Source organism: Bartonella sp. DB5-6 (assembly GCF_000278115.1).
GTDB lineage: Bacteria > Pseudomonadota > Alphaproteobacteria > Rhizobiales > Rhizobiaceae > Bartonella > Bartonella refiksaydamii.
Genome location: NZ_JH725118.1, coordinates 27,353 through 85,023 on the forward strand (window position 1 = coordinate 27,353; position 57,671 = coordinate 85,023).

At 36.7% G+C, this 57,671-nt stretch carries 41 protein-coding genes, 1 tRNA gene and 1 pseudogene (1 of these 43 cut by a window edge); 20 read left to right on the forward strand and 23 right to left on the reverse strand.

Annotated features, from left to right (window positions below; all coding sequences use genetic code 11):
* Both MCO_RS05010 and MCO_RS05015 read right to left on the reverse strand, forming a co-directional pair.
* Positions 1-2,511, reverse strand: a 2,511-nt coding sequence (locus tag MCO_RS05010; RefSeq protein ID WP_007553021.1) for a filamentous hemagglutinin N-terminal domain-containing protein, incomplete at its 3' end; no start/stop codon positions are given.
* Positions 2,512-2,603: 92 nt separating this feature from the next.
* The gene (locus MCO_RS05015) at positions 2,604-4,367 is read right to left on the reverse strand and encodes a ShlB/FhaC/HecB family hemolysin secretion/activation protein (RefSeq protein ID WP_007553022.1); all 1,764 of its coding nucleotides are present in this window, start codon (positions 4,365-4,367) and stop codon (positions 2,604-2,606) included.
* 504 nt (positions 4,368-4,871) lie between these two features.
* Here MCO_RS05015 and MCO_RS05020 point away from each other — a divergent pair.
* The 8 genes and pseudogenes from MCO_RS05020 to MCO_RS05055 all read left to right on the forward strand — a co-directional run bounded on the left by MCO_RS05020 (position 4,872) and on the right by MCO_RS05055 (position 16,760).
* Complete coding sequence (locus tag MCO_RS05020) at positions 4,872-5,018, forward strand: hypothetical protein (RefSeq protein ID WP_040298899.1); 147 nt, start codon at positions 4,872-4,874, stop codon at positions 5,016-5,018.
* Between the two features lie 1,172 nt (positions 5,019-6,190).
* Positions 6,191-6,594, forward strand: a pseudogene (locus MCO_RS11180) (hypothetical protein).
* 96 nt (positions 6,595-6,690) lie between these two features.
* On the forward strand, positions 6,691-7,470 hold the full coding sequence (locus MCO_RS05030) for a hypothetical protein (RefSeq protein WP_007553024.1): 780 nt from the start codon (positions 6,691-6,693) through the stop codon (positions 7,468-7,470).
* A 1,440-nt stretch (positions 7,471-8,910) separates the two neighbouring features.
* On the forward strand, positions 8,911-9,516 hold the full coding sequence (locus MCO_RS05035) for a thiamine phosphate synthase (protein WP_007553025.1): 606 nt from the start codon (positions 8,911-8,913) through the stop codon (positions 9,514-9,516).
* Entirely contained in the window at positions 9,507-10,265 is a 759-nt protein-coding gene (locus MCO_RS05040) for a hydroxymethylpyrimidine/phosphomethylpyrimidine kinase (protein ID WP_007553026.1), read from the forward strand. The genes MCO_RS05035 and MCO_RS05040 overlap by 10 nt, the downstream gene beginning before the upstream one ends.
* A gap of 350 nt (positions 10,266-10,615) precedes the next feature.
* A complete protein-coding gene (locus MCO_RS05045; RefSeq protein ID WP_007553027.1) occupies positions 10,616-11,443 on the forward strand; it encodes a uracil-DNA glycosylase family protein in 828 nt (275 codons plus the stop codon).
* Positions 11,444-11,523: 80 nt separating this feature from the next.
* Positions 11,524-14,151, forward strand: a complete 2,628-nt coding sequence (gene pepN, locus MCO_RS05050; protein WP_007553029.1) for an aminopeptidase N — start codon at positions 11,524-11,526, stop codon at positions 14,149-14,151.
* A 287-nt stretch (positions 14,152-14,438) separates the two neighbouring features.
* Positions 14,439-16,760 carry an ATP-binding protein gene (locus tag MCO_RS05055; RefSeq protein ID WP_007553030.1) on the forward strand — a complete coding sequence of 774 codons (2,322 nt, stop codon included), beginning with the start codon at positions 14,439-14,441 and terminating at the stop codon, positions 16,758-16,760.
* A gap of 7 nt (positions 16,761-16,767) precedes the next feature.
* Here the strand turns inward: MCO_RS05055 and MCO_RS05060 are convergent, their stop codons facing one another.
* The 13 genes from MCO_RS05060 to MCO_RS05120 form a co-directional block, all read right to left on the reverse strand.
* Entirely contained in the window at positions 16,768-17,196 is a 429-nt protein-coding gene (locus MCO_RS05060) for a methylated-DNA--[protein]-cysteine S-methyltransferase (RefSeq protein WP_007553031.1), read from the reverse strand.
* Between the two features lie 1,688 nt (positions 17,197-18,884).
* On the reverse strand, positions 18,885-19,736 hold the full coding sequence (locus tag MCO_RS05065; protein ID WP_007553032.1) for an outer membrane protein: 852 nt from the start codon (positions 19,734-19,736) through the stop codon (positions 18,885-18,887).
* Between the two features lie 573 nt (positions 19,737-20,309).
* Positions 20,310-23,234 carry a bifunctional [glutamine synthetase] adenylyltransferase/[glutamine synthetase]-adenylyl-L-tyrosine phosphorylase gene (locus MCO_RS05070; RefSeq protein WP_007553033.1) on the reverse strand — a complete coding sequence of 975 codons (2,925 nt, stop codon included), beginning with the start codon at positions 23,232-23,234 and terminating at the stop codon, positions 20,310-20,312.
* A gap of 98 nt (positions 23,235-23,332) precedes the next feature.
* Positions 23,333-24,715, reverse strand: a complete 1,383-nt coding sequence (locus tag MCO_RS05075) for a HAMP domain-containing sensor histidine kinase (RefSeq protein WP_007553034.1) — start codon at positions 24,713-24,715, stop codon at positions 23,333-23,335.
* Positions 24,712-25,398 (reverse strand): response regulator transcription factor, encoded by a 687-nt coding sequence (locus tag MCO_RS05080; RefSeq protein WP_007553036.1) that lies wholly within the window; start codon positions 25,396-25,398, stop codon positions 24,712-24,714. The genes MCO_RS05075 and MCO_RS05080 overlap by 4 nt, the downstream gene beginning before the upstream one ends.
* Before the next feature lie 80 nt (positions 25,399-25,478).
* Positions 25,479-26,981 (reverse strand): Do family serine endopeptidase, encoded by a 1,503-nt coding sequence (locus MCO_RS05085; RefSeq protein WP_007553038.1) that lies wholly within the window; start codon positions 26,979-26,981, stop codon positions 25,479-25,481.
* Positions 26,982-27,167: 186 nt separating this feature from the next.
* A complete protein-coding gene (locus tag MCO_RS05090) occupies positions 27,168-27,626 on the reverse strand; it encodes a cytochrome c-type biogenesis protein (protein ID WP_007553039.1) in 459 nt (152 codons plus the stop codon).
* Positions 27,623-29,605 carry a heme lyase CcmF/NrfE family subunit gene (locus tag MCO_RS05095; protein ID WP_007553040.1) on the reverse strand — a complete coding sequence of 661 codons (1,983 nt, stop codon included), beginning with the start codon at positions 29,603-29,605 and terminating at the stop codon, positions 27,623-27,625. Before MCO_RS05095 ends, MCO_RS05090 begins: the two co-directional genes overlap by 4 nt.
* Before the next feature lie 7 nt (positions 29,606-29,612).
* A complete protein-coding gene (gene ccmE / locus MCO_RS05100) occupies positions 29,613-30,092 on the reverse strand; it encodes a cytochrome c maturation protein CcmE (protein WP_007553041.1) in 480 nt (159 codons plus the stop codon).
* Positions 30,093-30,276: 184 nt separating this feature from the next.
* Entirely contained in the window at positions 30,277-31,011 is a 735-nt protein-coding gene (locus MCO_RS05105) for a tetratricopeptide repeat protein (protein ID WP_040298901.1), read from the reverse strand.
* Between the two features lie 126 nt (positions 31,012-31,137).
* A complete protein-coding gene (locus MCO_RS05110) occupies positions 31,138-32,553 on the reverse strand; it encodes a sensor histidine kinase (protein WP_007553043.1) in 1,416 nt (471 codons plus the stop codon).
* Positions 32,553-33,218 carry a response regulator transcription factor gene (locus MCO_RS05115; RefSeq protein WP_007553044.1) on the reverse strand — a complete coding sequence of 222 codons (666 nt, stop codon included), beginning with the start codon at positions 33,216-33,218 and terminating at the stop codon, positions 32,553-32,555. The genes MCO_RS05110 and MCO_RS05115 overlap by 1 nt, the downstream gene beginning before the upstream one ends.
* 18 nt (positions 33,219-33,236) lie before the next feature.
* The gene (locus tag MCO_RS05120; protein WP_040298903.1) at positions 33,237-33,473 is read right to left on the reverse strand and encodes a hypothetical protein; all 237 of its coding nucleotides are present in this window, start codon (positions 33,471-33,473) and stop codon (positions 33,237-33,239) included.
* Between the two features lie 330 nt (positions 33,474-33,803).
* Here MCO_RS05120 and MCO_RS05125 point away from each other — a divergent pair, with 330 nt between their 5' ends.
* The 4 genes from MCO_RS05125 to MCO_RS05140 all read left to right on the forward strand — a co-directional run bounded on the left by MCO_RS05125 (position 33,804) and on the right by MCO_RS05140 (position 38,505).
* Positions 33,804-35,951 carry a transglycosylase domain-containing protein gene (locus tag MCO_RS05125; protein WP_007553047.1) on the forward strand — a complete coding sequence of 716 codons (2,148 nt, stop codon included), beginning with the start codon at positions 33,804-33,806 and terminating at the stop codon, positions 35,949-35,951.
* 17 nt (positions 35,952-35,968) lie between these two features.
* Positions 35,969-36,565: a DUF1214 domain-containing protein gene (locus MCO_RS05130; protein WP_007553049.1), complete on the forward strand. Its 597-nt coding sequence runs from the start codon at positions 35,969-35,971 to the stop codon at positions 36,563-36,565.
* Positions 36,558-37,097, forward strand: a complete 540-nt coding sequence (locus tag MCO_RS05135) for a hypothetical protein (protein ID WP_007553051.1) — start codon at positions 36,558-36,560, stop codon at positions 37,095-37,097. The genes MCO_RS05130 and MCO_RS05135 overlap by 8 nt, the downstream gene beginning before the upstream one ends.
* Before the next feature lie 622 nt (positions 37,098-37,719).
* Positions 37,720-38,505: a DUF1499 domain-containing protein gene (locus tag MCO_RS05140; protein ID WP_007553052.1), complete on the forward strand. Its 786-nt coding sequence runs from the start codon at positions 37,720-37,722 to the stop codon at positions 38,503-38,505.
* 1,305 nt (positions 38,506-39,810) lie between these two features.
* On the opposite strand, the gene MCO_RS05150 is transcribed toward MCO_RS05140, so the two are convergent.
* The gene (locus tag MCO_RS05150) at positions 39,811-40,101 is read right to left on the reverse strand and encodes a hypothetical protein (RefSeq protein ID WP_245256850.1); all 291 of its coding nucleotides are present in this window, start codon (positions 40,099-40,101) and stop codon (positions 39,811-39,813) included.
* Positions 40,102-40,376: 275 nt separating this feature from the next.
* Here MCO_RS05150 and MCO_RS05155 point away from each other — a divergent pair, with 275 nt between their 5' ends.
* Genes MCO_RS05155 through MCO_RS05165 form a run of 3 tightly spaced genes read left to right on the forward strand, consistent with a single transcriptional unit; the run spans position 40,377 to position 43,823 of the window.
* A complete protein-coding gene (locus tag MCO_RS05155) occupies positions 40,377-42,044 on the forward strand; it encodes a peptidase domain-containing ABC transporter (RefSeq protein ID WP_007553056.1) in 1,668 nt (555 codons plus the stop codon).
* Positions 42,034-43,359, forward strand: a complete 1,326-nt coding sequence (locus tag MCO_RS05160; protein WP_007553057.1) for an HlyD family type I secretion periplasmic adaptor subunit — start codon at positions 42,034-42,036, stop codon at positions 43,357-43,359. The genes MCO_RS05155 and MCO_RS05160 overlap by 11 nt, the downstream gene beginning before the upstream one ends.
* Positions 43,359-43,823: a toxin-activating lysine-acyltransferase gene (locus tag MCO_RS05165; RefSeq protein WP_007553059.1), complete on the forward strand. Its 465-nt coding sequence runs from the start codon at positions 43,359-43,361 to the stop codon at positions 43,821-43,823. Before MCO_RS05160 ends, MCO_RS05165 begins: the two co-directional genes overlap by 1 nt.
* Before the next feature lie 1,183 nt (positions 43,824-45,006).
* On the opposite strand, the gene MCO_RS05170 is transcribed toward MCO_RS05165, so the two are convergent.
* Positions 45,007-45,081, reverse strand: a tRNA-Gln gene (locus MCO_RS05170).
* A gap of 996 nt (positions 45,082-46,077) precedes the next feature.
* Here MCO_RS05170 and MCO_RS05175 point away from each other — a divergent pair.
* Positions 46,078-46,680: a superoxide dismutase gene (locus MCO_RS05175; protein ID WP_007553060.1), complete on the forward strand. Its 603-nt coding sequence runs from the start codon at positions 46,078-46,080 to the stop codon at positions 46,678-46,680.
* An 88-nt stretch (positions 46,681-46,768) separates the two neighbouring features.
* Here the strand turns inward: MCO_RS05175 and MCO_RS05180 are convergent, their stop codons facing one another.
* Positions 46,769-48,862, reverse strand: a complete 2,094-nt coding sequence (locus MCO_RS05180; protein WP_007553061.1) for a S9 family peptidase — start codon at positions 48,860-48,862, stop codon at positions 46,769-46,771.
* 859 nt (positions 48,863-49,721) lie between these two features.
* On the opposite strand from MCO_RS05180, the gene MCO_RS05185 reads away from it, so the two are divergent.
* A complete protein-coding gene (locus tag MCO_RS05185; protein WP_006925549.1) occupies positions 49,722-50,159 on the forward strand; it encodes a MucR family transcriptional regulator in 438 nt (145 codons plus the stop codon).
* 103 nt (positions 50,160-50,262) lie between these two features.
* Here the strand turns inward: MCO_RS05185 and MCO_RS05190 are convergent, their stop codons facing one another.
* Positions 50,263-50,673 carry a SufE family protein gene (locus MCO_RS05190; RefSeq protein ID WP_007553064.1) on the reverse strand — a complete coding sequence of 137 codons (411 nt, stop codon included), beginning with the start codon at positions 50,671-50,673 and terminating at the stop codon, positions 50,263-50,265.
* A gap of 108 nt (positions 50,674-50,781) precedes the next feature.
* Complete coding sequence (locus MCO_RS05195; RefSeq protein WP_007553065.1) at positions 50,782-51,159, reverse strand: DUF5330 domain-containing protein; 378 nt, start codon at positions 51,157-51,159, stop codon at positions 50,782-50,784.
* Here MCO_RS05195 and MCO_RS10850 point away from each other — a divergent pair.
* On the forward strand, positions 51,077-51,271 hold the full coding sequence (locus MCO_RS10850) for a hypothetical protein (RefSeq protein ID WP_196794029.1): 195 nt from the start codon (positions 51,077-51,079) through the stop codon (positions 51,269-51,271). The genes MCO_RS05195 and MCO_RS10850 overlap by 83 nt on opposite strands.
* An 846-nt stretch (positions 51,272-52,117) precedes the next feature.
* Positions 52,118-52,954: a peptidoglycan-binding protein gene (locus MCO_RS05200; protein ID WP_007553067.1), complete on the forward strand. Its 837-nt coding sequence runs from the start codon at positions 52,118-52,120 to the stop codon at positions 52,952-52,954.
* Positions 52,955-53,364: 410 nt separating this feature from the next.
* Here the strand turns inward: MCO_RS05200 and ppdK are convergent, their stop codons facing one another.
* The 3 genes from ppdK to MCO_RS05215 all read right to left on the reverse strand — a co-directional run bounded on the left by ppdK (position 53,365) and on the right by MCO_RS05215 (position 57,458).
* Positions 53,365-56,040 (reverse strand): pyruvate, phosphate dikinase, encoded by a 2,676-nt coding sequence (ppdK, locus tag MCO_RS05205; RefSeq protein WP_007553068.1) that lies wholly within the window; start codon positions 56,038-56,040, stop codon positions 53,365-53,367.
* A gap of 176 nt (positions 56,041-56,216) precedes the next feature.
* A complete protein-coding gene (locus MCO_RS05210; RefSeq protein ID WP_007553069.1) occupies positions 56,217-56,873 on the reverse strand; it encodes a DsbA family protein in 657 nt (218 codons plus the stop codon).
* A gap of 84 nt (positions 56,874-56,957) precedes the next feature.
* Positions 56,958-57,458 carry a DUF721 domain-containing protein gene (locus MCO_RS05215; protein ID WP_007553070.1) on the reverse strand — a complete coding sequence of 167 codons (501 nt, stop codon included), beginning with the start codon at positions 57,456-57,458 and terminating at the stop codon, positions 56,958-56,960.
* 162 nt (positions 57,459-57,620) lie between these two features.
* Between MCO_RS05215 and mutY the strand changes: the two genes are divergently transcribed.
* A protein-coding gene (gene mutY, locus MCO_RS05220) for an A/G-specific adenine glycosylase (protein WP_007553072.1) crosses the window boundary here: on the forward strand, positions 57,621-57,671 show its 5' portion. Its footprint extends 1,056 nt past the window's final position; 51 of the gene's 1,107 nt are visible here — the first part of the coding sequence; it begins with the start codon at positions 57,621-57,623; its stop codon lies off the right edge, out of view.

Here is a 57,671-nt window from a genome sequence, read left to right on the forward strand (position 1 = left end):
TTGCGTGATATCATCCGCAACAACACTGACTGCTCCTTGCGTGGAGATGAGACTGTCAATATTTTCAAAAGTACCAACATCAATCAGCAAACCGCCACGCGCTAAGATGTATGCTGCCTCTTCATTGGACTTGGTCTCCTGTTGCTCCTTCAACGCTGCATCCTGTTGGCCCCCATTTGCTGCCCCATCGCCCTTATTGCTTAAAGACGCAGCCACAAGCTTCATTTCGCCCGTAACAACACTGAGAACACCCGCTTCATTGACCACATGCCCAGCACGTTCTTTCTCAAGTCCGCCTATAGTCAAACTGTCTTCGGCAATGATCTTGCCATGCTTGTTGGTAAGAGCACCATCTAGGGACAATGCCGCAGATTTCTTGGCATAAATCAGCCCGCTATTGCTCATATCCCCTGCCACATTAAGCGCAACGCTCTCACCACTAGAACCAAGTGCACCCGCATTGTGTAATTGCCCTGCGATCACAACAAAAACACCACCACTCTGAAGCAGAGCGTCAGACGCATTCTCAAGAAAAGCTTGTTGGGAGGAAGCTTGTTGACTATTCGCTTCCTCTTGTGCGTTCAGCATCAGATGCAAATCATGGATTGCAATAAGCGTGCCTTGGTTTGTAAGGGCACCGGCATGCGCATTGATGCTCTCACCACGCATTATGCCGTTATTTATGACCCCATCACGCACTTGAAAGGTTAACGCTCCACCTTGTGCTTCTATAGTCCCCGCTTGGGTTAGCGCACCCGCGCTCAAGCCCACATCATGACCTAAAAGCGTACTGTTCGTGCTGGTTGTAACCATGCCACCCGCTGTCACGGCAACCTTCTGCACACCGATAATATCACCCTTGTGATTGAGGGCACCATAGGCATCCAGCGTTACCTCCCCATTGGACAAAACAATACCTTCTTGGAAAAGATCACCGCTACGTGCATAAAGGTCTATTTTTTGTTCTGCGACTAAATTGGCGCGTGATCTAAGCTGTGCTGCTTCCACCAAAAGAGAGCCGCCGGCACTATAGTGACCAGCCCCTATGGTGAGGGCACCATCGGCTTTCACAATAACATTCCCCTTGGCACCAATATGGTTGTTTAAAGCACTGATTTGATTGGTTTTAATCGTCAGATCGCCAAGGGAAGAGACTCCAGCCTGATCATTGTCTTGCGCACGGCTTAAATCAATTGTTGCTGCTTGGATCTCTAAAAGATCGCTCGCTGCTATCCGCCCCTCTCCCGCCTCAAGCTTCGTTGCCTGTAAATGCAAAGAACCCGTAGCACTCTGTGTGCCATCAATGCCTATACCACTCGCCAATAGCGCATCACGCTCAAGTTTGATCGTATTGGCGTTCACTGTAACAACATCACCTGCAGCAACGCGTGCATGCTCTGCAAGTTCAACATTGTTCAAAGCCTTCAGTTCAACTGCTTTTTCTGAAAAAAGGAGAGCTTTCACATGCACACTGTCGTGATGAGAGTGAACCTTTACCGCTCCTTTGGCACGTGCTTTGGCAAGCACCAGCTTGCCATCACTTGTCAATCTCATGGCGCCTGCATTGGCAACCATGTTCCCATGCATTTTAACACCAGCACCTTTATCGTTGGCAAGAACGCGGATCTGACCCGCATACATTCCGCCAAACTCACTGGAATCAATCGCAAATTCCGGTTCTTTGCCATCAGAGCCTAGCGATGTTGCTTCTCGTTTGTGATAATCAAAATGATTATGCCCCGCGATAACAGCTAGCTCCCCTTTGACCTGTATGGGACCTGATACACTGATCTTGCGCGAAACAAGATCAAAAATATCTAATGAACTCCCATCAGCACCATGAGACCCAATGGTGATGTTGCCACCTTCAACGCGAAAACCGCTTAAACTCCCATCGGCTCCAATAATTGGCAGTCCACTCGATAAGGTCACCCGCGGTGTATTAATAAAGCCGCAACCGTTACAAGTAATCCCATTGGGATTGGCAATAATAACATCAGCCGTTTGCCCGTGTACTTCGCTCACACCTTCAAGACGCGAGCGGTTGGCACTCACCACTTCATTAAGAATAACCTTTGCTGCACCGCTATAACGCAAATTGCCATTACCAGGCACCAATCCCCCAAGCTGTGAAGGCGAAACCTCCTTGGTAGAATTGTTTAAAATCACGCCATGGGTATCAACATTGAAATTGTCATATTTGTTATGAGAAAGACCTTGTCCATTGGGGCGGACAATATCAATTAACGGCACACCATTGCCTGCTACTCCCACCGTGGGGCGAAAAATAGAACTCACCCCTTCTGCCGCTTTAATTCCTTGGCTTTCTTGTACAACAGGGCTTTGTGCCCTAATCGCTTGCGCTTGCACTAACAGAGGTTGAAAAGCCAAGCAAAAGCTTAAAACCAGTGAAATTCCCTTGTGCGCCCCTTGTTGCAAAATACCAAGAGCGCGCTGCACTAGCTTGTATCCATATCCCAATTTATGCTTTTGATTTTTCAATCCCCGCATCTTTGCCTCCTTATAAATCTTCTCTCTCTTTGTAAAAAAATAACCCCAAATGGGTGTAAATAGCTGAGTGATCATCTAACCGCCTCTGTACTTTAAAATCTTAACAAAGCTCGCATTTGAAAAACGCCCGTTGTGTTGTCCTTCTCTCTTTGTGTCGATTGGGTTAAAATATTCGAATAAGACACATCAACATCCAAAATCTCTCCGCTTGCATGAAAGCCCACGGTTGCCCCAACAAGGCTACCACCAAAACTGTTTTTGCTTACATCATTGGCCACTGTCCCCAGATCAAGCGCCATATAAGGGGCAAATTGGCTCATAAATTTACGCCCCATGCTCGAAGAAAAACTTGGCAACAACAGCGACAATTCATTGCGCCAAAACACCCCATTATTGCCGTAATAAATCGCCTCACGCACCCCGCGCACAGATGAACTACCACCAAGCGACATTTGCTCTGAACTAAACAAAGTATCAGGCGACAATTGTCCGGAGAACAAAGTGTTATAGCGGAAATTAAACTGGCGAAGCGAAAAGGGACGCATATAGCTTAGGGAAAAAGACAATTTGGAAAATTGCCCTTTGGGTGCATTTTTTGTCGAAGTTTCTTGCTCTTTATCGTCATAAGCGCCAAGAATTGCCAATCCCTTATGAAACCCTATATGCGCGCTTAATTCTCCTCCAAGCCACTTACGCGAATGATCAAGCTCAAAGGTTGCAATAGCCAATTTACGGCTGGAAACATCAACTCTACTGCCCATAATAAAATTATCAGAATATTTCCATGTCAACCGTCCTGTAAGCCACGTCTTGCCCTCTTGATCACGGTCAATAACCCGTGAAATCCACGGTGTAAGCGATAAAGACTTCCCCGATGTCATAATGTCAGAAAATATTCCCTTAACACTCGAATGATATTGGCTCCAAATACCATCAAAACCCGCTGTCCAATAACCATAGGGAATAGAAAATGAACCCGTTACCGTATCACTATTGGGACGCTTTTTGGAGAAGTGATACGGTCCACCATCCATGGAGCGCTGATAGCTGAACGACCATTGATCATTGGATCCTAACAGATCATCAAAAGAAAAGCTCAAGCGCGTTTGGTAAAGCCCTGTTGCTTTAGCGCCAAGATTATCGCTGGAAAGCGTGATAAGCCAAGGCTTCTGTTTGTCAATGTGAAGATCAAGAATAGAGCCACCAGGAATTCCTCCAGCACCAAGGCTAATGGTAGCTTGGCGAGAAAAAAGTCTATTGATTTGATCAAGCCCTTGCTCTATCTGGCGCAAGTTGGTTGGTTTTCCAATCAGATCTGGAAATGCCGTGATGATTTCTCCTTGAAGTCTCCTCTCAACTTTATGCCCATCAAGGGTAATAGCTTCCATCACACCTTCAACAACAACAATCTTGAGATGACCGCCGCTTAAATCTTGCTCGGGCAAATAAGCCCGCACCGCAATATAACCGCGCTTCATATAAAGCTTGGTCACCGCTTTAAGCACTTGGTTGATTTCGGCAATACCCAAACATCGCCCTTCCCAAAGGGAAAGAGCCTCATGAAGGTCGGCGCGAGAAATCAACTGAACACCAAAAAGTTCAATGCTTTTGATCGGCAAACAGCTTTTCTCTGTTGAAACACCATCAAAAGCTGTAGAGCCATCATCCGGCAAAGATATCCTACGCGTTTCTCTCCTACGGTGTAATTGTTGAAAATGCTGTTCTTGTGTTTGTTGACGTTGTATCCTCTCCGATTGATCAATCGCTTGCTCATGAATGCTTTGTGCAAGATTCGGCAACGAGAAAAGGCACAAAAAAGCCGTGGCATACACAAAGGAAAATAAAAAACGGCGCATTCATTGTGCCCCCTCAAAGTGAGCAACGAAATGAACCATATCATCAGCGTCACAGAAACAATCGCTAATCGCGTAACAATTTTTTAACTTTTTGATGAGAATAATGCTGCTAAAATTTAAGAGAAAAGCATAAACTATAGCATATATATTTGCTTTATTGTCGGTGCGAACCATATCATTCCCCCTGCTTTTGAAAATTTTACAATAATACTGTTAAACGACAATCATACACTCTATACGCTTCTTAATTTAAGGTGCTATATGTGATATAATTTTGAGCTTCAAGTAAAGCCTTTTATTCACAGAATATATCTAATTTATTGGAACTGTTACATATTAGAGACAACAAGAGCCTATCCATTATTATCTCCTGATAAGAAAAATAGCATGAAAATAGCTTATTTACTACAAAAGCAAAAAAGAAAGTTTGTGATAACATAACTGATGTGGTGCTAGCACATTTTAAAACTGCTTAGTGTTAAGACCTATAAAAAGAGCGGCATCGTGAATAATGCCAATCGCTATGCTGTTGAAACCGTTGGAAACCCTGCTTATCCATTGGAGTTGTTTCAAAGGGTTATTACCGTAAGTTTAGAGACAATGAAGATTGTTAAGAACCTACCACAATTGGAATTAAGAAAAACTGAATAGGCTTATGAGATATGCTCACATTCTGGGCATGCTAATTATGGAGGCTTTTGAATATTAGTTTACAGCTACACTTCTATAAGCATCTTATTATTAAATTGGTTATAGGATGATTTAAGGCAATCTAAAAAGAACTCTTTATCATGCGTTATTCTAAAAAGAAATCATTTGCACTTTTAAACACTCTACTTTGGATTGCTGTAAGACTTATAAAAAATCCTATCTTAAAGTGAATACGCTTCTTTTACATTGCTTTTAAAAGACTATATCGTATTCTAAAATGATAGCTTTATAGTTTAAAAATCTCTGTTTAAAGAGATTTTGATAATCTCTATAATTATCAGTTTCTCTTTAGATGTTTTATAACAAATAAACCACATTATCATCTTTATCATTTCCCTTATGAAAATAAAAAATGATGCCATGACTATAAAGAACATAACAGCTATAGAGAAAGCAAAAATGCAAATGAAGGCATTGGTTATAAGAGCGCGGTGCTATTAAGGTTGTTTACATTAGAGACCCTTATAAACAAAATTCACAAAAAATTTAAAATTCACTTAGTAAAAAAATTGATAGGTTATAAAGATAAAAAAACGCATTATGAGAGCGTTTCTAAATATTATAAATGTATAGATTCAAAAAATAACGCAATCATTTTATAAAGCCATAATATAGCTTTAAAAGCACATAAATATAAAATAATAAATTAATAATCATATAAACAATATGGATACGTAACGTATTTAAAAAAGTGCTAAAAATATCAAAAAGATAAAATATTATTTGACAATAAATACGTATTTTGTTATATAACTAATCAAGTGATCAAAACACTTACAGTTAGCGAAAAGGTTACGAAACAACCTTTCCAAAGTCTTTAAATACTGACTATCTTTTATGCTGTGATTGGCATATATGATAATTTTGTCGGGTGTAGTTACGCCATAAAATACCTTTATGGGAAAAGCGTAACAACGGACTAACTGCCGTGTTTTGAGCGCCCGGCGCCCTTAGAGTGTCAATTCAAAACCTTAACAGTTAGGATTTAATTATGACAAATATCTCAAAAAAAACCCCGTTATCTCTCATATTGCAAATGAAACCGCGCTTGTTAATAAACAAGAGCCTGCAAAAAATACGAATTTACTAATGAAAGTTTCACTTTTGATGGGATCACTTTACACCGTATACGTGCTTTAAGAGATTTTGATGATGTCAAGGCGGGGGACCTCGGCGGTTTTATTGAAAAGGAAAGTAACTTATCACATGAGGGCAATTGCTGGGTATATGATAATGCTGCGTTTTTTTTGCACGCTAGTGTCTATGATAATGCTAAAATTTATAATGAAACTAAAATTTTTAGACATGCCAAGGTTTATGGCAATGCTAGGGTTTATGAAAACGCCCGTATAGCAAATAATGTACATGTTTGTGAAAATGCTCATATCCATGGCATTGCTGTTATTCGTGAAAATGTTGGGGGTCTACTGAGATTAAAACCTATATTGAACGGCTCTCCCCTTATGGTGAATTAGAGATTGTCTATGTCTCACCAAAAATAAAGCAGCATAATTGAACGCACGGGTGGTGCGGGGGCGCCTGCTTTTCAACCAAATATTCCCATTCCAAATTTTAGCAAACGTTTATCACATTAGATTGTGAGGGTATTCTTATGTGCAAAAAATACCAATTAACAAATGAAAGCAAACAAATTAAAGATCGGATGACTAAACAGATTACAAACCTTTATCGCATTAAAGCTCTAAAAGATTTTGATGATGTCAAAGCTGGCGATCTAGGCGGCTTTATTGAAAAGGAAGCCAACCTCTCTCATGAGGGCAATTGCTGGGTTTATGATGATGCGTGGGTTTATGGGCATGCCCGTGTTTGTGACAATGCAAAAATACGTCATAACTCTCAAATCTGTGGTCATGTCTATGGCAATGCTGAGATCTATGGCAAGGCTTTTATCTCTCAATATGCAAAAATTTATGACAATGCTTGTGTCTATGGCATTGCCCATGTGGCTGGTTATGTTTATGGCAATGCCCATGTGGGAGGGAGCGCCCGTGTTTATACAGAAGCACATATTTATGACAATGCTCACCTTTCTCATAATGCGTGGGTTTATAATTATGCAAGGGTTTATGGGCATGCAAAGGTTTCGGGTTCTGCCTGTGTTTACAGCCATGCTAAAATTTATAATTATGCTGTTGTTAATAGCCGTGCAAAAATTTATGGCAAAGTTTATGGCAATGCTAGTGTGGGGGGCAATGCTGAGGTTTATGGTTCTGTTTATGGCAATGCCAAGATCTCATATTATACAAAGGTCTGGGGTAAAGCTTATGGCAAGGCAAAATTAAACAAACAAAGTAAGCTAAGGGTGGTACCCAAAAATTGTGAGGTTTATGAAAGCGATAATGTTGTCAAGATTGTTGATACAGAAGAGTAAAAAAACAAACGTGGGGGCGCTTTTCTTATGGCTATAAGCGCATCATAAAAGAGAAAATTCAAAAAAGAAAGCCGTGCCATTTACGTGACGCGGCTTTCAAATAGCGTTTCTTATTGATTAAAATGAATCATCCACAATGGAGTAATCAGCGCCTATATACAAAACGTATCATATTGCAAGCGCTCTATTGTCTTTATTAAAACTTATCAAAAGGAATGTAAATGATAGGTATAATCTTGATAGCATTCATTTGAATAAGAGAAATTGTAAACGCTTTTATGGCTATCAAACAAACGTATCAAATAAATCACAATGCTTTATAGATTTATCAATCCAATCAAAAGAAATATGTATTAAGTGAATAGTTTGTAACAAAATCCGTTTTTACATTTACGAGCGTTGGTTTTTTAAAACAGCGTTTCATAAGATAAATAAACAAACGCTTTTATCAAACGCAAAGCTTTAAAAACTGTTATAAACATCAGTTTCAAACGTTTAAACGTTCATTTAGAAAGGTTCTCATAAATGTCTTTTCTCTTTGCACTCAAACGTAACTTCTTTATAAATTAGCCGGTCCATTTTTGGGCTCGTTAAAATCAACCAGCTCAAATTCGAACTCGTTACCTTTAAAATAAAGCATTCTTTAAACAATGTCGCTTTTGACTCAAAATTAAGTAAAATCCCATGCCTTTATGATGTTACAATGGTTTTGAATTTTGCTTGCTTATCTTGGTCTCAATAGGTGCTTCCAAATTTGGGGTGACCCCATTTGGCTTCGTATTTTTAAACGATAACTTTTAAAACGTTTATTGATAGCTTGCTTTATATTCATTAAAAAGCTTTTGGTCATAAGATATAACGTTTTGAATTTCATATCTGTTTATTTCCTTACTCCGGTAAAAAAATACCGTGGTTTTAAAAACGATCTTGTCTTTAAATCCTTTTATGCAATTTTTATAAATTAAACCTATAAGCTTATGACAGTTTCAAACGATTACTTTCTTATAGGATAATCTAATGTTGCGATTACATTTTTAGATTTTACGCTTCTCAATTTTGAGAACTGTAATTTTATGTTTTTATCATGCGATTAACAATCCAATCATTAAAACAAGATGTGATCTTTAAACGTATATTATCGATAATTACAAACAACTAAATTTTAAACAATGTGATTTGTGCTGTGATAAAAACGTATCATAAAATTTATAAACTGTTATGAATGATAGCTGCTTTTCATTTCATTTGAATAACACATGCGTTATAATATTTACATCATGATTTTGCTTTTTATGGTCTATTCATACATGGCAATTGTTTATAAAAAATGGTCAAATGAATCACGTATAAAAGGATGGATTCTTAAGTGGACTCATATAAAATAATTTCATACAAACTATTGATTTTACCGTGTTTTTATGTACAATACGGTTTATTTTCATGAAACTGGACCCATTCTATCTCATTGTTGATAATGCTGATTGGGTTGAACGCTTGATTCCTCTTGGAGTCAAACTCATACAATTGCGCATGAAAAATGAAAATTTAAAAGTAATCCGTCAACATATTAAGCATGCAAAAAATATATGTGATAAATTGGGAATACAATTAATCATTAATGATCATTGGGAAATAGCAATTGATGAAAAATGCAATTTTATTCATCTTGGTCAAGAAGACTTAAGCAGTGCTGATCTTCTTGCAATTCGTAAAAATGGTATAAGGTTTGGTCTTAGCACACATGATGAACAGGAATTAGATATCGCACTTTCTGTTAATTCTGACTATGTTGCACTTGGTCCTATTTATCCAACAATCTTAAAAGAAATGAAATGGAAACCTCAAGGGCTAGAAAAAATCAAACGATGGAGAAAACGGATTGGTGCTATACCTTTAGTGGGCATTGGTGGTTTAACACCAGAACGTGCTCTTGGTGTTTTAAAAGCAGGAGCCAATAGTGCTGCTGTTGTAACCGATATTATCCTCCATAAAAAACCTGAACAGCGTGTCCAACAGTGGTTAAAGGTAACAAAAGCATGGCGTTGAAGCCTTCTATTCTCATTGTTGCGGGAACTGATCCAACAGGAGGCGCCGGTATTATCCGTGATATAGAAACAGCTGCACATTTTCAAATAAAAGCAAATTTAGCTATCACCTGCGTTAACGTACAAGATGATAATCACGTTGCTGAAATTGTTCCAATGCATGGAAAACTTATCACTGCGCAAATGCGCAGTGCCTTAGAAGCGAATCCAATAAGCGCAATAAAAATCGGTATGACGGGGACCAAAGCTATTGTAACAGCAATCTGTCATGTCCTCAAAGATTATCCTCATATTCCAGTTATTCTTGATCCTGTACTTGCCGCCTCATCAGGAGGAAAACTAACAACAGAAAAAATCACAGAAATTATGATCAATAAACTTCTCCCTCATGTTGATCTTTTAACACCCAATAGAGAAGAACTCGCTATTCTTAGCCAAAGTCCGCTGGCATCCCATCATAAGCAAGCAATACAGCAAGCAAAAAAACTGCTGTCATTTGGTCCACGCTCTATCTTAATAAAAGGTGGGCATGCAAACGGTCCCCTTTCAACAGATAGCTTCATTGATAAAACTGACATCATAAATATTTCCGCTCCCCGCTTGACGGGGACAATGCGTGGCACAGGTTGCATCCTTTCAAGCGCTATTGCAGCCAATTTGGCATTAAATGAATCTATGACTCAAGCTATTAAAAATGCAAAAGCATATATTCAAACATTGCTGTTAAATCACAACCAAAAAGGTTATTAAAATCTTAATACGATGTCACAATTTTTAAAATATTCTGGCTATATTTTTTAGTTTATATGTTTTTTTCTTAAAATGAATGTAGCTTTATAACTACAGGATTATTTATCTTAATAACAAAAGAATATTTACGCTAAAAAATTTTATTGTAGACCGTTTCGGTATATCATCTTAATGGATAAGACAACGTATTTGAAAAATGCATATAATTGCCAATACTTTCCAGTGTTTTTTGTTAAAATAAAGAGGCTTATCATTGTTTGGTACATAAATTACTAAAAAACACATCATAAATCTTGAAGGATAATGTTATATGCTCTATTCCTAGGAGGTAGATTATCAGAAAAAGTAAAATGTTAAATCAAACACAGTGCTCAATCTCATATGAAGAACTCTTAAACTTTTATAAAGAAAGTGGTGCAGATGCTGTCTTAACAGATTCACCTGTTGATCGCTTTAGTCAATCTGCCTCCTTAGAAAAAAAGCTAACACAAACAATAAACACTTTTCATAATCAACAGGCATCACCAGCCATAAAGTTATCCAATCATCCACTGTCTATTCCTAGTATTATACAAGGTGAACCTTCAGCTATAGAGAGTGCAAAAAATGCGAATACACTTGATGAATTAAAATCTGCTCTCCTCGCATTTAATGGATGCTCATTAAAATTGACAGCAAAAAATACCTGTTTTTCAGATGGAACAGCGGGAAGTTCGCTCATGCTCATAGGAGAAGCACCAGGACGAGAGGAAGATATACAAGGAATTCCATTTGTAGGAAAAGCGGGCATATTACTGAACAAAATCCTCGCATCAATTGGCTTAACAAGAAACAATGTTTACATAGCCAACACTATTCCTTGGCGCCCACCAGGAAATCGTACGCCTACAGCAAGAGAAGTAGCATTATGCCGCCCTTTCATTGAACGACAAATTCATTTAGCTAAACCTCGTATTCTTATAGCACTAGGAGGAGTTGCTACACAGTTTCTTACGGGAGCTCAAAATGGAATTATCCGAACACGGGGGAAATGGCTTACCTATGAAGGCGAAGACAACGTAAAAATACCTGTTATGCCAACTTTTCACCCTGCTTACCTGCTCCGAACGCCCAGTCAAAAAAAGCTCACATGGATAGACTTCTTAGAAGTAAAAAAACGCTTAGATAGCTTTTTGTAACTCCTTAATTCTACCCCTTGCATCAAAACACAAACGCCTTTTCAAGTCTTTAACTTTTAAAATACAGTCAGGAAAAAATTATGCAACAATCAGCAGTCCCCATTTATCGTCTGGAAGACTACCAACCAACCCCTTATGTTATCCCCAAAACACAACTTCACTTCTCTTTACAACCGACAAAAACCCTTGTTACGGCAATATTATTGATTGAAGCGCGTCAAAATACGAAAGAAAGAACACCTCTTGTTCTTTCTGGTGATGATCTTATTCTCATTTCTGTTGCTATTAATGGCGAAACATTGTCTGAAAATGCTTATAAAAGCACGCCTTCACGTTTAGAAATTACTACCCCACCAACGGCTCCTTTTACATTGCAGTTAGTCACGGAACTAAACCCTGAAAACAACCACCAACTCATGGGACTTTATCTTTCGAATGGTGTTTATTGCACACAATGCGAAGCAGAAGGTTTTCGTCGTATTACTTATTTTTACGACCGCCCAGATATTCTTTCTACTTATACGGTAAAAATCGAAGCAGATTCTCGAACAATCCCTATCTTACTTTCCAATGGTAATCTCGTGAAAACAGGAACTCTTGAGAATAATCGTCATTTTGCTCTTTGGGAGGATCCTTATCCAAAACCATCTTATCTCTTTGCTTTAGTTGGTGGTGATCTTGATAAGTTAGAAGACTATTTTACTACTATATCTGGTCGACATATCAAACTTGGTATCTATGTGGAAAGAGAAAAAACCAAACGTGCAACATATGCAATGGACGCCCTCAAACGTTCCATGCGTTGGGATGAAGAATGTTTCGGACGCGAATATGACCTTGATGTTTTCAATATTGTTGCTGTTTCGGACTTTAACATGGGTGCAATGGAAAACAAAGGGCTTAACATCTTTAATGATAAATATGTTCTTGCAGATCCTGAAACAGCAACCGATCATGATTATAGAAATATCGAACGTATCATTGCTCATGAATATTTTCATAATTGGACCGGTAATCGTATTACTTGCCGTGATTGGTTTCAACTTTGTTTAAAAGAAGGACTAACAGTTTACCGCGATCAAGAATTTTCTTCAGATCAAAATATACGTAGTATACAAAGAATTAAAAATATAAAAGCATTAAAATCTACGCAATTTACTGAAGATTCTGGTCCACTTGCGCATCCTGTACGTCCTCGTCAATATAGCGAAATCAACAATTTCTACACCGCAACCGTTTATGAGAAAGGTGCTGAAGTCGTTCGCATGGTGTATACCATTTTAGGTCCTGCTCTCTTTCGTAAAGGAATGGATCTCTATTTTCAACGTCATGATGGGCAAGCTTGCACAATTGAAGATTTTATAACCTGTTTTGCTGAAGTCTCTGGTAGAGACTTTTCACAATTCATGCTGTGGTATGAACAAGCAGGAACGCCTAATGTGGAAATAGACCACCATTATAGCGATGGTACTTTGACGATTCATGCAAAACAACATATTCCAGCAACACCGCAACAAAAAACAAAAAAGCCTATGCTTATCCCTATCACTTTTGATCTCTTAGGAAAAAATGGAGAATCTCTCATCTATGAGGCTGATGCAGATATTCAATCAGATGTTATGTTTCTCTATAAAGAAAACCAAACGTTCACATTAAGGGGACTGAATGAAAAACCCGTTTTATCACTGCTTAGAGATTTCTCTGCACCTATCAATCTACAAACTCCGTTCAATGAAAACGAGCTGATCTTTCTTGCCAAAAATGATAGCAATCAACCTAATCGTTGGCAGTCACTTGATCATTTGATGATGCAAGCTCTGATTCAAGCTATTCAAAATAAAACACAAGCAAAAGAAGGTATGCCTTCCTCTTTGCTCAAATTGATTGAAAACATCCTTAAAGATGAAAGTCTTGAACCAGAGTTTCGCGCATTTTGTTTAAATTTACCCAGCGAAATTGAGCTTGCTCATACAATTGGTAAAAATGTTGATCCGGATCGTATCCATTCTGTGCGCAATCAGTTTTTAACTTCACTCGCGCATACACATCAAGAGCTCTTCACAAAAGTTTATATGCAAATGGAAACTCATGAGCCCTATTCACCAAACACTACGCAAACTGGGAAACGAGCGTTACGGAATATTGTGCTAGATTATCTTTCCATTGCCGAAGCCCAACCAAACCGTTCTGCCATGCAATATGCAAAAGCTGATAATATGACTGATCGCATGGCAAGTATAACAATTTTAGTGCAGCATTTTAACAAAAGTAAGCAGGCACAAAATGCCTTAAATGATTTTGAAAACCGATATAGGCATGATCCTTTAGTCATGGATAAATGGTTTTCCATTCAAGCAATGATTGCAGGAGCATCAACACTTGACCATGTTCAAAAACTTGTAAAGCATCCGCTCTTTTCACAAGATAATCCCAATCGTGTACGAGCCTTAATTGGTGTCTTTGCTTCTAATAACCTAACAGGTTTTAATAGGGTTGATGGTGCATCCTATGATTTTCTTTGCCAAATCATTTTGGAAATTGACAAAAAAAATCCTCAACTTGCTTCGCGATTACTCACAATAATGCGTTCTTGGCGACAATTAGAGCCTGTTCGGCAACAAAAGCTTGAAACCGCATTAAAAACAATTGCAGCAGCTCCTCAATTGTCAAACGATGTAGCAGATATCATTACTCGCATCCTTGCTTAAAAGAAAAAGTATTTATAATCAATGTATTATACTCTTATTGATGAAATAACATAAAGTAGTTCTTCAGTAACAATAACACCATAAACAGATAATTTAAGCCTGTTTATGGATAATGTTAGCTTTTCTTTTCATTTTCATACTCCGTGCTTAGAAGCAGTAAAATTACTTTTTCTAAAAAAAAGACTGGACAGAAGACTCCTGTTTTGATTCATTGCGGTCATGGAGTTTTATTATGAATACTGAAACAGTTTTTCAGTCATATTATTCCATAATTAGAGGAACTTAAAATGGCTAAATTGGACGCATATAATGCGCCATCAGAGATGCACGCCGCTGCAAAACCGAGCACCAAAAACCACAAGGGGCGCACAGTGTATGTCAATCTGCTTTCGGATTCAGCCTATCAAAAACTTCTCTTTATTGAACCTTGGCTGCGGCGTTCACTTCCATTTATTATTAGTATATTTCTTGTTGTGCTTGCAGCAATTCGCTTCACATCAATCTATGATTGGCGCCATACGATTGATAAAAGTACACGTTCTACCATTACTCTCTTAGCTTCTCATGTTAGCAATATCATTGATCGTGACTTACTTGCCGCCACTCAGCAAAAAAAAGCTTCTGTTCTTTCTCATCATCATTTGCAAAATATCCTTACCAATTTTCGTAACCAAGGTCTTATCAATACCAACACTGTTATTGCCATAGTAGATCAAAAGGGCAATGTCTTAGCCTCATCAAGTTCAGAGATCATTTTAGGAAAACCCTTACAAGATTTTACCCCTGAGAGCATTGCTTTACAGTCTCTTGGACAACACGCCGGTGCAATGCAAATCACAATAGGAAGAGATGAACCAGCTCTCGCTTCGTTTTACCAAACAGACAATGGACAATATGGTGTCTTCATCAGTGAAAAAACGCAACATACCTACATGGGATGGCGCAAGTTTTTCTCGTTAAATATGGTCCTTTTTCTAGGAACTACCAGTGTTATTTTAACTCTTCTCTATGCTTATTACAATCAAATCATACGAGCACGCAATACGGATTTGATTTCAGAAAAAATTCAAAATCGTATTGATATGGCAATGATGCGTGGACGCTGTGGACTGTGGGATTGGAATATGGCAAGCGGACGTGTTTACTGGTCGCAAGCGATGTACGAAATGCTCGGCTACCTGCCTCAAGACGCACTGCTCTCAATTTCTCAAATTACCGCTATTATTAACCCAAACGATGCTAATTTTTTTGATCTTGCTCAGGAATTAATGAGTGGTAAAAAAAAGCATATCGATATTAATGTCCCCATGCGTCATGCCGATGGTCATTATGTATGGATGCGTATTCGTGCTGAAGTTACAGATGAAGAGGAACCCCATTTAGTTGGTATTGCCTTCGATATTAGTGAACAACGTCAACTCGCAGAAGAAACAGCGCAAGCCGACCTTCGTATCCGTGATGCGATTGAAAATATTTCGGAATCTTTTGTCTTATGGGATTCAGAAGGGCGTTTAGTCATGTCCAACAGCAAATTTTGCGAATATGCAGCTATTCCTAAGCAGGTTCTACAATCAGGAATCCAGCGTGCAACCGTCGAAGCAATATCCCGCCCTGCAATCAGTGAATATCCCCTCAAAGATGATGGTTCTGGTAACTTAACCAGCATTCGCCAAACAGCAGATGGTTGTTGGCTTAAAATTAATGAACGGCGGACTCAAGATGGAGGACTTGTTTGCATTGGTACAGATATTTCTGAACTTAAACAACAACAAGAAAAATTTGAAGACAGTGAAAGACGCCTTTTTTCTTTTATTCAAGAACTCAAACGTGCTCGAGGAAGTGCCCAACAACGTGCCACAGAAGTTGAAAAGCTTAATAAAAGTCTCAAGGCAGAAAAAGAGCGTGCTGAAAGTGCTAACAAAGCAAAATCAGAATTTTTAGCCAATATGTCTCATGAATTGCGCACTCCACTTAACGCTATTCTCGGCTTTTCAGATATCATGTTGCAATCTACCTTTGGTCCTCTCGGATCGCAACGTTATAAAGAATATATGCATGATATTTACAATTCAGGAGCTCATCTTTTAACCCTTATCAATGATATCCTTGATATGTCTAAAATCGAAGCTGGAAAATTTACCCTTGATTGTAAAAGTACTAATCTTGAACCCATCATCAGTGAAGCGGCGCGCACTCTTACACCCCAAGCTCAAGAAAAAAATATTTCTGTTACAACAAATATTGCTTCAGAACTCTACGCAGAAGTTGATAGCCGTGCCATGAAACAGATCTTCCTTAATCTCATCTCTAATGCTGTTAAATTTACACCTTCTGGCGGCAGTATTAATGTTTGTGCTTTCAAGAAAAAGAATAACTTTGTTTGTAAAATTAAAGATACAGGAGTTGGCATTCCTCAATCAGCCATCAAAAAACTCGGACAACCTTTTGAACAGGTTGAAAATCAACTTACTAAAACCCATGCAGGCTCAGGACTTGGCTTAGCCATTTCGCGTTCCTTGCTAGAACTACACAAAGGAAAACTTGAAATTATCTCTAAAGAAATGAAAGGTACAACTGTAACCATTACAATGCCTATCAAACAAAGTTAAATTCATTTTAAATTTTTCTCCCTTGTTCCCATTGTAGAAAAATCTGTTTCCACCTAAAACCCCAACGATATCCAGAGATAAAACCATTCTTACGCATCACACGATGGCAGGGAATGATTAATGCCAATTCGTTACGCTCACATACATTAGCAACCGCACGAAAAGCCTTTGGTATACCAACACGTTGCGCTAACGCCTCATATGAAATTGTTTCACCACATGGCACTTCACATAATACCATCCATACTTTTTGCTGAAAGATTGTGCTCTTTATATCTAAGGGAAAATTATGTCGTCTTACCAATTTAGGCGTTTCTATCATTGCGATGATATGTGCAACTTCTTTCTTAAATGTGTCATCATCATCTACTTGTTGTACATCATCAAAGCATACCGTAAATTCTTGTAATAATTGTTCTGTAGTATCTCCCAACATTATATTGCAAATCCTTTATGAGATTTGGCCACCAGAAGCTCTCCTATTGAAACATTTAGCAGGCAAAATATTTTCTTTTTGGGAATGTTCGGCATTTTGACTTTTTTATATTTTTAAAAGATTATGAATACAGCAACTGAAATAAATATAAGCTATCTTTTATGTCTGAAGCCTCATAAATATATGGGACCAAATGATGATGATCTTAAAGTGTAAAACTTTAGCATATTAGAACAAATGCAGTAAGTACTTTTACCTAAGGATCTAACAATTTGCTTATCTTTTGATAAGGATTATCAATCAGCTTTACATTAAAAAACATAAAAGATTTCCTGAAAGAATGAAATTCCTAGAATGCCTCTGTATTAGCCACATCTCAGAAGTATTCTATATGATATAGCATAAAATTTTTATAAATAATGCAAGTAACTGAATAAAATTTCTTTTACAGTTGTACATCAATTTCTTGGTATAATAGCATATTATTATTTTAATAAATAATCTCATATACTGCTTTAAAAGCAAGTATCTTTTTTACGTATCTTATTGAGTTGCTGGTATTGCCCTTAATACTCTCAACTGCTCTTTTTTATAAAAGCCATAGAGAGCTTAAGTTTAAGAAACTTAAGCTTATTTGAAACAGAGATTGAAATGATTGAGTACTTTCCACTTTAACAGCTTTTGCATACTAGATAGAAGTTAATATATTTTGATATTGTTCCATGCCATTCGCTAACATGAGAGAAAAATTACAAAAAGAAAAGAAGAGTTCATCGATAGATAGCACAAATGCATGTGCTCCAGAATCCTCATTTAAATTCACTCAAGAAGTTAAAAGCATTACGCTATTTCCTTCCTTTCATACCACCAATCAGAGTGGTCAATATATTCTTCGCAATCCAATATTCATGAATATGTTCGCAAGAAACGTATAAAAATATCTATAAGAATAATCAAACATAAAGCAACAAGTATATTGTTGTTTCGCTAAAAGTTTGATAGAAGGCTATCACTTTTTTTCAATCAATAACTGATATATTTTGTGTTTTATAACATTATTTATTCATAAGGTGCGTACGCTATTCCCTGTCAATCAGTCTCTCCCTATACAACAGCATGTTTGAAAGAGCTCTTAGACTTTTCTTTCAATTCTCTTCCTAGCGATACCTATAATGATATATGCAAGATCTACTTATACAACTATCTCTCACATTCGTGGAATAACAAAACAGCACTACCATTATATTTCCCCTCCCCCAATGTTGTTCTACGAATCTTGAATTAAGGTGAATTATAAAACTGTATTTAACTCATTCTGAAAAAAACTATTCACGCGTCAATCCATATTTTGATAAAAAGTATCTTTTTATTCTTAATAAAGGCTATAATTAGAAAATATAATATATTTTCTATTTTAATATAGCATTATATAATACTGATTTCTTTTCTTCATTCATCTCTTGAATGACACTCTTATTTTTTTCTATCATCACTTTGCAAAACTGTTTACATAGGTTATGTCAATGCTATTCATATCTGTTGAGGCATATTACAATAGTAATCCTGTTATTTAAAAATTCCCTATATTTGTGCTCTTTGTTTTTTATCTAAATGAAATATTTTATGATAACGAAAAAATAAAAGCCCCATTCGAAAATGGAGCTCTTTAATAGTTATCTTACAATAAATTAGAATTTGTACGCGACACCAACGCGAAAATCATTCGTCTTATAACCTATTTCAGTTCTTTCATGGGCAAATTTCTTTTTGCCAAAATCTGAATAACGATATTCTGCACGCATAATAATATTATCAGTCATTGCAAAATCAATACCACCTCCAAGGGTATAGCCAACCATCGTCTTTTTTTCATCATGCAATGACTCAGAAAAACCCATTGCCCTATTTTTTGTATCAGCTTCCTTTAGCTTAAAAGTATTTTGAAGTTGCGCGTAGGCAATCCCTCCTGCAATATAAGGCATCATACGATCAATAGCAAAACCAACTCGTACCCGCGCAGCACCAGACCATTTTTGCTTTAAAGTATGTTGCACACTTTCCGTAACTGCTACTTCTTCTTCCCCTCGATATATTGCTCTGAACGCTACACCCTCTGCATCTTCCGATACTACTCCGCTTTTCTTTTCACTCGGTTGTTTGACATCTTTCGTAGATTCAATATCTTTCGTATCCTTTTTATCAGACAAAATCACATCCGTATCGATACCTATAATAAAGCCATTCTCGATATCAATATTGAAACCGGCATAAATACCACCTATGAAACCAGAAAGTTTAGGCAAAAATTCCTTGTCTACTGGAGTCCATTTTTCTGTATTACTCTCATCTTTCAAATAACTTAAAGTATTTTTACTGGAAAAACCACCAATTTTGCTTCCCAAGTAAACCCCTGTCCAAGAAAAAGCAGGAGATGCAACAACAGGGACCGGCTGTTCTGGTATAGTAACATCCGCCGCCTGTACTGCAGAAACTAAAGTTAAAGAAAAAATAGATGTTGTGATTAAATATTTTGTAATCATAATTGCTCCCCTAAAAGCTAAATAACAAAATAATAGGTAAATAGTTTCATATTTTTTTCAAAAAATATGTAGTAAAAATGATACAGTTATAAAAAAAATAACATATCTATTTAAAAATCGTATTTTAATATTTAGACTTTATATAGTCTTTCCTTCAATAGAATTCTCATAAGCTTTCATTCTCCTCGTATATCTCATTATTTTCCAACGTTATAAACACAGTCGTAATATAAATCTTAAAAAGAAAAAGAGATTCTTTAACGTGGTCAATCAAAGATTCTTCTCTCACCTTTCTCAATGTATTTCCGTCATCAGCAGTGGAATAAAGAATGATACATAGCCTACAATTTTTTGTAACATTTTGCCTCAATTTATATAATAAAAACGATATTGTTCGTTTTTCCTAAAAAACTTTGTAACATCTCTGAGCGCATAAAAGCATCTCACTTGATATGCTTCTTTCTATAAATGAGCAATATTATTATAATGCGCATTGCATTAATGAAAAAAGATAACAAATAATAATTATTCATTAAAAACTATATATAATAAAATATATTATTTAAAATAAATTCAATATTTCATTATTTGTGTAAAAATTGAATATACTGATTGCCCAGTTTCCTCGATTAACTTTTCAACACGAAGTAAATCAGGTTCTCCAACGCTATTTAACAAAAGGTCACTTAATCCGAGTGGCATATCATTGGGATCAAGAGAAGCATTCAAGCAAAGTCGTATAATTTGGCTCAAATTTGTATAGAGGCTATAGGCATGGAGTAAATCAGAAATAAACATCTGATTAAGAAAACTATTTGGTAATCGAGACAAAGTCTCCACCGTAGTCGCTCCAATTTGAAACGCAATCACATGCGTAATAAGAGCAAATTGAGCAATAAACTCCAGATCCATGATACCACCAGGCATCGTTTTCAAATCCCATCGATTCTCTGGCGGTTTTTCTTTTTCAATCAAAGTACGCATTTCACATACTGCTTTTGCTACATTCTTCTTATTACGAGAAAAAGAAATAATTGCACAAACTTCATTTTCTAACTTTTGTAAAAAATCATGATCCCCCGCAACACCTCGTGCTCGAGTCAAAGCAAGATGTTCCCATATCCATGCTTCCTTGCGATAATATTTTTTAAAAAATTGAAAAGAAACAGCAACAGGCCCCTTATTGCCTAACGGACGCAATCTTAAATCAACAGCATAAAGAACTCCCTGATTTGTAAGAGTAGATAAAGCTGCGACCAAGCGCTGTGTGAGACGGGTATAATATTGAGGGATAAAAAGAGGCTTTTTTCCATCAGATATTTCCGCATCCTCATCATGTTCATAAAGCACAATAAGATCCACATCCGAACCAGCAGTTAATTCACGACTTCCAAGCTTCCCCATTCCCAGTATGCCAATACGTCCTCCTTTAACATTACCATGAAGACGCGAGAATTCCTTTTGAACTACAGAAAAAGTTTTTGCTATCATAAGATCAGCAAGCGCAGTAAATGCAAAACCTGCTCTCTCTCCTGTAATGGTACCATTTAAAATTCTAATACCAATCAAAAAACGTTGCTCATCAGCAAAAATTCTTAAATGGTCAAGAATTTCTTCATGAGAAAGAACATCTTCAAGAAAACATTCAAGCCGTTTTTCTAGATACGTTTTGGTAGGCAATTCTGAAAAAATGGTTGGATCTAACATTCCATCAAAAACATGTGGTTTACGTGTAATAATTTCTGCAAGACGTGGAGCAGCTCCCATGATAAGCACTAACATCTCCAAAAGAGAAGGATTCGACTGCAAAAGACTAAAAAGCTGAATTCCTGACGGTAGCCCCTGTAGAAAACTATCAAAACACAACATTGCTTCATCAGCTCGTTTTGTCGCGCCAAAAGCTTTTAAAAGCGCGGGAGTTAATTCTGTTAATCTCTCACGCGCTTCCGCAGATTGTGTTGCTTTATAACGCCCACAATGGAGTGTGCGCATGATACGACAAATATCACTCGCTCTTTCAAAACCTAAACGACTTAATGTTATTAATGTCTCTGGATCATCTTCTTCACCTGTAAAAACTAAATTGCCAATTTCTAAACCAAGTTCTTTCTCGTTCTCAAACAGTGCCGCATAATGTTTTTCAACAACTTGAAGCGTTTTTAATAAATCGCGGATAAAGCTGCCACTCTCTTGATAGCCCATCAAATATGCAACACTCGTAAATTGAGAAACATCATTGGGGAGAAGATGCGTTTGTTCATCTGCAAGCATCTGAATACGGTGTTCCACATTTCGTAAAAAAGCATAACTTTTTACAAGGCTATCTCTCGTCTTTTCACTAATCCAACCAAGCGTATGAAGTTCTGATAACATTGCAACTGTCTGACGTCCACGCAATTGAGGAAAGCGACCACCCGCAATGAGCTGTTGTGTCTGAACAAAAAACTCAATTTCACGAATACCCCCTCGCCCTAATTTTACATTATGACCATAAGCAGCAATTTGACCATAATTTTTATATGCATGAATTTGACGTTTTATCGAATGAATATCAGCGATAGCAGCATAATCTAAATATTTCCGCCATACATAAGGAAAAAGCTCTTTGAGAAAGTTAAATCCTGCCCTTTTATCGCCAGCGACTGGACGTGCTTTAATCATAGCAGCCCGTTCCCAATTTTGTCCTCGACTCTCGTAATAACGCAACGCAGTTCTTACTGGTAAAGCCAAAGGGGTTGAACTTGGATCTGGTCGAAGCCGAAAATCGAGACGGAAAACATATCCTTCCGCAGTGCGTTCTTGAATGATACGGATCAATCGGCGTACCATTTTAGAGAATACATCGATACTCTCAGAAAGATTACCAATATGAGGTGACATTTCATCAATAAAAACAATAAGATCAATATCAGAAGAATAATTAAGTTCTCCTGCTCCCAATTTTCCCATACCTAAAATGATTAAACCACAATCTTTTTCTGGATCGTCACGGTTCGACAAATTTATCTTACCATGATCGTGCGCCTCTCTTAAAAGAAAACGTAGAGCAACACCTAATGCTGCTTCTCCTAGACGTGTCATCCAAGTACATGAAATTTCATAAGTAAAAACACCACTTAAATCAGCTAAAGCAATGAGGACATGTGCTTCACATTTTTTTCTCCTTAAATTAGCCATCAATGAAGTTTCATTTATAGATTCATCCTTATCAATGGCTGCAATACCATCTATGATTTCGCTCAACCTTGTTTCTATATTAACATTCAATAAGGGAGCAAGATACGATGGATTGGCGATCAAAACTTCGCGCAAAAAAGGAGATAAGGTCATAACCGCACTTATGAACTCAATCTGCTCTCCCTTATCTAAAATAGTGGAAACAAGCGATTCTAAATTTTCTTTCCTTGCTTGTTCTTCAATGTCTCTCAGCCATTGAGAGCCACTCTCATCAAGGGGGCATAAAGGAAGGAGGTGTGTTTTTAAAAAAGCACTTTTCATCTACATTCCCCTGAAAAGCATTTTATCTTTCCACTGTATTATACGCAAAGGGAAAATAGTCATAGATATTAAAATCAAATAATGAAGAAAATATACCTTTAAGGAAATAATAAAACAGCCCTAAGCCCTGGATTTGCATTTTCAAGCAACAGCTCTCCTCCATGAAGCTTCATAACCGCTTTTGCTATACTTAAACCAATACCAAAACCAGGCTGTGTTCGACTTTCTTCAAGCCGAACAAAGCGTTCTGTTACTTTTTCACGTTTATCCGCTGCAATTCCTGGACCATTATCACTCACAACAACCAACAAATGTTCACCACGATATTCCATAGATAAGCAAACCTTCGCCTTTCTTCCATCCTTAGACGCATATTTAATAGCATTATCTATAAGATTAAAAATCGATTGTGCAATAAGCTCACGATTCAATCTAAGCTCTTTATCAAATGTATCCCCTAACCGCAAAAGAACACCCGACTCTTCAGCAAAAGGCTCATAAAGTTCAACGGCATCTTCAAGGATCAATTTCATATTCATAATCTCAAGATGCTCAATCGTACTGCTAGCTTCAATACGTGAAATCATCAAAATAGCATTAAAAGTACGAATAAGTTGATCTGATTCAATGATGATACCGTCAAGTGCCTGACGATATTCAAGCTTTGTCTTTTGCCCCGAAAGCGCTTCTTCAGCACGATTTCTAAGGCGTGTCAGCGGTGTTTTAAGATCATGGGCAATATTATCCGATACTTGACGCAAACCAATATTTAATTCTTCAATGCGGTCTAACATAACATTAAGATTAGCAGACAATCGATCAAACTCATCACCCACCCCAGAAACAGGCAAACGCCCACTGAAATCACCATCCATCAAGCGTTGTGATGCCGCTGTAACGTGATCAATTCTTTGCAATGCTCGCCTACCAACAAAAAACCATATGAGTAAGGCCCCTCCAACCATTGCCGCAAGAGCAATCATGACTGCTTTACGAATAACCGCTGCAAAACGTTCTGGTTCATCCAAATCCCGACCTATAAGAATCTTCATCGCATTGGGCAAATCAACAACTATTGCCAAAGCGCGATGTTCACTTGTTTTGCCATGTTCTCCAAAACGTGAATACAAAAAAGAATTTGCAATAAAGCCACTACGGTTCAAAAGACCGAACTCAATACGCGCAACATTACCTGCTAAAACGCGCCCCATAGGGTCAGTAACAAGATAAAGAAAAGCTCCCGGTTGTCGTGAACGATAATCAATAGTACGCATTAATAAAGAAAGCCCACCATAATGATAAGCATTTTCAATATACTTTAATTCTTCATTTAAAGCCTGTTCTGTTTGCTCCATTAACAACGAAGCAGAAAATGCCGTCATATAAATAGTGAGTCCTGTTGCAACTAACCCAAATAATAAAACATAAAGTGCTGAAAGCCTTAGCGCAGTTGTACGCATTATATTGATCAAACGATTCATGTTTTGTTATCTGACGCTTTCAGCATATATCCAGCTCCACGCACAGTATGGAGCAGTGGAGCATCAAAATCTTTTTCAATTTTTGCTCTCAAACGGGATATATGAACATCAATGACATTTGTTTGCGGATCAAAATGGTAATCCCAAACATTTTCCAAAAGCATAGTGCGTGTAACAACTTGGCCAGCAAATCGCATTAAATATTCAAGTAAACGAAACTCTCGTGGTTGTAATACAATATTTCTATCACCCCGTTTCACTGTATGTGCCAACCGATTAAGCTCAAGATTACCCACGTAATAAACCGTTTCAGCCTCTTTAGGATTTTTCCGACGTTGTAACACTTCAACACGAGCAAGAAGCTCAGAAAAAGCATAAGGCTTTGTCAAATAATCATCACCCCCTGCACGCAAACCCATCACACGATCATTCACTTGCCCTAAAGCAGAAAGGATGAGAACTGGTGTTTCATTGCCTTTAGCTCGTAATTCAGTAATAATAGACAGTCCATCACGATGCAAAAGCATTCTGTCAATAACCATCACATCATAATTTTCTGTTTCTGCTAATGCATATCCAGTATCCCCATCATATGCAACATCAACTGAATGTCCTGCTTCAAAAAAAGCTTTTTCGAGATAACGCCCCGTCTCACGATCATCTTCGATAACGAGTATCTTCATAAAACGGCATCTCCGTTATTTTATCAAGTTGCGTTGTAGGACAGAAATCTAAAAAACTTCTATCCTACATCAACAAAATATTATTTTTTGAAAATTGGAAGGGGAACAAAACGACTTTGACCATTTGTTCGCACTTGTAGGAGTATGGCTGGTCGTCCTAGATTTTGCGCACTTTTGATTGTATCAGTAATATCAGAAGCCTTTTTAACAGGCTTATTATTCACTGTCACAATCACATCACCAGGTTTTATTCCTTTATCTGCAGCACCTGAATCTGAATCTACATCAGTTACAACCAATCCTACACCATCATCAGAAGGCGCTACAATCAAACCATAATCTTCCAACGTTTCATCTGAATTACTGCGTTCATTTGAATATTTTGACACTTCTTTCTTATCTTTACCTTCAGGCATTGAATCAAGCTTAACCTTGATACTATTCTCCTTACCAGATCTCACAATACCCAAAGTTGCTGTTTCTCCCGGTCTAATATTTGCAATACGCTTCGCCAGTTCACGAGTACCAGCAATCTTTTCACCATTTACTGAGATAATGACATCACCTGCCTTAATACCAGCCTTTTCTGCTGGTCCTTTTAACGGATCAGTAACTAAAGCACCTTTGGCCTCTTTCAAACCTATTGAATCAGAAATCTCTTTCGTCACAGGCTGAATCTGAACCCCAAGCCAACCACGCTGGACTGATCCTTTTTCGATAAGTTGTTGCACAACCTGTTTTGCTGTCGCTGCCGGAATAGCAAAAGCAATCCCAATATTCCCCCCATAAGGAGAATAAATCGATGTATTAACGCCAACAACCTTGCCATTCAGATCAAAAGTTGGACCACCCGAGTTTCCCCGATTAACAGCAGCATCAATTTGAATAAAATCATCATAAACATCAGCGCCAATCTCTCGTCCATGTGCCGAAACAATACCCGCTGTCACAGTTCCACCAAAACCAAATGGATTACCAATAGCGACAACCCAATCACCTACGCGAAGCTTTGAATCATCACCAAAATCAACATACGAAAATTTTCTTTTGTCATTTACTTTCAATACTGCAAGGTCGGTTCGTGGATCTGTCCCAATGAGTTTTGCATTCAACTCTGTACCATCATCAAGAACAACAGAATAGCTTGTACCTTCAGAAATCACATGATCATTGGTCACAATATAGCCATCAGACGAGATAAAAAATCCTGATCCATAAGCTACAGAATGGAGTTTATGTGAACGCGACGATTTAGGCTTATCAAAATCATAAAACTCTTTAAAAAATCTTTTCAAAGGATGTTGATCTGGTAATTCGTTAATAGCTGGACCACTAAAAAAATTGTTAAAGAACCACTCTTTTTTCCTTTTATTGCCCTTCACGTGCACTGTAACAACCGCAGGTTTTACTTGAGAAACAATATCTGCAAATCCCTGCTGTTGCATTGACGAAGTAAATACAGGATTTGCATGAACTGCTGTCGTCCATAAGCTCGATCCACATCCACTAAAAAACAGTGCACCTCCCAACACCGCAGAAAAACTCACTGCGACTAATGTTTTAGAGAAAGTTTTTTTTACCATTTGGTATATGCTCCTATTTAATCATATTTTTATGCCAATTTCGATCTCTTATAAAATAGTAGACCTTACCGTTTTCTGTCTAAATTGTTAAAGTTTTGTAAGGTTTAAGGTCACAACAACACATGATTATCAACAAAGCTGAATTACAAATTGAAATACAATCATTTTTTTCCTGTCGTGTCTCTTTTAACCTAACAGTATTTTTGGCTGTTTTTCTTCACCAACATTTGAAATCATTATTTTTTTATGTTTACACCGTTTTATCCGAAAAAATATAGCGTTTGCACCCATGGTGATAATTATCAAAGGTGACAACCATAAAAACCAAGTTGTTTTATTAAATGGCGGTTTCAGAAGGATAAACTCACCATATCGCTCAACAAGAAAATCAATGATTTGCTGATTGGTATAACCCATTCTTAATCGCTCCCTAATCAAAAGCCGCAAATCACGCGCTAGGGAAGCATCTGAATCATCAATTGATTGATTCTGGCAAACCGGACAGCGCAAATATGATGAAATATCTCGTGCACGCAATTCAAGAACTGAATCGTTTAAAATTTCATCCGGCTCCACTGCTATTACTAACCGCAAAGGAAAAATAACGATTAAAAAAAGCAAAGTCCAAAACAACACATTTTTCATCTCAATGTCTTTCCAAAAAATTTCAAGCAAGAAGCACTCTGTTTGTGCGCCCCAATACGAAACAAATAAAAAAGGGAAAGACAACCACCCATAGCCATCATTAATGCTCCTAACCAAACACACATTACGTAAGGCTTCCACCATATATGCAAAACAAGTCCTCGATCATCTATACGTCCTGGTACAATATATAGCTGGGATAAGCCGTGACTTTGAATACCAACTTCCGTTGTTGATGTATTTTGGCTAGAATAAAATCGCTTGGATGCAGTTACATAGCGCACGGAATTTTTATTTTCATATATTGTAAAATTAAACTCTATTGCAGAATAATTCGGACCAGCGCTATTACGTATTTCATTCAAATAAAGGGTTTTACCTGCTATTGCTACCTTATCTCCTATGTGCATGGTTAGAATACGCTCCTGCCCAAAAGATGCAACACAGATAATACCAAATAATATAACGCCTAACCCCATATGCGCTACTGCTGCACCAAAAACAGACCATGGTAATCCAATAAGTCTCTTAACCCGTATCAATAAAGCTAGCTTGCGATGTCCACTCTTTCCCCAAAGATCAGCTAAACTGCCTAAGAAAACAAAAGCGGAAAGTCCAATTCCTAAAGCAGCAAAAATATCACGCCAAGATGTAACATAAAATATTATAAAACAAACTGCACAAACTAATGCAAAAACAACCCATAGCCGTTCAAAAACTGCAAGAAAATCACCACGTTTCCACGCCATCATTGAGCCAAATGGAGCCAATAATAACAATAAGACCATTAAAGGCCCACAGGTGAGGTTAAAAAAGGCTGCACCAACAGAAATTCGTTGCCCTGTTAATGCCTCAATAAAATAAGGATAGAGCGTACCAATCAATACTGTTGCTATGATTGTTGTAAGTAACAAATTATTTAAAACAATAAAACCTTCACGCGAAATTGGCTGAAAGTATTTTCCTGTTGTCAAAACAGGTACGCGCAAAGCAAAAAGAAGCAAAGCCCCCCCTGTGAAAAAGAATAAAAGTGCAAGAATTGCTCGCCCACGTGCTGGATCAACAGCAAAACTATGAACGGAGATCAAAAGACCAGAACGAACAAGAAAAGTTCCCATAAGAGAAAGGGAAAAAGTAAGAAGAGCTAAAAATAAAGTCCAACTTTTTAATGTTTCTCGCTTTTCAAGAACAAGAGCAGAATGCAAAAAAGCTGTTCCTGAAAGCCAAGGCATAAACGAAACATTTTCAACGGGATCCCACAACCAATACCCTCCCCATCCTAGCTCATAATAAGCCCAATAAGACCCCACCATAATACCTAATGTTAAAAAACACCAAGCAAGTAAAAGCCAAGGACGAACCCAACGCGCCCAAAGCCCATCGACATATCCCATAACCAATGCAGCGACTGCAAAAGAAAAACAGAGTGAAAAACCAACATAACCTAAATAAAGAAGGGGTGGATGAATTGCTAACGCGATATCTTGTAAAAGAGGATTGAGATCTTTTCCCTGCAATGCTGGTGGATTAACACGTAAAAATGGGTTAGACATGAAAAGAATAAATAAAAGAAAAGCGCTTGTAATCCAACTTTGGCATATTAAAATTAATGCCGTAAACTGTTCTGGCAAATGTTGGCTAAAAGACGCCAGCAATGTACTAAAAAAAGCAAGACTTAAAACCCATAATAACATAGATCCTTCATGGTTTCCCCAAACACCAGTGATTTTATACAACATTGGTTTTTCTGAATGAGAATTCTCAACAACATTCAAAACAGAAAAATCAGAGACAATATGAGCATGAACAATAATCAAAAAAGATAAGAACAATAATGTAAAAGTAATATATGTCAGGGGAACAGCTGTTTGCATTAATGAACGCTCTTTCCACCAAAAACCTATAGAGGGCAAGAAAGCCCCTAACAAACTCACGGCAAAGGATGCAGATAAAAAAATATGACCCAGTTCAACAAGCACAATCGAATTATTTCTCCACACTGTTATGTTTATTCAAGCGATCAGCTGTTTCTTTAGACATATAAATCTCATCATGTTTTGCCAAAATGCGCGTACCTTTAAAAAAACCCTGTTTATCAAAATGTCCTTCTACGATAATACCTTGGCCTTCACGAAAAAGATCTGGTAAGACACCATTGAAAATTACTTTTTCGTGTTCTGTATTATCCGTTACAAAAAAAACAACACCCATCTCTCCAACATATTCAATAGTTCCCTTTTCAACAAAACCGCCTAAGCGCAAAGGGCGTCCCGTTAAAATATCTTCTTTTGTAATTTCAGAAGGCATTCTAAAAAAACTTACCGTATTACGCATTGCATATATGAGAAGACTTGTCGCAATTGCCAAAATCAAGCAACACAATAAGATTGTCAGCAATCGCTTTCTCTTTCGCTGCTTTAAAATAGCTTTTAGTGAAGGAAAACTTTTTAAAGATTGATCGTTCATTGGCACTCTACGAAAACTCTTTTTATAAAGGCATTATATAAATATTAATTCATATGGCTTATCTTCTAAAAGAGCTTGGCACATCTTACATACGGGTGCAACTTTTATCCAATATCTTCGCTTCTCTCGAATCCCATCTCTGATTTTATAGTCTTAAACTGTTCATAATCACTTCCTGAATATTCTAATTGGGTGCATCACGTAACTGAACTATCATGGCTTCAATACGTGATCGTCCTGAAAAATCCTCAGGCATTGTATCAAGAAATTTTTGTAAAAGATGCACTGCTTGCAAAGACTTTCCAGCCTGATGAAGTGCTTCAGCTAGTAATAAACGAGGATAAAAATCATTTGGCGCTAAATCGGCTGCTTTTTGAAAAATATTTTGTGCTTCTTGTGTAATCATTCCACCCTCATAACCAACTAATGCCAAGCCATACCCAACAAGTCTTGGAGCGGATTCTCCATTCAAGCGAAGCGCATCTAAATAAATGTTCACTGCATCCTGAAAATGACCTTCCTCGAGGTATCCTACTGCTAATGCATCTGCTAATTTTCCATCATGCGGTGCACGAAAAAAAAGTACTTGTAAAAGAACAAGCTGTTCACGCATACTGAGTGTTTTTGGATTCTTATCCATTAACTCGCTAAAAAAATAACTTTTAACTTCTGGATTGCCTGTCAGAGCGTAAATATTCCATGTCATAAGAAGAACAAACAAAATACTCAACGCTTTAAGAGTATATCTATTTTTGTAATGCGTGTAAGTCTTCTCAGATACAACCGAATACATATGACTTCTATAACTATCAACGACTTGAACTCTCCACTTTTCCTCAGTCCCATAGTTATGTAGCGAAAGAAAAAGGATACACACCAAAAAGGTGAGAAAAAGCGATGACAAAATTAGTAATAGCATATCATTTTTGTACCAACACGAAAATCAAAAAGTATAACCAATTTATCCTCCCTTCCCCCTCTTTTATTCACAAAAAACTGATACCTGCTTACAAACTTCAAAATACATGCTTTAAAAAAAATATATTTACCTCCTGCTTGGTAATAAAACTTTTGCACATAACCCACCCAAATCAGAACGCGATAAAAAAAAACTTCCACCATATTCACTGACCATATCTGAAACAATCGCTAACCCTAAACCTGTTCCAGGCTTGCTTTCATCAAACCGCCGTCCTCTTTTTAACGCTTCATCAATTTTATCTTCTGTTAAACCAGATCCATCATCTTCTACGAGAATGCTAAAGTATTCTGTTTCTTCAACATTTTTTTCTAAACGACAGGAGATGAGAACTTTTGTGTGAGACCATAAAGCAGCATTTTCAATCAAATTTCCTACAATTTCCTCTAAATCTTCTCTCTCACCAGAAAAAACAATATCATCGGCATCCATAACAAATCGGAACTTTTTTTCAGGAGTAAGCTTTTCCATAACCCGCACTAAACGACTAATCACTCTGCGAACAGATGTATGATAAACGATACTATCGCATTGTGCTGCAATCCGCGCACGCTGAAGGTAATGATTTATTTGAGCCTGCATTATTTTAGTTTGCTCTCTCAATAAAATGGCTTGTTCCCCGCACATCTTATCAATCTCATTTATAATAACTGATAAAGGCGTTTTTAATGAATGAGCAAGATTACCAACCTGTGTACGAAACCGTTCAATAATACGCTGATTATTATTGATAAGAGCATTCATCTCTCGTGCTAGTGGCATGACCTCACTTACTAAATCCGTACTCACATGATAAACTCTACCCTCGCGAATATCATTCAATGTACGTCGAATAAGCTTCAACGGTTGAAAGCTAAAGAAAATGATAGCAATATTTATAAGAACACTGCCTATACCAAAACTCCAAAGAAAAATCTGTAAAGTCCGTTCAAATTCCCGTACTTGTGCATGTGCCTCATCGATATTCCCAACGAGACGAAAACGCGCAATATGATTCTGATTATCAAGAACAACATCACTTTCAATGACTTGTAATTTCTGATCATTGTTGCCCTTTATCCGATATGACCGAAAAAATTTGCTGTCAAAAGGTATATCGACATCACTTGGTGCAAATATGCTACCTGTTCCTAATGATGGAGATGCCAATCTTCCTTTTAAATTATGTGATATAGCAACAACTTCCCAATACCATCCTGCCGTTGGATCGGAATAACGAATATCATCAATCCCAACACTTCCTCTCAATTGCCCTTCTGGTGAAACCGTCACTGTCGCAATAAGACTATAAAGCTGAGCATAAAGGACACGCTCTAAGCTTTGTTCACTTGAGCGCCTATAAAATAAAATACTAACTGCAGAAATTGATGAAAGTGAAATAACAACCCATAACGTTGATAAGATCATAACGCGTAAGCTGAGAGATCTACTCACTAAAAAAAATAGCCTCCTAAAACGGTTATTCTTTTTTAAAACACTCATTAATCACCTAGTGTTTTCACGCGATATCCTATTCCTCGAACAGTCTCAATCAAATCCACCCCAAGCTTTTTACGCAATCGCCCCACAAAAACTTCAATCGTATTTGAATCCTTATCAAAATCTTGATCATAAAGGTGCTCAATAAGCTCCGTCCTTGACATCACTCTATCACAATGATGCATGAGATACGAAAGAAGTCTAAATTCATAGGATGTTAATCTAATCAACTGACCATCAACAAAAACACGAGAAGTTTTAGTATCTAATAAAACCTGACCACAGCATAATGTGCTTGTTGCATGCCCAGCAGCTCGACGAATTAACGCCCGCAACCGCGCCATCAATTCCTCCATATGAAATGGCTTAACAACATAATCGTCGGCACCTGCATCAATTCCAAGCACCTTATCAGACCATCGGTCTCGCGCTGTTAGTATTAAAACAGGCATAAAATACCCTTCTTTGCGCCATTTTTCAACAACACAAATTCCATCTCTACGCGGTAAACTAATATCGATAATTACAGCATCATAAGACTCTGTACTTCCTAAAAAATAAGCTTCTTCACCATCAAAAGCACTATCTGAAACATATCCCACACTCCTTATAGCTTCTGCTAATTGATGATTGAGATTCCTATCATCTTCGACAATTAAAATACGCATCACAATATCTGCCAATCACTAATTAGCGGGGACTAAAACCTCAACACGACGCAGCTTTTCACCATCACGAGCAGGCACAACAACCACAATCATACACATATTTTTTCCATCCTGAACAGCCGACTTTGAACGTACCAATACCCCATTTTCTTGGGTTGCAACCTTTCTACCCACTTCAGCACAACCAGTAGCAAAAACAGAATCCGCTCCCATAAGAACTGCTATCATCACAAACAAGCCAAACTTTTTTATCATAGATATTTTCATAATCCATTCTTGAGTATAAAATGATCAATGGTTTTTTGTTTATTCAAAAATCATCTATCGAAAATAATAGGTAGATATTATTCTCAAATTTGGCAATTTTAAAATAAAATCTTTTTAAAGACTATAAAAACAATTGAGATAGAAACTTTTAAAAACATAAAACTAAATACATAATCTATGATAAATAGGTCGCCATAATTCTAAAATAACTATAAATAAACTCTTTTTCTGCTGGCACTATAGCAAAAAATTACTGCTACTCCATATAATCATTGTAGATTTTTTTGTTGCATTGCTTTGCTATAGGCTCTTTGTTAAATGTTTAATTTTTTTAAAAAAAAGAAAGAACAATACAATAAGCCATTCCATAGTTCTGCACTTATTGAATTAGATGCACTGTTCGACACAACACTTTATCGCATCCGTTCTGCTAATAGTTCCTTCTGGAATAAAACACAAATCATCTCGCAATGTTGTCACCCCCGAGGATGGAAACGCTTTATAGTAGAAATTCTTAACGAAACACTGACATTAGGATTGATTGGTTTTACTCTTTTTACCATTGTTGGCATTTCCATTTTCGAATTAACCAAAAAAGATTGGTATTCTCCTAGGAATTTTTCTATTCTTTTTCTAGATCGCTATGGAAACCCCATCGGTCATCGTGGCGCATTACCGGCTGTATCTGTTCCCGTTGAAGAAATGCCCAATTTTGTTATTAAAGCGGTTCTTGCGACAGAAGACCGCCGTTTTTTTGATCACTGGGGTATTGATTTGCAAGGTCTCACACGGGCGATCTCACAGAATATGCGGGCTAAAAGTGTTGTTCAAGGTGGTTCAACCCTTACACAACAACTGGCTAAAAATTTATTCTTAACAAATGAAAGAACCATAACACGCAAAATTAAAGAAGCCTACCTTGCCCTTTGGTTAGAAGCAAACTTCAGCAAAAAACAAATTTTGCAACTTTATCTTGACCGTGCATATATGGGAGGAAACAATTTTGGTATTGCAGCAGCAGCAAAATTTTACTTTGGGAAAAATGTACGCAATATATCTCTTAGCGAATCCGCTATGTTAGCAGGTCTCTTCAAGGCCCCGACTAAATATGCTCCTCATCGTCACCTTTTTGCTGCTCAAACACGTGCCAATGTGGTACTTGCTAATCTTGTTAATAGCGGTTTCATGACTGAAAGCCAAATTATCAATGCCTATCGTCATCCTGCAAAAGCACTTACAAAAATAAAAAATACTCAACCTGATTATTTTCTTGATTGGGCATTCGACGAAGTCAAAAAAATGAATGACCAACTTCCAAGTCATACTTTGATCATTCAAACGACTCTTGATCCAGATATTCAAAAAGTAGCAGAAGAAGCAATCGCCTATCATTTACACCAGTATGGTCAACAATATCACGTAACACAAGCGGCCACCGTAATACTCGATAATAACGGAGCTATCTGTGCAATTGTTGGAGGACTGGATTATAGTAAAAGCCAATTTAACAGAGCAACACAAGGCGGTCGCCAACCTGGCTCTTCATTCAAGCCTTATGTTTACGCAGCCGCAATGGAACGTGGTTTGTCTCCTTCAACAATAGTCTTAGATGCCCCCATCAATTGGGGAGGCTGGTCACCCAAAAATAACTCGGGTCGTTATCTTGGTAAAATCGATTTAGCAACAGCTTTAGCTTTTTCTATCAATACAGTGCCTGTCTATCTTACCTCCCAATATCTTAACCACAATACCCAACCTATCATAGATCTGATCAAAAGCATGGGCATTCATGCACATATTTTATCACACAAAACTATGGTTCTAGGCACATCCAATATGACACCGATGGATCAAGCAATTGGTTTTAATGTCTTTGCGAATGGTGGCATTGCTGGAAATCACCATGGCTTCACGCAAATCAGGACAACAGATGGACATGTAGTTTGGAACTTCGAGCATAACGGTAATAAACCACATCGAGTCCTCAGTGGACAATCCGCAGCTTATATGAACCAAATGATGGTTGGTGTTACAACACGAGGATCTGGTAAACGTGCTGCTCTCCCTATGACCCTTGTTGCTGGTAAAACTGGAACATCACAATCCTATCGCGATGCGTGGTTTGTTGGCTTTACTGGTAATTACACTGGGGCTGTATGGATGGGAAATGATAATTTTTCACCGATGAATCGCGCTTTTGGTGGTGGTGTTCCTGCCATGATATGGCATAGCATTATGCTCCATGCACACCAAAATATCATGCTAAAACAACTCTATGGTGTCAAAGATTCACTTCTCCCTTATCAGCCGCTTCCCACTTCCCGCAATGATTCTGAGGTTGTGCCTAAAATATCTTATACGCTTTCCCCCGCAACATTGAATATTGTGCGACTGATTAACAAAGATCTGAAAAAACCATCTGTAATCTCTTTGAAACTAGAAACACTTGGAGCTTTAACACATTGAATTCGAAATATTCTACAATGTTTGTTAATATTGCTGTGCCCTTTTTTATCCTTACTTTTTCTATTTTGTGTGGAACATTTAGCGTCGATTATATGCTCAATTCCTTCAATAATTTTGGACGCTTTACAATTGATAAATGGAGTGCTTACCCAGAAGCAGGAACAGCCAACACTGATCCCTATACCCGCGCACGCACTGCCAAACGAGGTGACATTTCACTCGGGCACACAGAAGGGCTTATTTTTCAACTTTGGAAAGACAGTCATGGACATCCACTACGCCCCCATTGCCATTATTTACTCAAAGGTCACATTCCTGAAGCCCGCCTCTTTACACTTTATACAGCTGATAAATCCCTGAAACCTTATACTTCTTCCCAAAAATTACCTTTAGAACTCTATACCAACAATGTTACCTATGAAAGTGATGGCTCTTTGCGCATCAACATCGCACCAACACCACAAACTGGAAATTGGCTTGCAACGGTTAGTCAAAAAGAATTCGGACTTATTCTTACTTTATACGATACCTCAATCATCTCCGCAACGGCATTACAAAAGCTTACAATGCCCTTGGTAGAACAAATTCCATCAGGACAAAAAAACTGTGACTAGATTTATTCATGCTGTGCTTCTTGCAAGCATTGGTGCTGTTATTGTTCATATTTGCGTTTTATTTCTGCTCCCCTATTGGATGCGAGATAATATATGGATAGGGCTTAAAAAATCGGGGGCTCCTTATCAATTCATTGACTTAGATGCTCGTAATCCTATTCAACAGTCTGCTGATCCCCTCTTTCTTCTTAAAGTCTGCAGATTTGATCTCGAAAATGGCCCTGTTCATTTAAAAGCTTTAAAAACAATACAATTTTGGTCACTAGCAGCCTACACATACGACGGAATGATTTTCTATAGCCTTAATGACAGAACATCCCCTGATGCTACGCTAGATCTTATCATTGGAAAACCGGTACAAATAATAGAGCTTAAACAGCCAAAATCTAAAAACAATGCCAATTCAGTTTTAATTGCTAAAAATGTAAATAAAGGTTTTGTTGTCTTACGTAGCTTTGCTCCTACAGCACTTGCAAAAAAAGAAAGTGAAGCCTTCCTTTCATCTGCCACCTGTCACATGTTCAATGGATAAAAGCACAGCGATCTTTAACTAGACTAATTTTTTCTATAAGAGTAAACAAAATATACACAAAATGGTTATTTTCAGCCTCAATTAATCAAATATCAGAATTAAAATGGGATCTTTATTCTAACTTTTAAGCAACTTAATTTTTTATTAGAGTCAAAAACCATTCTATAATCCTCACAACCCTCTTCCATTGAAACACAAATCTGCTGTACAAGTAGATGAAAAAGTAAGCATATTGATTATAAATATCAAATAGAATGAAACCTCTGTAGCACAGAATCATATCATATTCGATAGAAAAACCTCTTTTAAACCTAAAGGTGATAAGGATGGCTAAAAATTCTAAGAAAACACACTTAGAGCAACCGTAAAGCTTATCATCTAAACTTATTTCTATGTGATTACAAACCATTCCCATAAAAATTGGAACGATTACATGATAAACTATAGAGGGAGTAGTTGTTCTTTCAGAAAATGAACGAGAACAATTATAGGAGGTTATGGATTCCAGAGCATACTTGACCTAAAAAATAAGTGCTTTACTTTTGTTATGTAACTGGAAACTTTCTATAAGATATGAAATTTGAAGAAAATTCTGTTTCATGGTTGAGGGGGAAAAGGCTTCATGAAGAAGGTATATGTTCGGTTAATTTCAAGGGCAGCGGTATGGTCTCCCCGTTTTGGTGGATTGGCGTTCTTTATTTTGTTATTTTCAATGCTTTTACAGCGCTTTTCCGTGATTGACGTAACCGACTTCATAATTTTAATAGTAATCTCTGCTTGCTGTGTTGTTGTTTCTCTTTTTCTTGCTGTAAAAGCACTTTACAGTTTGTGGTGGTATGGCGCTCTAGGAGGAATGCGAGCTTTAAGAGGGATCATTTATTCGTTGATCACTGCCACACCATTGGTGTTATTCTGGGGATTTTGGTTTGCTTTACCAGCTCTTCATGATGTTTCTACTGATACCCAAAGACCGCCAGCTTTTTTTCGCACGATACGCCCCAATGATGCTTTGCCGCTTAAAAGTGTTTTAACTGAACAAGCAGCATTACAAATATCTGCGTGGCCGGAAATGTCAGGACGTCGTTATGATGGTTCACCTGAGCGTATTCGTAAATCCGTTCTCAATGTTTTAGCAGCCTACGGTTGGCCTGTTGTGGCTCAACGAGAATTTAAAGGTGAAGAAAACGAGATTTATATTGAAACGGTAGCAAAAACTTTTTACCTAGGTTTTATTTCGGACATCATGATACGTTTAACCGATGAAGGGGATACAACTTTTGTTGATATGCGTTCTGCTTCGCGTTATATGCCAAGAGATTTGGGTACCAATGCTGCTTTTATTATCGATTTTATGGATGTCCTTGATACAGAAATCGCTTCACTTCCTCTCACACAAGATGATGGATAAAAATCAAGAGAGATAAGGCACTTTATTTCATAAAAATTGCTTATTTTTCAATAAGTATGTTCCATAAGAAGAGAATTACTTTTCAAAAACTATAAACTGACAATTCTTATACAAAAGACAATAATCTCAAAACAGCTCATTCTTGAAATAACTAAAAAGATTCAAAAATAAGAAATAAAAAACAGAATTCTTGATGATAATGCTTGATATTAAAGATACTATCTCACTGTAATCAGTAAACATTTTTTAAAGATGAATAGTATATAAAAATAATAACTATGCAATTATTATAACAAATATATCTTAATAATAAAAAATAAGTTTTTATTATTACTTAATAAGATATAAAATCAATATTATAATTTACTTCATATATTTAATACACTATTAAATAACTTAAATTTATAAAATATATTCATAAAAAATATTATAAAAATAATTATAAAAATTAAACTTATTATTAGTAATAATATATTTTTTTTGTATGCTTTTGTATTATAATTTTTATATTTATTTCGTAACAATAAATAATATATAATTGTAATTACACTTATTATTGAAAATAACATATTTACAACAAAGCTAATAAAATTCATCCACATTAATAATAACCACTAAAATAGTTAATAAAAAAATATAAATCATTATAAATAATATAATTATCTAAAGTTAATTTCATTTATATAAGATTATATTTGTACGTGAGCAAGATAACTACTCATAAAATATAAAATACATCGGCACTTTATATAATATTAATTTATCAAATAATAAAGTCCCAAATATATTATAAAGTATATAATAATTGTAATTAATCCTAATTTAATAGACTTTTTCCAAGTAGGAAATTGTAATTTAGAAAAAAATATATTTAAAATTAAAAAAATGTTTGTTGCAAGTAACGCATTTTTAATATTAAACATAAGGTCAATCATAACAAACTCCAACTTAAATATATTAAGTTATATAAAAATTAACTAAAGAAAATAATAAAAAGAAAAACACAAAAAATAAACATATTCTTATAATTGAACTTTTTCTAATATCTTTTTTAAGACAATTTTTACGTTTGTAATATAATTCAAATAAAGATATATATATTATTAAAATAGCTATCGACGTAAATAATTCAATTAATTCATTAATAATATGAAAAACACCCATAACGTATAAAATTTCCAAATTAAAATATAGAGTTATTATATAACTAAAAGCTATTTTATCAACATATATAGACACGTTAATAAAAAACATGTCTATAAAATTATTATAAACTCAGAGATATATTTCTAAATACTTTATAAATTAATAATAGCACGCGTTATACTGAGAATTTAAACTCATACCTGCTCCTGCCACATAGCCAAGACCTGCACCGATTCCTGAACCGGTTCCTGCACCTGGAATTATACCCAATCCGCCTGATATAAGACCTCCGACTATACCGCCTACAAATACTCCACCAGTTCTTCCTATATCTCTTCCCACCACTCCGTATGAATTTGCTGTAGTGAGGTAATCTCCAACAGTACACCCAGGTTGTGATCCACTGCTTGAAAAATTCATTGATGAAATATTAGACCAACTATTAGACAAACTAAAAAAACCAAATGAACTCATACAAATTTTCCTTATTTTATTTAAAATAACGTATCGACATGATACGTTTTAAGTGGTTATCACGCGTTTTAGATTAATGTCAAACATAATTTTTAAAATAGTGATAAAATTATTTATAAAATATAAATACATTATGTTTATATTACATTCATACAAAAATGTATTTATTGTTTAGTAATAATACTATTTACAATACTGTTTAAATATGCGACATCAATCGCTCTTTCTCTTAAACAAAATCATAAATTCAAATGAGCAATTCACCCGAAAAGCTAGTATCCTTCTCTTGGTTTACTAAAACTACCAAGAAATATATTCATTATGTCATAGAACTCAGTTGTGTAGCCATTGTTTTGCGCTTACTTGGCTTGGTCAATCCTTTTATTTTTCAGGCAATTATTGACCGTATCTTGCCCTTCCAGCGTGCGGAAAGTCTTTATGCTATCGTTGTCTTGATGGTTGCTATCATGCTGTTTAGCACGGCTCTTAGCACTCTATCAGGTTATTTAGGGGCTTATTTAGCCAATAGGCTAACTCTAGAATTTGCGCGTCGCATTTATACCCACCTTTTAAGCCTCTCCCTGCCTGCGTTACGTCATTGGCAAGTAGGGGAACTGTTTTCGCGTATTGGAGAAGTTGATACAATTCGCGGTTTTTTAACGGGAACTATTACAACAACTGTATTGAATGTTCTGTTCGCAATCATTTATCTTGCTGCACTCTTTTCCATTAGTCCGAAACTTACCTTTATTGTCCTTATCATTTTACCTTTACAAATGGGCTCTTTAGCGTTGGTTGGTCCTTTTTTACGCCGCCAATTACGCCGTGCTTTCACCCTGCAAGCAGCCCATAAATCACGCCTTATTGAAAGTTTTACCAATCTTGAAGCCATCAAAGCGCATGTAAAAGAAGCTGCTCATACGCTACGTATGCAAGAAACTTTAGCTCGTAGTTTGGATCAAAGCCTTACAACCAGTAAATTACATCTTCTCAATGGGGCATTGAGCCATATTTTTGGCGATCTTTTCACCATTTTTATTATCTTTTTTGGTGCTCAAGCAGTACTGCAAAATCAGATTACGCTAGGGCAACTTATTGCTTTTCATCTCCTCGCTGGCAATGTTTCTGGTCCTATCTTAAGCCTTGCGTCTTTATGGGAAGAATGGCAACATTTAAAAATCTCTCGCCTTCGTTTGGGTGATATTCTTAACTCCCCTTCAGAATGGGAAAAGGAAAAACCATCTCTTCAACTCACTACAACGCCCCATCTTGAAACCAGAGATATGTGTTTTTCTTATGGAGAAAAGAAAATTATCAATCATCTTGATGTATCTTTACAACCTGGGCAACCCATTATGTTGCTTGGTCCTTCAGGGTGTGGAAAAACAACCTTGGCTAAGCTCCTTTGTGGTCTCTACCACCCAACAAGCGGAAAGATATTGATTAACGCACAACCTTTACAGAATTTTGATGTCCGTAGCGTGCGTGAAACAATCGCATATTTTCCCCAAAATCCTTGCCTTTTTTCCGGAACCATTCTTGAGAATATGCTTCTTGCCAAACCAGATGCCACTAAAGATGAAATTGACGCTGCACTATATGCTAGCGCTTGCCATGATTTGATTGCTCAGTTGCCTCTAGGACTCAATACCCAGGTAGGAGAGCAAGGTGGCTTTTTATCAGGTGGACAACGCCAACGCCTAGCATTGGCTTGTTTTTTCTTGATAAACCCGCGCCTTCTTATTTTGGATGAACCGACTTCCGCATTAGATGAAGCTGCTAGCACACAGATTGTTGAGTATTTATATAAACTTTCGCAAGAGCGCATGGTTCTCGTCATCACCCATAAACATGACCTTTTTCCTCAGAACGCAACCATATTAAATTTCAATGATTTGGAGGCAAAAAATGGCAGATAAGACACCACGCTTACGTCCCTTATCGCCAACGCTTCATATGGTGGTTGCTGTTTTGGTCACCTTATTTCTCTTTATTGTGATCGGCAGCTTTATCGCAAAAACAGAAATTGTTGCACGGGGGCAAGGATCGGTTATTCCTACCGCTTATGTTCAGCTGGTCCAAGCGCAAAATACAGGACGCATTGAGAAAATCCTTGTAAAAGAAGGGCAATTTGTTCATCAAGGTGATCTCCTTATTCAATTAGATCCCCGTGAAGCCTTAAATGAGCGCGCACGGGTTCAAGCCGATATAGCTCAACAGACTCTTCAAGCGCAAATTGCTGCTGCTATTTTAGCAGCACTGAGCGAAAGCAATCCTTTGGATAAAGATTTTGTAACAAAAGGACTGGCTTATTTGCAAATTCCTCCCTCCAACAACGATACTGCAAGAATAGAAGGGGAAAAACTCATTAGCGCTACCCTTCAATCTCTCCAAGATAAATTAATAGCGCTAAAAGCACAAGCGGACCGCGTCGAGCGCAGCGGTGCAACACAACATGCGCAATTAGATAGGTTGGAAGATGACCGTCAATTAAGCCAAGGAAAATTAAAAGCTGCAAAAAGCCTGATGGAAACAAAAGTCATTAGCCAAGCCGTTTATTTAGAGCGTTTACATGACTTTAAAAATGTCGAGCATGAAATTTTAACCAATCAAAGACGCCTAGAAGAAAATACCGCCGAAATAAACACCCTCCGCCAACAACGGCAAAGCCTCATTTCCGATGAAATCGCCCGCTATCGGCAACTTTCGCGTGAAACAGAACTGAATCTTCAAGGATTAAAAGCAAAACTTGATAGCACTCAATACCGTCTTGACCACTTATCACTTTATGCACCTGTTGATGGACGTATCGATGATTTAAGTATCCATACTTTGGGCGGCTTTGTAGAAGCTGGTAAAACGCTCATGCGTATTGTCCCTGGTACAGGCGGTCTCATTATTGAAGCGTTTTTTGATAATCGAGATATTGGTTTTTTAGAAAAAGGCCAACGTGCTTACATCAAGTTTTCTGCCTTCCCGCCTGAACGTTTCGGTGTTATCCACGGTACAGTCGTTAATGTAGGCGCTACAGCGCGCTATAATAAAGAAATTAATGGTGTCTACGCTGTTTTAATCAAAATTGACCAAGATCACATCACTTTGAATAACAAACAACTTAAATTTATCCCTGGCATGACTGTGACAACGGATGTCATTACCTCAAAACGACGCTTAATTTCCTATTTCTTTGAGCCTATCACCAAAATTTTAGAACAATCTCTAAAGGAAAGATAATGTGTGTAAATGAAAATACATCACCATCACTCATAGCCCCTTTTACAGCTTTGGGAGCTATGGTGATTTTAATGCTTCAATCCCCCTTACACCGCCGCTGGCGGATTTGGGATATCGAATTTAATGTAGGACCAGCCTTACGAACTGGACAATATAAACTCTATAAAAATGAGCATGAAGAATTTTGTGCCTTTATCACTTGGGCTTTTTTAGATAAGAAAAATCATCAATCTATGCTTGAAAAAGGAGAGCTTTTACCCAATGCCGATTGGCATGGTGGAGAATATGTATGGTTCATTGATTGTGTAGCACCATATGGTCATGCTGCTACTCTCGTACGCGATATGCAACGGAATGTATTTCCCAATCAGCAGTATTGTTATGCTGTACGACGTAATGAAGACGGTGGAATACGGAAAATTGCCCGCTGGCGTCTCTATAGAGCACAAAGTCTATCAAAATAGCTTTTGTCAACCAATGATTGAAAATGAATCATTTGAGTCTTTCCTCTCCCATACGCTCTTAAAAATAAGATTTCCGAAAATCAATTATTGGGAGGGATATTTGCTTATGATCAAACTCGTTACACTATCTAAAGACATTACTACGAGTGATATTTTTAGCGTAACAGCTTGGTATGAATGATCATGGACAATCTAGCGGATTGGTTATGCCTTCTAAAACTTGTTAAAGCCTCCTTATCCTTGCGCTTTACTTAATTCGACATTATGCCTTTTAAGACCCAAAAAGCAAATTTTGAAATCATAATGCTCCAAACCTATCAAACGAAGAGAAGACTGTCATAATGCTTCACAAGACAACGAGTTTAAAGCCATTTTTCTGTATGCATACGCTATCTTTTATCTAATCGCTGATTTTAGCCCCTATTTACACCATTGCCAAAGCATTTTATATGTAGAATGGATTTTTATTGTCTCACAATTTAAAGCTGTCAAGAAGTAAAATAAGCCACCTAGATAAATATCATCACAATATAGGAAACCTTTTCAGCCGAAAATATTAAAAATGACATTGGCACGTATTAAGATAAATCTCTCCATCCAAAACGATCAAAAGAATTGATGAAATACCGAGGTCTAAACCATATGCATGGAGCGAAAAACATTAATCAACCAACGATACCAGCACTGAGAATTTTAAAGAACAAAGGTTTAGAAATAATGCGGTGAGGATGGGTAAACCACCCTTAGGGATATTGCACTATAGTAAGATTGAATTGGTGCAACTGTTTCCTTTTATTATGAGAGCCTATTGGAGTGAATAACAAATACAGCAGGAACTAAAAAGCAACACATAGATTGATTAAGAAAAGTGAGTAACAGTTCGTTCATCAATGTAGGAGAAACAATTTGGCGCTCAAAGCGCTTTTTGGCTTACCCAAAGAAAAATACAGCACTGTTCCCAAAAGAGCTGATAGGATGTAAAATTCACAACAAAAACTTGTATCTCATTTACACCTCTAAATTCGCACCTCTAAAATAGAGTGGGTCCTCTGTCAGCTATAAATATAAAGCAATTAGCAATCAAATTAGTAAAAAACTTCAAAAAATCTAGGGATAGGTAGAAAACAAGTTAAAAGAATCAACGGAATTAAAACTCCCGAACTTTTATATCCTATAAAAACATTGGCTGGGGTACCTGGATTCGAACCAGGGAATGCCGGTACCAAAAACCGGTGCCTTACCGCTTGGCTATACCCCAAAAAAATATGCTCACGACCGCTTCTGCACCTTATAGCGATTCCTGTGAATGTGCGCAATATCTGAAAATCAAAGCTTTTACTTTTTTATCATAAAATTTTGAAGTCTTGTTAATACTGCACTGATGCAAAATTTGTAACAAAAACTTGTACTTGTTTATAACGATAACACAAACAATAGTTATTTAACTATTAGTCATTTTACATTTTTCGTATTTTACCATTTTATTCATTCATTTCAGGACAGGATAAAATACAAATTTTGTACTGCATCGTTATTTAATAGATTATCATGGGTTGCATTTTTTTCGATTCACTCAACTCTAAACTCTTTGACATGAAACAGAAAAACAAAAGAGCTTTATGTGTTGATGATTTATTATCTTTTAACTGCTTTCTTGTTTTTTTTCAGTCTAAAATAAATCATCTTCCCCAACACACAGATTGGACCGATAATGCATAACGAAGATAATTAGCCTATCGTGGAAAATCCCATTTTTGATTAATATGTGCAAACTGTCAGTTGTAATTGGAGTTATAAAATGTTTTTAAAGTCTGTGCAAAAATCAGTAGTATCTGCAAAAGATAACCGCTAATGCTCCGTTGCAAACACTGTGATAAAAACTGGGGAATACTCATATAAATAATCCGGAAAAGACCTAGTAAAAATTGAAAGCATTTTGTGAGATAGTTAAAGAAATTTTTAGGTAATAAAAACAAAGACTTACAGCTGTCTAAATTTACCTTTCATTCTTTAAAAAAAGTCATTGCATTTTTTGTTAGTCTACATATGTAAAAATTCTTCAACAGAAGTATTTGTATAACCTAATGATATTTTTTGATTAAGCGCATACATCCCCAAAAACATCTTTATAAAGGGATAATCATAAAAAATTAATTTAACACAAGTAAACATTCAACATTTGCTTTTAGATGCTGTAAATGGCAAATTAAGTTTGTGGAGTGAGCTTAACAATTAGAATCGAGGAGATTTTTAAATGGCTTTTGAATTGGCCCCTTTACCTTATGATTATGATGCCCTTTCACCTTATATGTCACGCGAGACGCTTGAATATCATCATGATAAGCATCACCTCGCTTATCTTACCAATACCAATAATTTCGTGAAAGATTTAGGCTTAGAAAATGAAAGCCTTGAAACTATTGTGAAAAAAAGTTTTGGAAACAATATTGGTTTGTTTAATAACGCAGCACAATACTACAATCATAACCATTTTTGGCTTTGGATGAAAAAAGGCGGTGGCGGTCAAAAACTACCTGAAAAATTAGCAAAAGCTATTGAAGCTGATCTAGGTGGTTATGACAAATTTCGCGCTGATTTTATCGCTGCTGCCGGGACACAATTTGGTTCTGGGTGGGCATGGGTTGCTGTTAAAGATGGCAAGCTTGAAATTATGAAAACGACTAATGGTGAAAACCCTTTAGTTCATGGCGCTCAACCTATTCTGGGCGTCGATGTGTGGGAGCATTCTTATTATATTGATTATCGTAATGCCCGCCCGAAATATCTTGAATCTTTCGTAGATCATTTAATTAATTGGGACTATGTTCTGAAACTTTATGAAGATTGTGGATTTTAAGCTTTTTGTGCAACCTTTTATATTGTATTAAAGGCTCTATAATCTCATAAATTATGGAGCCTTTCAAAAAGAAGAACAGATGTTTAAATCAACAGCAGTTTTTCCCCACTATTTTTAGGATATATGCATAGATATATGCGACTTCTTCTAGCTTTGAAAAACGTCCAGCTGCACCTGCATGACCTGAGTCCATATTAATGCGCAATAAAATCGCATTATCGTCTGTTTTTAGGTCTCGTAATTTTGCTACCCACTTCGCGGGCTCCCAGTAAGTTACACGAGGATCTGTTAACCCTGCGATCACAAGTATAGGGGGATATTCTTGAGCTTTGACGTTATCATAGGGCGAATAAGAAGCGATAAGATTATAATCCTCTTCTGATTCAAGAGGATTTCCCCATTCTGGCCATTCTGGAGGCGTTAATGGCAGTGAAGCATCTAACATGGTAGCTAAAACATCAACAAAAGGCACATTTGCTACAATTCCAGAAAAATCCTGTGGAGCTATATTGGCAATGGCTCCCATCAACATCCCTCCTGCTGAACCACCATGAGCAATGAGTCGGTCATGGGACGTGAATTTATTATTTACAAGGTAGCGCCCACAAGCAATAAAATCTGTAAACGTATTGTATTTAAAAAGGTGTTTCCCTTTCTCATACCATTCGACCCCCTTTTCTTTTCCTCCTCGAATATGGGCAATGGCATAAATAAAACCTCTGTTAACCAAAGAAAGTACATTGCTATTGAAACTGGCTGGAATGGAGATTCCATAGGCGCCATAACCGTAAAGCAGACAAGGTGCACTACCATCAAGAGCAGTAGTTTTGTGATAAAAAAGCGAAATAGGGATTTTCTCGCCATCATCTGCACTTGCTGTAATACGTCGTGTTACATACTCATCTTTATTATGCCCAGAGGGAATTATTTGCGTTTTTAAAAGCGTTCGTTTACGACTTTTCATGTCATAATCAAACACTTGATCAGGAGTTGTCATAGATGAATAGGAAAAACGAATGGTTTGGCTATTATACTCTGTAGCACCTTGTAGACCTAAAGAATAAACATCTTCTGTAAAAGTAATGGAATGAATCTGTTTAGTGGTACGCTCCATTACTTTTATACGAGGAAGCCCCTCAAAACGTTCGAGCCAGATAAGAAAATCTTGATATGCATCATGGGATAGTATCAAACGTCCAAGCTGATGTGGCACAAGTTCAGACCAATTTTCTGATTGTGGAGATGCATACGGGGCTATCATAATCTTGAAATCTTTGGAGTTATCTAGATTGGTCAGAATATAAAAAATATCACCGCCTTCTGTAAGTGAATATTCAATACCTTTTTGTCGCTTCCGTACACATTGGGGAACAGTGAGAGGCGCTTTGGCAGAAATCAACCAAATCTCTGACGTTTCATGATCATGAATATTAATATAAACCACATCATTAAGCTTAGAGCCACTTACGTATAAAAAAAATCCTGGATTATCCTCACGAAAAATAAGCTTATCTTGCGATTGATCGGTGTTTAATCGGTGATAATAAAGTTCAGAAGGCCGGTGGTTTTCATCCATCTTCGTATAGAAAAAACCTTCAGAATTAGCATCCCACACAATCTGTCCGGATGTATCAGTAATAGTGTCTACACAGTCAGATAATGTTTCCAAATTACGAATTTTAGCTTTGTAGAATTCTGATCCTTTGTCATCGTAAGTCCATACAACATGTGTATGATCAGGAGATTCTTGAACTGAACCAAAATTGAAATATTCTTTGCCTTCAGCCAAATCATCACCATTAAGGTAAATATTTTTTTCTCCGCCATTCCTTGGTGTACGAAAATAATGTGGTTGTTGACCTCCGATAACATAAGAGACCCCATAAGCAAAAGGGCCGTGTTTTATAGGAACGGAACTATCATTCTCTTGGATGCGGCTTTTCATTTCGGAAAAAAGCAAATCTTGTAATGGCTTTGTATCAGCCATTTGATCAACCTGATAAGCATTTTCCTTTTCAAGATGATGTCGAATATTTTCGTCAAGACAACTAGGATTCTTAAAAACCTCTTGCCAATTAGATGCACGTAGCCAATGATAAGGATCATCACGACAAATACCGTGATACATTTCTTTATGAATGATTTTGGATGCTTTAGGCGGAATTACAGAAGAGCGAGTCATATACGATCCTATAAAAAGATGTTAACAGTTTCGTTTATATGTTAGAATCATATTGGTTATGCAAGTGCGTAAATCTATAGATCCCGTGCCTTTGCAAAAATATAGCTGTGATAGTTTCTATAATGACACTATGTACTTCTGTTTATCACATATCACGTGTATCATCTTTTATAAGCATAATGCCATTTTTATAGAAGTGACAAACTGAGAAAATAAGGCTATTTGGTAACGAAATTAGATTTTTCTTTAAACAATAGAACTGAATTTTGGATATACAAAATAAAATTTATTTTAGAAATGTATTGGGAATATTGGTATTACTGACTAGAAGGAAAAAGCTTATCCTATCATATTGGATAGGCGATTTTTAAATTTATTTACTGTATTTTTTGAATTAAAAAAATATTTTAAGCTATTTTTTATATTAAATAAAGCTCTATTATGAAACAAATTTGAAATTTAGAAAGATGAACATTAATTTATAAATATATAAAATAAAAATATTAAATTATATATTATCGTCTTATATTTAATGTTTTTAGTTCTATGCTCGCTAAAAAAATAAATAACTTTATGCTATATTATTTTTTATATGTATGATATATTTTATTCCATGCACGATATTTTATAGAACAAAAATATATTCTAAGAGGTAAGAAGCTGTTTCTTCTTAGTATATATTATGACAAAAAAGGGGTATTTATTTGATTTTTTTGTGTTTTGGCAATTTTATAGAATAATTGAATTGACAAAAAAGATTTTTGTACAATATGAAACCTATGTGCATGAGATCTCTGTATCATGAGTATGTGTGCCGTATCTCGATTTTAAATTACTCGTTAAATTAAAGGAAACAAGAATGGAACATCGTCCAGTCTTAGAGACTGAAAGCAATTTAGTTATTACATTGGTTGCTGATATTGTTGCTGCCTACGTGAGTAATAATTCTATCCGACCGACTGAAGTGCCAAGTTTGATTGCTGATGTCCATGCCGCTTTTCGTAAAGCGGGGAATGTAGAATTAACAGAAGTTGAGGTTGAGAAGCAAAGGCCAGCCGTTAACCCAAAACGCTCAATTTTTCCGGATTATCTTATCTGCCTTGAAGATGGGAAGAAATTTAAATCTTTAAAGCGTCATCTTATGACTCATTATGGAATGCTACCGGAAGAATATCGTGAAAAGTGGCAATTGGACAGTTCTTATCCTATGGTGGCACCTAATTATGCAAAAGCGCGCTCAGCTTTGGCAAAGGAAATGGGACTTGGGCGCAAAAGCAAACGAAAAAAAAACAAGTAAACACATTTTTTGAACAAAAGAGCGTCTTTGGTATATAAAAATGCTTTTTAGCGGATATGTTTTTGTAGAAGTTTTGCGTAGCTTTTTCTACGCTGATTTAATTTTATACATAACTCTCGCTACGAATCCGTTCAATCATTGATTTAAGACCATTTGATCGTTGTGGCGTGAGATTTTCGTTTAAACCAAGTGTTTTAAAGAGTCCTTCAGCATCCGCATTGCGAATTTCAGAAGCTTTTTTGCCTGAATAGAAGGCAAAAAGAATGTAGATAAGCCCACGCACTATATGGGCATCAGAATCACCTTGAAACGTTAATGTTGGATTTTCTGCATTATTACGTGAAGATAAAAGCCATACTTGGCTAACACATCCAGGCACTTTGTGAGCATCATTTCGCGCACTTTCAGGAAAAGGCGGTAATTCGTGCCCAAGTTCAATCACATAACGATAACGATCTTCCCAATTATCCAAAACAGAGAAGTTTTCTATAATATCATTGATTGTTTCTGCCATAATCTCAGTCCTGTCTTGTTTTTATGATTATGCTGAATGTAATTGGTTGACGGATAAGCACTTATTCTTCTTAATATAATACCAATGGCAAACATTAAAAATTTTGTTTTAAGGTGATGTTGAATGTTCCTGTTTTTGTATAGAATCCTGTAGCTCGACATTGGGAGCAATATTTGGAGAGACTGTCCTATTCTTGTCATCTAATATACGTCCAAAATATTCGTAAGCTGCTTTTGCACCATAACGTGCGCGTTCGCCAAGTGAACTTAAAAAGGTTTTTCCAACTTTGCAGGCTTCTGTATTACGGTCACAGAATGCTCCTAAATCATTTAAAGCTTCCTTAAAAGCCATAATCACATCGCTCGTTGTTGTTTCACTATTTCTTTGGGTAGAGGAATGATGATTGTTAGGCTTTGCTACAAAAAATGAAATGATGACAAAAAGAAAAAACAAAAAAAATAATAATTTAATCAAAAAACGTATCATGGGCAGCCAATGTACCGCAGTTATGAATGAAACAAAAATAGCAACCTATACTCTTCTTCTTTATAAAAAATTTATAAAATTGAGCATTTGTTTATCAGATTTATATCGTTAATTACGTCACAATCATAGATGATGCAGCTGTACAAAAACGAGATGCATTATCTTTTTGTTAAAAAATTAACATCAAAATTAATTATACAATAAAAAACAAGAGCATTGCAAATATGTGAGCTTACACTTTCACTACGTATAACGAGAATGAATGTAAATGAGATAGAAAGAATTATGCGTAATAACCACAGTAGTGCATGAAAGTTACTATACTGTACAACGCACATTGTAATTTTCTGTTTCCTAAAAAAAACACATATATAAAAATTATATGGATTAAGCAGATAGCCTATTCTCTTGCAGAGATTTTAAAAATGACTTTCGTTGTTATTTATAAAATTTATTGAATATTAGTAGAATGAATTTATACGAGAACATATATGATATTGAGAGGCAAGTGTGCTTATCATATCATTTTATGAGGATGTGATCCTATGCAGATGTACAATATTTGAAAAAAATACACGTTGCTTTAATTCTACAGCGTGATAAGCAAATGTGTTTCAGTTTTATTTCAAATGCTACGCAATATATACGCAAAAAATAAGGAAATAACATAGCACTTTCAGTTTAGATGATGATATGTGATTAATGTGAATTACAAGCGTAAAAATGGTGTCGCATAGGTAGAAGCTTAAAAAAATGCTGTAGAATATAAAACTGAGAAAATTGGATGAAGGCTATTGTTGATTTATCTGCTCATACATTTGTGTAAAAAGATCGTTGATTTTAACAGTTGGAAAGGAGAGAGCAACAATGTAGATGCTCCTCCCTCTTGTTATCGGAAATGAGAATAATTTATTTTCGTTTCTGTGTAAGAAGTAACTGTAATTGGAAATAAAAAATAATGACAAAAAAACAGAAAACACGCAGAATAAAACATCGTAAACGCTATAGTAGTATTGTTATAACAATTCTTCTCATAAGTAGTCGTTTTCTCTTTTGGATTGCAAAAACATTTTATTTCCATACACGTAAAAATGCTTTTTTTTTCATTGGAGCTTTTCTTTTTACTATTAGTTTTGGATTTGTTTCATTTAATGCTTTGTTTTCGCAAATGACAATGCAACAGGATGTTTTTACTAAAATGAAGTTCACCTTCGCTCCGAATATAGAGCAAAATTCTACTTTGTCCAAAAAAGAAGCAAAATTTCATACAGTTTCTCGTGTTGCTTCTGTACCTTTCTCAAACCCTCTACACAAAAATTTATCTTCACAGCCTCTGTCAGAAGACACACTAGAAATACAAAAGAAGCTAGCAAAACTAGGACTTTATGATGGTCCTTTAGATGGGATAGAGGGACCTAAAATGCGTCGAGCCATAGCACTATGGAAACAGCAAGCTACTCGAGAGAGGCAAAACGATGTTTCACCCAACTCCACAATAGATGAAATTGCAGTATTAATTAAGCAAAACGAGATAGAAATAGCAAATGAATCGACAAAAACAAGCGCTATGCCGCGATCGAAAGAAATTGTTTTAGAACCTCCTGTTACAGATATTATACAAGTACAAAAAGCTTTACGTATTTTTGGTAACAGGGAAGTTATTATCACAGGTGTAGAAGATCAAAAAACAGGTGAAGCCTTAAAACAGTTTCAAAAAATGTTTGATCTTCCCATAACAGGTAAAATTGATCACATAATTTTGATGAAAATGCGCGAAGTTGGTTTGTTGAATTGAAGAAAAGCATCTATCTTACAAAGCAGACACTGAAAACATAGCGACAATATACTCTTTTACCTTATGCTTTTTTTCCTAAATACATCAAAGGAAAGCTTTTCTCTCTCCCACGCATAAAACTAAAATGTATCTTGGAAATTTTCCTTTTAGTGAAAAAAATAAGGAATACATATAATTTATTCTATGCAATTAAGACAACATATTGATTTATAATAATTAACCGTTTTTATAACTTGATTGAAAGTTCCAAGTACAGCAAGATTACCTCATTTCAAACTCTTTTATGAAAGAACTTCGCTTGCATGTTACAAGAGAGAGTAGCTTGTAGATAAAAAATTTTTAAGAAAGGAATAAATATGCTTTTTATGAATTGTCTAAACGCAAGACTTGCCGCCACACAATAAAAAAACTCAAAATCTTTGTGTCTTTTTTGCAATAGCTGACTGTGCTGCTGCTAAACGCGCAATTGGAACTCGAAAAGGAGAACATGAAACATAATCTAGATCATTTTCTTCACATAAAGCAATAGAAGCAGGATCACCTCCGTGTTCACCACAAATTCCCAGTTTAATATTTCCACGTTGTGAACGACCACGCTGTGCAGCAATAGAAATAAGTTCCCCTACTCCATTGCGGTCAATGGATACGAAAGGATCTTGTTCTAAAAGTCCTTTTTGAAAATACGTTGCCAAAAAAGGAGCAGCATCATCACGTGAAATTCCAAAAGTGGTTTGCGTTAGATCATTGGTTCCAAATGAAAAAAATTCAGCAGTTTTGGCAATTTCATCTGCCCGAAGAGCTGCTCTTGGAAGCTCAATCATCGTCCCAACCATGTATTGAATGTCGCTTCCTTCTTTCTTTATAACTTCATCAGCTATCTGATCGATACGAGCTTTTACAAAATCAAGTTCAGATTTTAGTGCAACAAGCGGCACCATAATTTCGAGCATAACAGGAGACCCAGATTTTTGAGCAGCATCTGCTGCTGCTTCAAAAATGGCCCGTGCCTGCATTTCGGCAATTTCTGGATAAATAATGGCCAAACGGCATCCGCGTAATCCAAGCATAGGGTTGAATTCGTGCAACTGCTGCGCGCGTTCAGCAAGCACTTCAGTAGGAACTCCCATAGCCGTTGCAACATCAAGAATTTCCGTATCCGTTTTTGGCAAAAATTCATGGAGGGGTGGATCTAGCAAGCGGATAGTAACAGGCAAACCACGCATAATTTCAAACAATTCAGCAAAATCTGAACGCTGCATTGGCAAAAGTTTATCCAGTGCTTTACGACGACCACGTTCATCATTACTTAAAATCATTTCACGCATGGCAACAATACGTTCACCAGAGAAAAACATATGTTCTGTACGGCAGAGTCCAATCCCCTCAGCCCCAAAAGAACGTCCCATACGTGCATCAGTTGGTGTTTCAGCATTGGCACGAACTTTTATTCGCCTCATCCCATCAGCCCACTCCATCAATTTTGCAAAATCTCCACAAAGCTCAGGTTGTAACATTGCAACCTTCCCTTTGAAAATTTCTCCACTTCCACCATCAATCGTAATGACATCACCCTTTTTAAAGCTCTGCGCTGAAACAATCATTGTATTTGTGTTATAATCAATCCGCACACTACCTGCACCAGAAATACATGGTTTCCCCATACCGCGCGCCACAACAGCAGCATGACTTGTCATGCCACCACGCGTTGTTAAAATCCCTTCTGCCGCATGCATACCATGGATATCTTCTGGACTTGTTTCTACGCGTACTAAAATAACTTTGCGACCTTCTGCCGATGCACTTTCTGCTTCTTCCGAAGTAAAAACAATTTCACCAGTTGCCGCCCCTGGAGAAGCAGGTAAACCACGTGCAACAACAAAACGTGCTGCTTTGGGATCAAGTGTCGGATGTAAAAGTTGGTCAAGCGATTTTGCATCAATACGCATCACCGCCTCTTCACGGCTTATCAACCCCTCCTCAACCATTTCGATTGCCATTTTTAAAGCTGCACGAACCGTTCGTTTTCCTGAACGAGTCTGTAACATCCACAATCTACCTTTTTCAATCGTAAATTCAAGGTCTTGCATATCCCGATAATGCTGTTCAAGCTTCTGCGCAATCTGACACAGCTCCAAAAAAGCTTCTGGTATAATCTCTTCTAAAGATGGTTTATTTGAACCCGCAATAATACGTGCATTTTTCGTAATATTTTGGGGGGTTCGAATACCTGCCACAACATCTTCACCCTGCGCATCCATTAAAAACTCACCGTAAAGTTCTTTTTGCCCTGTCGATGGATTCCGCGTAAAAGCAACACCTGTTGCTGAATCTTCACCCATATTGCCAAAAACCATAGCTTGTACATTAACCGCCGTTCCCCAACTTTCAGGAATATTATGTAAACGCCGATAAGTGACCGCACGAGCTGTCATCCAGCTGGAAAAAACTGCTCCAATCGCTCCCCATAGCTGTTGTTCAGGGTCTTGTGGAAAAGGCTTCCTTAATTTTTCTTCAACATATGCTTTATAAGAAATAATAACATCTTTCCAGCTATCCGCTGTCATTTCTGTATCGTCAGCATAACCATAGCGTGCTTTTGCCTCATCAAGAATCTCTTCAAAATACGAATGATCCAATCCCAAAACAACATTAGAATACATTTGGATAAAACGGCGATAGCTGTCATAAGCAAAACGTTCATTATTGGCTTGCAAAGCTATTGCTTTTACAGTCTCATCATTCATACCAAGGTTAAGTACTGTATCCATCATCCCTGGCATAGAAGCCCTAGCCCCTGAGCGAACAGAGAGTAAAAGTGGACTTTTTTCATTACCAAATTCACGTCCCGTTTGTTCACCAATGCGCTTAAGTGCTTGCTTAATAACTTCCCGTAATTCTTCTGGATATGATTTATCATTTGCATAATAAAAATTACAAACTTCCGTTGTAAGAGTAAATCCGGGAGGTACAGGCAAACCAAGATTACTCATTTCTGCCAAATTTGCCCCTTTGCCACCAAGAAGACTGCGCTTACTAGCATTTCCTTCCGCACTGCCATCGCCAAAACTATAAACCCATTTTACCATTGCACAAGTCCTCTCATATCAGCATAAAAATATCATTTGATCTAGTCCCACAATCAAAAGCAATGATTCGACTCAAAATTAGCTAAATCAAAGAAAACATCGCTTCATAAATGCAAAAAACTAACCTTCCGAAAAGGAAATGACCATAAATATCAAATCCCATCTTTTGTAAAAAATTAGTTTTTAAGGAAACTATCAATCACCGAAAAGAAAGATTCTACCCTCATGGCACCTTCATACTTATTACCATTGATAAAGAAGGTAGGTGTCGCTTCAACACCAAGCTCTTTACCACGCTCAAAAGATGCATTTACTTCATCTAGAATGGACTGATTTGTTAAGCAAGCCTTAAAACTTTCGTCCGTAAAACCCGCCATTAAGCTAATTTTCTTCAATGGTGTTTCAGCATCTTTCCCCCAAGCCCACTCTTGCTGTTTCTGAAATAAAACTTCTATCAGAGGAAAATAGCGATCTTCTGGTGCACAGCGTGCTAACATAAAACCTGCTGTTGCTCGTAAATCAAAAGCATACTCTCGAAAAATAAGTTTCACTTTTCCTGTTTTGATATATTTTTTACGAATTTGAGGAAGTACATCATTATAAAAGGATGCACAATGAACACATGTCAATGAAGCATATTCAATAATTGTTACCGGTGCATTTTCTTCCCCCTCAAACCTATCTTTAACCTTCCCCGATTGAAGAAGTTTAGCCATATCAACAGTTGAAACTGGTTTAGCCCCATTAGCTAAAGCGATAGCTGCATTGATTTGTACAGCTGTTATGAAGAAAAAAATCATCCCGAAAGATAAAAAAGAGCGGTACTTTACCATAAATAATACTTTTCTGTTGTTATTAAACGAATAAGAATCTAGCACTTTCTCATATACTTAAAGAAAAATATATAAGATACCTTGTTATTTATTATTTTTTTCTGCGAAAATGCAACAGCCAAGTTTATAAAGTGATTGACGTAAATTTGCATTTTCAACTTCTTCAAGCATTTTTTCTATACGTTTTTTGTTTTTTTCATTTGGTCCTAGCTTTATCGGTAAGTGATTTGTTAGAGTAGATATAAACCTTTGCTCAATCTTGATACGATCAATAGCGACATATCCAAAAAAAACATTAATTCTATGGAGTAATTCATCTTTTTCATGCATAAATTTTAAGACAGCCCCTCCTTCACACGCCACAACAAGTGTTGCAGGTTGGAAAACTTCTTCTTGATGTACACGACGTTTCCAAATAATTTTTAACGGCATTGTATATTCACTAACATCACAGCCTACAATCTGTGACCAATGTTCTATAAGTGCAATATTAAGTCCTGTTCGCTTGTGCAAAACCGGATCAAGTATCTTGGATACCGTCTCAGAGAGAGAATAAAAATGACGTTTTTGAAATTGTTTTCTCATTTTTCTAAATCATCATCAAATCATTTATCAAATTATAATAATTTTCTCTTTTATCTCAGTGCTCTTTTCCTAAAGACTCATCAAATATCGCCGAAATCCGATATTATCTATCCAGAAGCTCTATAATAAATGGACAAAAACAAACCATAAATTGCAAAATAAATGCTTTTTCCTTTTGCATTTTATATCTCTTTATGGTTGAAAACAATCATG

Coding starts and splice junctions, on each gene's coding strand:
- MCO_RS05075 (WP_007553034.1), bottom strand. CDS start 24,715: ATGAATCGTTTGATCAATATAATGCGTACAACTGCGCTAAGGCTTTCA.
- ccmE (WP_007553041.1), bottom strand. CDS start 30,092: ATGAACGATCAATCTTTAAAAAGTTTTCCTTCACTAAAAGCTATTTTA.
- MCO_RS05030 (WP_007553024.1), top strand. CDS start 6,691: ATGTGCAAAAAATACCAATTAACAAATGAAAGCAAACAAATTAAAGAT.
- MCO_RS05055 (WP_007553030.1), top strand. CDS start 14,439: ATGGCTAAATTGGACGCATATAATGCGCCATCAGAGATGCACGCCGCT.
- MCO_RS05190 (WP_007553064.1), bottom strand. CDS start 50,673: ATGGCAGAAACAATCAATGATATTATAGAAAACTTCTCTGTTTTGGAT.
- MCO_RS05175 (WP_007553060.1), top strand. CDS start 46,078: ATGGCTTTTGAATTGGCCCCTTTACCTTATGATTATGATGCCCTTTCA.
- MCO_RS05085 (WP_007553038.1), bottom strand. CDS start 26,981: ATGGTAAAAAAAACTTTCTCTAAAACATTAGTCGCAGTGAGTTTTTCT.
- MCO_RS05130 (WP_007553049.1), top strand. CDS start 35,969: ATGTTTGTTAATATTGCTGTGCCCTTTTTTATCCTTACTTTTTCTATT.
- MCO_RS05110 (WP_007553043.1), bottom strand. CDS start 32,553: ATGAGTGTTTTAAAAAAGAATAACCGTTTTAGGAGGCTATTTTTTTTA.
- MCO_RS05015 (WP_007553022.1), bottom strand. CDS start 4,367: ATGCGCCGTTTTTTATTTTCCTTTGTGTATGCCACGGCTTTTTTGTGC.
- MCO_RS05040 (WP_007553026.1), top strand. CDS start 9,507: ATGGCGTTGAAGCCTTCTATTCTCATTGTTGCGGGAACTGATCCAACA.
- MCO_RS05210 (WP_007553069.1), bottom strand. CDS start 56,873: ATGGTAAAGTACCGCTCTTTTTTATCTTTCGGGATGATTTTTTTCTTC.
- MCO_RS05070 (WP_007553033.1), bottom strand. CDS start 23,234: ATGAAAAGTGCTTTTTTAAAAACACACCTCCTTCCTTTATGCCCCCTT.
- MCO_RS05065 (WP_007553032.1), bottom strand. CDS start 19,736: ATGATTACAAAATATTTAATCACAACATCTATTTTTTCTTTAACTTTA.
- MCO_RS05160 (WP_007553057.1), top strand. CDS start 42,034: ATGGCAGATAAGACACCACGCTTACGTCCCTTATCGCCAACGCTTCAT.
- MCO_RS05185 (WP_006925549.1), top strand. CDS start 49,722: ATGGAACATCGTCCAGTCTTAGAGACTGAAAGCAATTTAGTTATTACA.
- MCO_RS05035 (WP_007553025.1), top strand. CDS start 8,911: ATGAAACTGGACCCATTCTATCTCATTGTTGATAATGCTGATTGGGTT.
- pepN (WP_007553029.1), top strand. CDS start 11,524: ATGCAACAATCAGCAGTCCCCATTTATCGTCTGGAAGACTACCAACCA.
- MCO_RS05060 (WP_007553031.1), bottom strand. CDS start 17,196: ATGTTGGGAGATACTACAGAACAATTATTACAAGAATTTACGGTATGC.
- MCO_RS05105 (WP_040298901.1), bottom strand. CDS start 31,011: ATGCTATTACTAATTTTGTCATCGCTTTTTCTCACCTTTTTGGTGTGT.
- MCO_RS05120 (WP_040298903.1), bottom strand. CDS start 33,473: ATGATAAAAAAGTTTGGCTTGTTTGTGATGATAGCAGTTCTTATGGGA.
- MCO_RS05125 (WP_007553047.1), top strand. CDS start 33,804: ATGTTTAATTTTTTTAAAAAAAAGAAAGAACAATACAATAAGCCATTC.
- MCO_RS05045 (WP_007553027.1), top strand. CDS start 10,616: ATGTTAAATCAAACACAGTGCTCAATCTCATATGAAGAACTCTTAAAC.
- MCO_RS05195 (WP_007553065.1), bottom strand. CDS start 51,159: ATGATACGTTTTTTGATTAAATTATTATTTTTTTTGTTTTTTCTTTTT.
- MCO_RS05080 (WP_007553036.1), bottom strand. CDS start 25,398: ATGAAGATACTCGTTATCGAAGATGATCGTGAGACGGGGCGTTATCTC.
- MCO_RS05180 (WP_007553061.1), bottom strand. CDS start 48,862: ATGACTCGCTCTTCTGTAATTCCGCCTAAAGCATCCAAAATCATTCAT.
- MCO_RS05115 (WP_007553044.1), bottom strand. CDS start 33,218: ATGCGTATTTTAATTGTCGAAGATGATAGGAATCTCAATCATCAATTA.
- MCO_RS05155 (WP_007553056.1), top strand. CDS start 40,377: ATGAGCAATTCACCCGAAAAGCTAGTATCCTTCTCTTGGTTTACTAAA.
- ppdK (WP_007553068.1), bottom strand. CDS start 56,040: ATGGTAAAATGGGTTTATAGTTTTGGCGATGGCAGTGCGGAAGGAAAT.
- MCO_RS05215 (WP_007553070.1), bottom strand. CDS start 57,458: ATGAGAAAACAATTTCAAAAACGTCATTTTTATTCTCTCTCTGAGACG.
- MCO_RS05165 (WP_007553059.1), top strand. CDS start 43,359: ATGTGTGTAAATGAAAATACATCACCATCACTCATAGCCCCTTTTACA.
- MCO_RS05090 (WP_007553039.1), bottom strand. CDS start 27,626: ATGAAAAATGTGTTGTTTTGGACTTTGCTTTTTTTAATCGTTATTTTT.
- MCO_RS05140 (WP_007553052.1), top strand. CDS start 37,720: ATGAAGAAGGTATATGTTCGGTTAATTTCAAGGGCAGCGGTATGGTCT.
- MCO_RS05200 (WP_007553067.1), top strand. CDS start 52,118: ATGACAAAAAAACAGAAAACACGCAGAATAAAACATCGTAAACGCTAT.